The following is a 57,671-nucleotide window of genomic DNA, read 5'->3' on the forward strand; positions in this document are numbered from 1 at the left end:
CGGGAAATACGCCGCTTCAAAAAGTTCAACAGCGATTTCGCCGCCGCTTCCTACAAAAGCGAGAAGCTGTTCAGCATTTTGTCGCCCTTTACGAACTACTTGATCCAGCTGGGACAATATCTCGTACTGATGATCGGCTGCAGCATGATTCTCGACAAGCAGATGACGCTCGGGGAACTGATCCAATTTACAATGTACGCCTCGATGATATTCGGGCCGATCGCTTGGCTTATGTTTATGCCGCGATGGGTGGCCAATGCGATTATTTCCGTGGACCGCGTATTCTCCGTCATCGACGAGCAGCCGGAAGTGCTTGATACTCATGCTTCCGTGAAGCATTCGATTCGCGGGGCGATATCGTTTAAGGACGTCATTTTCGGCTACAAATCGTACGAACCGGTTCTGAAGCAGCTTACTTTCGATGTGAAGCAAGGGGAAATGATCGGTCTCGTCGGACATTCCGGCTCGGGCAAATCTACGCTGATCAACCTCGTATCCAGACTGTACGACGTTACGGAAGGCAGCATAAGCATCGACGGCGTCGATATCCGGAACATCAAGCAGGAAGACTTGCGTTCGCAGATCGGGGTCGTGCTCCAGGAAACGTTTTTGTTCAGCGGGACGATTGCGGACAACATTCGCTATTCCAAGCCTGACGCTACGCTGGAAGAGGTCATCGAGGCCGCGAAGGTGGCGAACGCCCACGACTTCATCATTCGCCAGGCGGACGGTTACGACACGAAGCTGGAGGAGAACGGAAACAACATTTCCGGCGGCGAGAGACAGCGGCTTGCGATCGCCAGGGCGGTGCTGAACAATCCGCGCATCCTTATCCTAGACGAAGCGACGGCCTCCCTCGATATCGATACGGAGACGGCGATCCAGGAAGCGCTCAAGAGGGTTACCAAGAACCGGACGACGTTGGCGATCGCCCACCGGTTGACTACGCTGCGGAATGCGGACCGGCTGCTCGTTCTGGATAAAGGCAAGCTGGCCGAAATCGGGACGCACAGCGAACTGATGGAGCGGAAAGGGATTTACTATAAGCTCGTTACGGCGCAGCGGGGCATGGCGAAGAAAAACGGGCAGGCGGATAATGCCGTGAAGCTTGGATAAATTGGACGGGAACCGTCAGAGGGCGCTCTGACGGTTTTCCATCATCTTTTACATTTAGCGGGTCGGGGTCAAGACTCACATCCGATTCGAAGATATCGTAATCGTCCCCGTTCCGGCATTCTGGAATGAAGCCGTTTCCCCTCCGTTCAGCAGATCGTTGTTGACCGCGAAGTTTTGAGCGCTGGCCGCATCGGCTATATTCAGCCCATACCTCGGCCGGATCGTTCCCGAGCCTTTGCGGACCGTGTTCATCTGGATCATATTGTAACTGCTCTGCTCCATGATGAGCATATTGTCGTATGTGTTAGGAGCTTCCTGACTATTTCCGATGCATGTATTCGATAAAACTTGGTTGGACTGGGACTGACTTCGCAGCCACAAGCCCGCTTGCAAATTATCATTGCATATATTGCCTTGCAGCTTATTGTAAGAAGATTCCCATAGCTGAACCCCGTACCGGTTCCTGACGCACAGATTGCCGGAAATGTCGTTATACTGACAAGTCGCCCCTACCAGGCGAATGCCGAACTGGTTTCCGTCACACCGGTTGTCGGCCACGAGGCAGTACCGGGCGTGCGTAAGATTGATTCCTTCATTCTGGTTCCCCTTGCACACATTGAGCTGAAACAGGTTGTATCCGATATCCGTCGTATTCGTTCCCTCCACGACGATCCCCTTTGTCCCGTTGTCTAGCACCGTATTGCCGATGAACTGATTGTATTGGTTTTTGCCGGTCCGGTTGTTCCCGCCGATCCGGATTCCCATCTCGGTATTGCCGTTGCAGCTGTTGTACAGCACTTTATTATGGGAAGCGCCTCTAACTTGAATCCCGCGGCGATTACGGTCGCATGTGTTTCCTTCGAGCAGGTTGCCCCGGGCGTTGTCGTCGGTCGTGCCGTAGATGGCGATTCCGCTGCCTTGATTATCGTTGCATATGCAATTGACGACAGAGAAATCTTGAACGACATCCCCTTCATTCGGCTCGATATCAATGCCGCTCTGGGGCTCTACGCCGTTTGTTTTGTTGAAACGGCTGCCGAATGCGAGCCCGCCGATGCAGGATGTAACGGACATGCCTTGCCGCCGGTTGTTCTCGCACGTCACTTGCAAAATGTTGACATTCTCGCACGAGCTCCTATTGGACGCACTTTCAATCCCGATGTAGATCCCGTCGCCCCAGCAGTCCTTGATCACGATGTCCCGGATCGTGACGTTCCGGCTGCTGCGTATTGAAATTCCCATTCCATGCTCGCCGGTGGCGGCCTGATGCTCATACCGGTCACCCCAAATAGTCCCGCCCTGCACCGTTACATGGTCCTTATTTACAATATGGATAATATGGTACAAATTCGCCGCGTTCGGAATCGCTTTCAAAACGGCGCCGGGCGACAGCAGCAAAATTGTGTTGCTATTCGGCTTTAATGCCACGAGCGCATTGATCATGTACACTCCATCCGGCACCAGCACCGTTCCGCCGCTTGCGGGAACAGTGTCCAGCGCTCGCTGGATGACGGCCGTATCATCCGTGCTCCCGTCGCCTGCGGCCCCAAACCATCTCACGTTTAAGGGCTCGTCTCCGATCAACCGCTTGTACCGCGCGCCCGATGCGGAAACAATAACCGTTCCCGTGTTGTCTACCGACGCCGTATCTCCCGGATCGTACAGAAACCAGCCTTCCTTGCCGGAATCGGCAACAAAGTAAAGCGTGTTCGCATCGGGGGCCGGAATCGTCCTAAGCCCGGCTATCGTGGTCATATGGCACTTGGAGGAATACAGCGATCCGTTCGGGTTTCCGCCGCCCGCCCCGTATACGCTCCCCATCAATGTCGAGCCGTTCCCGCCTTGAGCCGCGAACAAGCTGTTATTCAACAGAATCGCAGCCGCACCGGTTGTGCCCAAAGAAGCCAGAAGCTTTCTTCTGCTAAGCTTGCTTTGCAGAGCAGACGGGCTTGCAATCTCCTCGCGCGCCGGATTCGTGAGCCTATCTTTTTCATCCAACATTTCGAACTCCTCCAATCGGTTTATTTTTTGGAGCTTCTTGCTTTCTTGATCGCCATGTTCGCTTTCTCCTCCCATTCTCTTCCCATTCTCCTCCACATCTGAATTCCCACGTATGATAGACCAAGTATTCTATCACTATCGTTTGTGCATTCCCTGCCGCCTCCCTTCCGAGCGGAACATACCGCTATCTTGACGGGATTTACTTCCGCATACGGTTATATGGCTTATGGTACCGTTTTCATCCGTAATCGTTCTATACAAGATCGAACTAAAAATTGATGTAATTCTATCCTCTCTCGGAAGCAAGACGAGGTTCGAAAAGTAGTGTGAATTACATTCGCCGAAATAAGACCTAAAATGGGAATTATTTGATTTTATGGAGCGTCCTTGATATCCTGAATTTGTAAGTCTATGAATCCGGAATGATAGGTATAGCCGGAATGGAAGGTGGAGGGATACCATTGGCAATGCGGATAAGCAGAGGAGCGGCAGCATTGACGGCAGCGGCGGTCATGCTTGCAGGATGCGGTGCCGGGGGCACGGAGGCCAAGCTGAAGGAGCTCGGCAAGGACGAGAAGGCGACGATTAAAGTAGTGAGCACCACGGACGAACGGATGTTCAGTCAGCAATATGGGCAATTATTTTCGGTAAAATATCCGAATATCGACATTCAGTACGTTTCCACGCAAGGCGTAATCAAGTACGGCCCGGACACGGACTTCAATAAGGAGTATGAGAAATTCTTGGACGAGCAGAAACCGGATGTTTTGATTCTATCCATGGACCTATATGAGAGGATGGCGGACAGCGGCAAGCTATACGATCTGGAGCCGGTTATCCGCCAGGACAAGTTCGATCTGTCAGGCATTTTGCCGGCGGTGCTCGACACGATCAAATCGCGAAGCGGCGGCAAGCTATACGGGCTTGCTCCAAGCTTCAATTCGCAAGCGTTGTTTTATAACAAGTCGCTGTTCGATAAAAACGGCGTCCCCTACCCGAAAGACGAGATGAGTTGGGAGGAACTGCTGGATTTGGCCAGACGGTTTCCTACGACGGGGGACGACGCGACCCGAGCTTACGGCTTTGGATTGGGAAATTTGGACAGCCTTTATCGGCTGGTGACGATGATCGGCACGACGAAAGGACTGAATTTCGTTGACCCGGACAGCCTTACGATGACGATGAAGACTGACGGCTGGAAGCAGGCGGCGCAGCTCGGGCTGGATGCATACAAATCGAAAGCCGTATACCGGCAAAATCCGAACCAGCAGTTCCGTGGCGGAACGATGGAGGACTTTTACAGGCAGGACCCGTTTATCGGGGGGAGAGTGGCGATGATGATCAGCGGCACTTATTATTTGGACAGCTTGCGTCAGGCGAAGACGGCGCTTCGGGACGATATGCCGCAGTGGGACCTTGTGACGGTCCCGGTCGATGCGGGAAATCCGGGCACTACCGCTTCGCTAAGCGTCAACCAAATATTTGCCGTAAACGCACAATCTCCGAACGTAAGAGCGGCTTGGGAGTTCGTCAAATATATCAATGACAACGAATATGCGCGGGTCACATCGAAGACGCCGGCGTTCGGCAGCATCACATCGCGGGCCTCTTATTTGAAAGATACGGAAGGACGGAATATCGAAGCGTTTTATAAAATAAAAGGGAACAGCGCAGCATTCAACAAAGCGATGGCGAACATCCCCCCGGCGTTCATCGGGCAATTATACGGAATCGCCGAGGCGGAGTTCAAAGAGGCTCTGGAAGGACGAAAAACGATCGACGAGGCGCTTCAGGCGATTCAGGAGAAAGGGCAGATCGAGCTGACGAAGGCGAAGCAAGCGGAGGAGCAGAAGAAAAAAGGATAGCCAAATTTGATGTATACGCAGCCACCGATTAGGAAATAATAAATACGGGCATTCGCGGCAAAAAAAGCTTGCATAAGCTGAACAAGAAACTGCCTGATTTGTCCTAATGAAATGGAGAAAAGGAATCATCTTGCAGCGAGTTTTGGCTTTGAGTTTCTACCATCTGTCTGAAGCGGCAAGGTGATTTTTTTTCGTAATGCAATGGCCGTTTAATCATTTGTTCAGCTTATATACAGCTTCCTGTTCGCGTACCGGGAGGTGAAGAAGCGCATGGCGATCAAAACCGACGACTACATCAAATATTTGACCGAGAAAGTTGTCGCATACATGGATATGCCTGCAGACGTGCGCAAGGAGCAGCGCAGCCTGTACAGAAGCACGAGGGAGCCGTGGCAGGTGCGCTGGTTCGGCATGGTTCCATTGTCCGTCCTGATCTGGTGGAAGCAGCGGAAACGCAAAAAAGAACACCCCGATCCGTAATACGGATTTGATGGGGTGTTTTCTATGGGAAGAGGAGGAGAAATACCGAAAGTTAGGAAAATGTGCTGATCCGCTGCCGATGAAAGGAGCCGTATTGCATCAATACGTCGAACGGAACATACCGTTCGCCTTCCTGCTCCAGACGGATGTACGGTGTGCTGCCGCTCCAGTCGTGATAACCGGTTACGGCCAGCGGTACAAGCACGGTCTTGCCGTACAGGTTGGCCGCAAAGGTGACGGATGGGCTTTCCGTGCCGATCATGGCGAGTAAGTCTCGCGCGGATGCGACAGGAAGCGGTGTATCGCTGATCCAGTACGTGTTATCGAAAGGATCGAACGGTGAAATCGCAATCGATCGGGCCAGCTTAGGAATCGCCTCCGGCAATGCGGCGGCGGGGTTGAAAGGTTGAAGCGGCTGGAAGCTTTGTGCGGACAAAGGGAGCCGCTCCCCGGTCTTCGCGTCCAAAAAGATCGATTCCCTCTCGTGCTGCAATTTCCAAACGGCGTGAAGCGGGCTGAAATACAGACGTTCGGGAGGGGTCGGGGAAGACTTCAAATAATAGGCCAAGTCGGTATCGGGATGTATGAGTTCAAGCTGTATCAAAGAACGATACAGCGTATTCATGCTGAAAAGGGGGTTATCGCCGGCGCCGTATTCGGTAAGTCTCAGCTTGCCGTCTTCCGTCGCCCCTACTACAAGATAGCCGATTTCCTTGCCGTCCTTGTGAAGAAGAACGAGCCATCCGTGCATCCCGGGTCCGAGCGGATAGCGGGACCATCGGGCGCCTTGCCAATGCCGGAAAGCTTCCTCGGCTGAAAGAGATCGGATCCAAGCCTCGATTTGAGTATCGAGCGATACGGTGTCATTAGAGTCGATCGTCCCGGGTTCTGAGGACAACCCTGTAAGGGGAAGCCCGTGCGGTTCAGCGGCCAAAGCCGATGGATGCGTTTCCATCTTTTGTTGCAGCGCCGCGCTGTCGTACGCGCGGAAGAACATCAACCCGACTCCGAGAAAGAGAGCCGCCACCGCTAGCAGCCATCGGTGCATTAGTCATCACCTGCCGTATTTGAATTCGGGGGCATCCGTTGAGGCGAGGGCGGTGTATATTAAGATATGCACTCATTGTAACGAATATGCCCAAAAAATGTTGTTGCTTCCTGTCAGACAGCCGGCTTTTTTTTGGCTGTTTTTTTGAGAAGTTTTAGCGGGATTCGTCAGTTCATGCCGTTCAAGGGCGTTTCAGATGAAAAAGACCGCCGTTTACGACAGAAACGCGGATTCTCGGCCGGTATTGCCAATCGAGCTCCTCCCGGCGCTTGCTCCATTGCTCCTCGGCCTCCCTTCTCGGCTCTTCCTCCAGCCCTTTCACGGCGTCTTCATAGTAACTGTCGACTCGTTCGAGCTCGTCTTTCAATCGCTGATGCGCTTTCGCGGCCCAATTGTGATCGTACCGTTTCAGCATTTTCTCCGCATGCTGCTCGACAATCGTGCGGGCCCGGGCCAGAGTGACGGCAGGACGCGCGATATATACGTTCGGCGGGAGCCGGGGGGTGAGCTTCTTGCCCGAGATCGTTTCGTGAAACGATTCATGCAGCTCGCCGGTCGATAAATCGACCCCGATCGAATGAAGCTCGTCCCGCTTCATGTCGCACTCGAGCTCGATCTTCATGTTGACGCACAGGTAAGAGTTGTAACCGGACGAGCCCGGGGCGGTCCGCGTGGCAGGATCGGGCTCCTCGAACAGCTGAACATGCTTGCCGGTCGATTTCACCGCATCGAACAGCTGCAGCAGTCGTTTGCTTCCGAACGTTACTTCTTCCCGCGGAATTCGGCCTGGTCCGAATGTGCCGGTGCCGCTCCCGCCTGCGGTTACGCCGAAATACCGGCCGAGAATGGAATCGCCCGATTGACCGAGCGGCTGACCGGATGGTCCAAGCACTTGAGGCGTCGCGGCGGACGGCTGGCTTCTTTCTTGGGCGGCTTTGGCTTCCGCTTCGGCCCGCACTTTGTCCGGATCGAAAATAAACGTAAACGTCATCGTCTCCGGGACGGCTCCCGTCCGCTCTACGAAGCCCCAGTAATACGAACGGTTCGTCAAGCGTTTGTCCGCCTCCGGCGAAAGCTTCACCGTAACGTAGGCGGGGTGCTTCTCGATGACGTGGCAGCCTGTCGCATCCAAATAACGGAGCGCGAATTTTTGGATTTGTTTCGTATTCAAGAGCTTACCTCCGCATCCGGTGCTATGGTTTGTCCGACGGCATTCAAGATGGCTCCGATATGAGCCTTCTGCCCGCGCTCCTGCTCCACTTCGTCGCGGATCGAACGGAACGAGTCGCCGAGCCGGTTGAGGTTAACACGCATGTCCTGCTCCGACTTCGATTCCGCCCACATTTTGAACAAGCTCGATTCGAGCGACGTTTTCTTCTCGAACCGCTCGAGAATCGTATCGAGCCCTCCGATTACCATTTCGAACATGTTGATCTTCTCGTGCAGCAGCGACAAAATGTGCTCCTCGATCGTACCGACCGTCGACAAGTTGAAAATTTGCACGTTTTCCGTTTGCCCGAGCCGATGAACGCGGCCGATCCGCTGCTCGACCCGCATCGGATTCCATGGCAAATCGAAATTGACGACATGGTGGCAAAACTGCAGGTTGATGCCCTCACCGCCGGCTTCGGTTGCGACCATCACTTGAGCGCGGCCTTTGAACAGGTCCATCATCCAATCTTTCTTACCCCGGTTCATCCCACCCCGATAAGGAACGGCGACAATGTTATGCTGCTTCAAATATTGGAGCAAATATTCTTGAGAAGCCCGATATTCGGTGAAGACGATCGTCTTGTCGCCTATATTTTGGATCAGCTCCAACGTTTTCTCGGCTTTCGTATTCGATTTGATGCTGCGGATCAGCTCGACGAGCTCCCATATTTTCGGCCTCAGCGGAGAATCCTCCGCCATTTTTTTGAACAGGTTGACCAGTGTCAGGAACACGGCGTCGCGGCTGCTGCATACTTCCCGCTGCAGCGTCACGAGGGACAGCATGCTGCCGATATCTCCCCGGGCATCCTGGTATCGGCCCTTCACGAAATCGCATACTCCGTCATAGAGCGCCTGCTCGTCGGGAGAAAGCGTGAGCGGGATGTTTTTGACGATACGCGAAGTAAATTGTAGCTCGCCGTCTCCTCTGCGGTTGCGGATCATCACTTTGGACAGCTCCTCTTGAAGCTTGTCCTCGTTTTTGGGCAGCCGCTTGTCCACGACGAAGTTGGCGGCGAAGTGGCCTTGACCGCCAAGCTGTCCCGGCTTAAGCAGGGTGATCAGGTTGTACAGCTCGCCCAGATCGTTCTGGACCGGGGTCGCCGTCAGCAGCAGGCAATATTTTTTGCGCAGCTCCTGGACGAACTTGTAGTTGGTTGTCTTTTTGTTTTTCAGCTTATGGGCTTCGTCGACGACGAGCATATCGTATTCCTGGTTCAGCACGATTTCGCGGTGCGGATCGCGCTTGGCCGTATCCATGGAGGCGACGACGACATCGTATTGGGTCCACATATATTCTTTCTTCTGCGCCACGGCGGGGATGCCGAACTTCTGGTTCAGCTCGCGCACCCATTGGAGCACAAGGGAGGCGGGTACGAGAATGAGCACTTTGCGGACGAGCCCGCGGATCAAATATTCTTTGATGATGAGTCCGGCCTCGATCGTCTTGCCAAGCCCGACCTCGTCGGCGAGAATCGCCCGACCCCGCATTTCGTAGAGCACCTTTTTGGCCGTATCGATCTGGTGCGGGAGCGGCTTGAGCTGCCGGATATGCGGCAAGCATAGGAGATCGTCGAAGCTCGCGATCAATCCGGCTTGCTCGGCTTCGCAGGCGAGCTGGTACATCGTCCAGTCGTCCCACGGACCGTTTTTGTGGACGCGCGCTTCCAGTTCTTCGAACCAGGAACGGTCGAAATGGATGTTCAGATGGTCGTTCAGGCTGCGTACGTGTTCCGTTGATGCCGAAATCATTCGCGTATCCTCCTTGCGTCTCCGCCACTTTCGGGGGCATAGCATCTAGTATTAACCAATTGATGGGGAAACATAACGAAGCCGTCGGAAGAGGGCGGTTTGCCGATATGGCGGGACGAACCGGCTTTCCGCTAACCGCGGTTTGACCGATTTTCCGTTTACTCGGAAAAATTCCCCTTTCCGAGACGGCTCGAATCATGTAAAATGGTGTAGGTAATCGGCAACTGAATACGGCGGATGAAGGTTCAAGGAGAGATTGCCTCTCACCCCGGGGTAAACGATGCGCGCATCGGACGGGGAGGGAAGGCGGCGCCGAAGGAGTAAGCCGCTTCAAGCGGTGAATCTCTCAGGCAAAAGGACTTGATCCGGACGCATCTCTGGAGAGCGTTCGACCCTCCAGGCCCACTATGCGGCCAGGACGGGAAGCGGACCACCCAAGGGGTAACTTTGCGGCGGCAACAACTTTATCGGCGCTTAGGGAACTCTCAGGTACAAGGACAGGGCAAAAGGACGTATGCTTGCTGCGGTAAGCGTGCTTCGTTTTGCCGTGTCCTTTTTGCGTCTCGCATCGCCGGAGTGAAAATGGCCGCATGGAGGAAAACTAAGTCAAACTCCCCCGGTGAACGGGGCGAAATGAATACCTTCCCAACGAGGTGAACGTATGACGTCTTTGAAGCAAACTCCGCTTTTCCCGGTCTATGCCAAGCATGGAGCGAAAACGATCGATTTCGGCGGATGGGACTTGCCGGTGCAATTCGGCGGAATTCAGAACGAACATGACGCGGTGCGTGAGCGGGCCGGTCTGTTCGACGTGTCGCATATGGGCGAGTTTTGGGTAACGGGAGCGGATGCGGAATCGTTTCTGCAGAAGGTCACGACCAACGATCTGTCCAAGCTGGAGACAAATCAAGCCCAGTACAGCCTGCTTTGCTATCCGAACGGCGGAGTGGTGGACGATTTGCTCGTATACAAGCTGGCCGGCGACCGGTTCATGCTTGTAGTCAACGCTTCGAATATCGAGAAAGATTTCGCGTGGCTTGAAGAGCACGTTGAAGGAAATGTGAAGCTGGAGAACGTATCCGACGATACGTCGCTGCTCGCGCTGCAAGGTCCGCTTGCGGCAGCGGTATTATCCAAGCTGACCGAAGCCCCGATCGGCGAGCTGCGAAGCTTTCGATTCTTGCCGGACGTAGTTGTCGACGGAGTGCACGCTCTCGTGTCGAGAACCGGGTATACCGGCGAAGACGGCTTCGAATTGTATGTAAGCGCCAAGGATGTCATCCGGTTGTGGGATGCTCTGCTGGATGCGGGCCGTGAGCATGGTCTGGAGCCGGTAGGCTTGGGCGCGCGCGATACGCTCCGCTTCGAGGCGCGTCTGCCGCTGTACGGCCAGGAGCTGTCCGCGGACATCAGCCCGCTGGAGGCGGGTCTCGGCTTCTTCGTGAAGCTGGACAAAGGCGACTTTATCGGCCGCGATGCGCTGGCCGCACAGAAGACGCAAGGCTTGCCGCGCAAATCCGTCGGCATCGAGATGATCGACCGGGGCATTCCGCGCGCGCATTATCCGGTTTATTCGCCGGATGGGGAACGCCTTATCGGCGAAGTGACGACAGGTACCCAATCGCCGACGTTCAAGCGCAACGTAGGCTTGGCGCTGATCGAGACCGCCTTTACGGCGAACGACACCGAGGTGCTCGTCGAAATCCGCGGCAAGAAGCTGCGGGCGAAAGTCGTGCCGACGCCTTTCTACAAGCGTCCGAAAGCTTAAAAGCAAGAAGGCGGGCGGAATAACGTTCAAATGTACCTTATTTGCTCCGAAACCGCCCGTTCGAGCTCGGATAGTGTTCAAATGTACCTTAATGAACGACCATCCACTCAACCGGTTCTTAGTGCAAGAAAAACATGCAGCAGCTTCATATCCCGAAAGGAGCATCAAGCGATGAAACACCGCTATTTACCGATGACCGAGCAAGACCGCAAGGACATGCTCGCGGCTGTCGGCGTCGCCTCCGTCGACGAATTGTTCGCCGACATACCGGCTGGCGTCCGCTACCAAGGCGAGCTGAACATATCCGAGGCACTGAACGAGCAGGCGATGCTTCGCCATATGCGCACGCTTTCCGGCCGCAATGCCGATTTTGACCGGTACGCGAGCTTCCTGGGCGCAGGCATGTACGATCATCATCTGCCCGTAGTCGTCAATCACGTCATCTCCCGATCGGAGTTTTATACAGCTTATACGCCGTATCAGCCGGAAATCTCGCAAGGCGAGCTTCAAGCCATTTTCGAATTTCAATCCTACATTTGCGAGCTGACCGGCATGACGGTCGCGAATGCCTCGATGTACGACGGCGCAACGGCGCTTGCCGAAGCGGGCGCTTTGGCGCACGGCGCGACGAAGCGCCGCCAAATCGTCGTATCCCGTGCGGTGCATCCGGAAGCGCGGGCTATTCTGCGGACGACGGCACGCGGATTGAACCTCGATGTGATCGAGGTCGGCTATACCGACGGCGTGACGAACCTGAATGAGCTTATGTCCGCAGTAGGCGCCGATACGGCCGCAATCATCGTGCAATCGCCGAACTTCTTCGGCTGCATCGAGGATGTGGCGGCGATTGAGCCGATCATCCACGGGGCGGGCGGTTTGCTCGTCGTAAGCTGCAACCCGATGTCGCTCGGCCTGCTTGAGCCTTCGGGCAAGCTCGGCGCCGATATTGTCGTCGGCGATACGCAGCCGTTTGGCATTCCGGCTTCGTTCGGCGGCCCCTCCTGCGGCTATTTTGCGGTATCCGACGCATGGATGCGCCGCATGCCCGGCCGGATCGTCGGCCAGACGGTCGATCGCGACGGCAAACGCGGCTTCGTGCTGACGCTGCAAGCGCGCGAGCAGCATATCCGCCGCGAGAAGGCGACCTCGAACATTTGCTCGAATCAGGCGCTGCTTGCACTGTGCGCTTCGGTTTATTTGTCGACATTGGGCAAGGAAGGCATCCGCGACGTAGCCGGCTTGAACATTCAAAAGGCGCATTACGCGGCGAAAATGATCGGTGCCCGCAACAAGCTTGAGGTTGCTTTCGCATCGCCGTTCTTCAATGAATTCGTAGTGAAGCTGGGCGACGACGCCGATGTAGGAACGATCAACTCCAAGCTGCTGGAGCATGGCTTTATCGGCGGCTACGACCTCGGTCGCGACTATCCCGAGCTGAAAGGCCACATGCTGGTCGCAGTTACGGAGCAGCGGACCAAAGAAGATATCGAACAGTTTGCCGACAGATTGGAGGAGCTGCTATGAGCACGATCGAAACGAAACTGGCGGAAGCGCAGGAACAGCGGCCGGTGAAGCACGACAAGGCTTTGATTTTCGAACTGAGCAAGCCGGGCCGGGTCGCTTACTCGCTGCCGGAATGCGATGTGCCCGAGACGCCGGTAGAAGAGTTGATTCCGCAGAAGCTGCTGCGCACGAAGCCGGCCGAGCTGCCGGAAGTATACGAGGTAGACGTTATGCGCCACTATACGGCGCTGTCGAGACGGAACTTCGGGATCGACAACGGCTTCTATCCGCTCGGCTCCTGTACGATGAAATATAATCCGAAAATTAACGAAGACGTGGCGAGATTCCCGGGTATCGCGAAAATTCATCCATACCAGCCGGAGGAATCGATCCAAGGCGCGTTGGAGCTGCTGTATACGCTGCAAAACGACTTGGCGGAAATTACCGGCATGGACCGGGTAACGCTGCAGCCTGCCGCAGGAGCTCACGGGGAGTGGACCGGCCTTATGCTGATCCGCGCTTATCATGAGAGCCGCGGCGAGACGCGGACGAAAGTAATCGTTCCCGATTCGTCGCACGGCACGAACCCGGCCAGCGCGACGGTTGCGGGCTTCGATACGATCACGATCAAATCTGACGACAGAGGACTTGTCGATCTCGATGCGCTCCGGGCGGCGGTAGGCTCCGATACGGCGGCGCTCATGCTGACGAACCCGAACACGCTCGGCTTGTTCGAGGAGCAAATCGTCGAAATCGCACGCATCGTTCATGAAGCGGGCGGCCTCCTGTACTATGACGGCGCCAACTCGAACGCTATCCTCGGCATCGCGCGTCCGGGCGACATGGGCTTTGACGTCGTTCACTTGAATTTGCACAAAACGATGAGCACGCCTCACGGCGGCGGCGGTCCCGGCGCGGGTCCGGTCGGCGTGAAGCAGAAGCTCGTCCCCTTCCTGCCGGCTCCGAATGTTGCGCGCAGAGCAGACGGCACGTATTATTTGGATTCCGACTATCCGCAATCGATCGGACGCGTCAAGGCGTTTTACGGCAACTTCGGCATCCTCGTGCGGGCTTATACGTACATCCGTACGCTTGGCGGCCAAGGCTTGCGCCAAGTATCCGAGAACGCCGTCCTGAACGCCAACTACATGATGAAGCGGCTCGCGCCCCACTATGACGTGCCGTTCGACCGGCCGTGCAAGCACGAGTTCGTCATGTCCGGCAAACGGCAGAAGAAGCTCGGCGTGCGTACGCTCGATATCGCCAAGCGGCTGCTCGATTTCGGCTACCATCCGCCGACGATCTACTTCCCGTTGAACGTCGAGGAATGCATCATGATCGAGCCGACGGAAACCGAGAGCAAGGAAACGCTCGACGCTTTCATCGATACGATGATCCAAATCGCCAAGGAAGCCGAAGAAAATCCGGAGCTCGTCGTAAACGCGCCATACACGACCGTAGTGAAACGGCTGGACGAAGCGCAAGCGGCCCGTAAGCCGGTTCTGAACTGTACTTGCGGTTAACGAACTTTGTAATTCCGGGTGAAAAGTAGTAGGATAAATAGAACAGCTTGCTTGTACACGGAGTACCCGCGGGATTGGCTGCGGGGCTCTTTTTTTATTCATATTGAAGTCTGCGATTTGCCGAGAGGGGGAAGAATCCATGCCGGAGACGGTCTGGAGATTTATAAAGTCGGGCAACGGCACGCCGGCCGACAATATGGCGATTGACGAAGCGATGCTGATCGCGCACAGCGAAGGGAAGACGCCGCCGACGGTACGGTTCTACGGTTGGGAGCCGGCGACGCTGTCGATCGGTTACTTCCAGCGGGCGGAGGACGAGGTTGATTTCGAGGAGCTGCGCAAGCAAGGAATCGGCTTCGTCAGACGGCCGACGGGCGGACGGGCGGTGCTGCACGATCGCGAGCTTACGTACAGCATGATTGTCTCGGAAGATTACCCCGACATGCCGACGACCGTGAACGAGGCTTACCGCGTATTAAGCGAAGGGCTGCTGTGCGGGTTCCGCAATTTGGGACTGCGCGCGGAGATGGTTAACCTTGGGGCGGAGGAAGAGAAAGCGAAGTATGCCTCTACCGCCGGATCGGCCGCCTGCTTCGACTCCCCGTCCTGGTACGAGCTCGTCGTCGAAGGGCGCAAAATCGCCGGGAGCGCCCAGACGAGATCGAGAGGGGTCATTTTACAGCATGGGTCGATCCTGCTCGAGATGGATGTGGATCAGCTTTTCTCGCTGCTTCGTTTCTCGAACGAACGGGTGAAGGAACGGCTGAAGCAGTCGTTCCATACGAAGGCCGTAGCGATCGGCGACATTTGCCGGGCGATGGGGAAGCCGACCGTGACGTATGCGCAAGCGGAAGCGGCATTTCATGACGGAATCGGCGAAGGGCTTGGCGTCCGTCTCGTGGAGGGGGAGCTGACCGAATATGAGAAGGAGTTGGCTGCCCGGTTGGCTGCGGAAAAATACGGAAGCGGCGAATGGAATTTTCGCCGCTGACTGATTTCGGCTTCGCGGGGAAGACCGGAATAGCGGAAATTTATGTCCTTATTCCGCTCACTTTTATGGTTTTGAAGCAATAGAGGAAAAAAATGATCTTATTTTGGCATTTAGCTGCCCGTCTACCGGGTGAATCGGGCTAAATGCCGGGAATAGGTGGATTTTTTTCCTCTATTTTTATGCGCCGGTAATTCCCGCTGCTTAAGGGCGTTTTTGCCGCTATGCCTAGACTGGTCGCTCCTTGCGAATCTGTTCCTTACGCAGACACGAACCATGCCCGAGCGCTACGCGGCGCGAGCGCAATCTCGCCGGTCGGAGACGGCCCGCACGGCTCGCCGTTCCAGAATTCGACCCATTCGCCGGCGCCGGCTCCCTGGCGAAACGGTTCGGGCAGCTTCTGCACACGGTAATCGTCACTGAGATTGAACAAAGCCAGCAGCTTTCGGTTGCCGCTTTTGGCCACTACGATCGGCAGATCGTCACCGTCATGCCCGAACATATTGACCGGTATGCCCGGAGATACCGTAACTTCAAGAATGCGGGCGAGCAGCTCGGTGCCGGTGGCGTTCAGCTTGCCGAGAGCGTCTCCGAGAATCAGGTCTCCGCCGGTAAGCAGGCAGGCGAGCAGCAGCGTCTTGGCTTCCTCGAGATTCATTTGGCGGCCGCTGCACCAGTTTGCGCCCGCGCTCCACGGATTTTGCCCTTGCCGACGGTTGAAAGCGGTATCGTCCGATGTTTCGCCGCAGCGGACTATTGCAAAGTCGGGATCGGTATTGCCGAAGGCGTCCTGCATCCACCACCGTGCCAGCATCGAACGTATATTTTGACGGATTTGGCTCCAATAGTTATGGATGTCCCCGGTCGTGCGATGCGCGTCCGCCACCCCTGCGACGGCTTCGTACGGCGCTCCGCATGCCAACAGGTAGACATCGTCGCCGATCGAGCCGCGGATGACCTCGAACAGCTTGCGAATCATCCCGGCATGCGACATGGCAGGGTTGGCGAACGAGGATGCGCCGAGAAGCAGCTGTGTAAAATCGCATTTGAAATACGTAAATCCCGCTTGGCGAAGCCGTCTGAACTGTTCTCCGATATGCAATACGACCTCGGGATGGGTAATATCGAGCTGGGCCATGCTGCCGTAGCCGAGGTTTCTCAAATACACATTGCCCTGCCCGTCGCTCACGAACCAATCGGGATGGTCCCGGTAAAGCGGAGTATACACGTTCACCATGAGCGGTGCCGTCCATATTCCCGGCTCATAACCGGATTGTCTGATTTGCGCGCAAAGATCGGCCAACCCATCCGTGAACTTCCACCCGCCGTCCCATACTCCCCACTGGCATTCGTACCCTTCGTCGACGACCATATAACGGAGCGAATCGCCGAACCGTTCTCGTGCATCCTTCGCATTGTCGAGAACGTCGCTCTGCCGGACCGCGCCTGCGTAATAATCCCACGAATTCCAGCCGGAGGCGCGAGGCTGGAAACGAAGCTTTCCGGCAAGCCTTTCGCGGGCAAACTTGGCGTACTGCCCCAACAGCTCGGCGCCGTCCCGGCCCTCCAGCACGATCAGGTTCGCCAGCGTTTCCCGGCGCCCGGGTGCGAACCGCCTCGGCGAATGAAGATGAATGCCGATACCGAACGCGCCGTCGCGATGCGGCTTCTCATGGAGCACGGGGATGTCAACGAAGCAGTCGCCGTAAGGCGGCAATGCGCCGATCAGAAGAGCGCCCCCGCCGTCGCGCCGGGATAATACGGTAACCATCCCGGAAGCGTCGGCCGGGTCCGACCATCCGTTCGGACGGTGAACGGGGCGAACGCCGGAAAGCTTGGAGAAATCCCGCGAATGGTATAGCTGCACATAGTCCCGGGCGTCCGGCCTGGGAGTAAACCATCCAGCGGGCCACTCGATGCAAATGCGCTGCAGGTGCAGCGTTTCCGGACCGTCGTTGCCGAGCGAGACGCTGCATACGCCCTTGTCATCGCTCTCCAAAGCTGCGGACACCGAATCCCATCTGTAAATCGTCCCGCCTTCCGCCACTTCCGCCGATGCTTGACTGTCGCGGTAAGTTCGATCCGCACAAATGACTTTGACGGCTGCCTTGCCGAAATGTACCGTTTCGTTTAATTTCATACGGACACCTTCCCGAAGAATGATTGACAGTAATTGCTGTAAGCCATATGCCGGTTAGTCTATTGGAATCATACGTCACGGCTTGTGCATACAGCCATAGACAATGATGACTTGGACATGGAGAAATGTAACCTGAACGAACAGACGGCGCCATGGATAAGCGAGGCGGGAACGGCAACAAATGGGAGGTCCACAGGAACCGGTTCTCGATGTACAATGATAGTCGATAAGATCGACAAGCGGGAAGGGTTGAACCAATGAAAACGGAACGATACGGTGTCGCCATCAATCCGTTCCCGAGACCCGGGGAGCTGACCGTACTATTCGCCGGCAGCAATCAAACTCCGCCGCTGCATCGGGTAGGACCCCATGTACTGGACTATCATCTGGTGCACTTGGTCGTCTCGGGCAAAGGCAGCTACACCTGCAGGGGGGAGCGGCGCGAGTTGAAAGCGGGAGATTGTTTTTTTATATTTCCGGGGGAGTTGTCCGGCTATTTGTCCGACGAAGCCGAGCCGTGGAGCTACAGATGGATCGGCTTCCGAGGGAAAGAGGCGGATGTTCTGCTCGGAGAGCTGGGAATTACCCCGGATGCTCCGGTAGCCGACGTTTCGGGAATGCACAGGCTGCAAGCCTTGTTCGGCCGGACTCAAACTACGCTCTCTACGGGCAGAGCGGGCTGCGATCTGAGAGCGGGAGCCTACTTGCGGCAAATATTCGCCGAGATCGCGGATCGGGCGGCGGCGCCGCATCCGGCGGGAACGGGAGAAAGTCCGGCTGACGCGGAGCTGAATCGAAGAATCGGGCTCGCCGTTCGCTGGTTGGTTTTGCAGTACCACAGGCCGGTTTCCATCGGGGAGCTGGCCAAAGAGACCGGGTATCACCGGGCGTATTTATCGAGAATGTTCAAGAAGGCGACCGGATGGAGCCCGGCGCAATATTTGCTGAAGCTGCGCATGGAGCGCGCCGTACAGCTGCTTCGGGAGCCGCTTACCGTATCCCAGATCGCCGCCTCCGTAGGATTCGCCGATCCGTTCCACTTCTCCAAGCAGTTCAAGAAATGGCACGGGTATTCGCCGACCGAGCTGCGGGGCATACAGATGGGGATGGAGCATTTCCAGCCTAGAGCCTGACAGCCGCAGCGTGCAGGGTACGGGTGCTATTGCAAACATGATAAAGACCGTTTCCTCTCCGGGAAGTCAGTGAACAACAAATGGAAATCATGCAGTAAAATTCGCTGAATTTTGCGATGTCGGTCGGTTTAACGGGAAAACCTGCAGCTATATTCGCCGGAATCGGGCCCAATTAGCAAATTCGATAAAAAATGCTGCAGGTTTTCCAGTTAACTACCCGAGGAAGCTAAGAAATCGAAAAAGTAACGGCATGTTCTCCAGTTGCGGGAGCGGGAACGGTTCAAAAGTGCCGGATCACGGCTCGGTACATGTATGCAAGGCACACTTAAGAAAGAACGGAGCGCGCATAAGCGGCTCCGTTTGTTTTTGAACGCTATAGAATTTATAAATTTTCGGACCTTTGAACGAAAAGAATAAATTGTATACCAAGAAAAACTTCCTCTAAATCGCGGTCGCTCATCCTTGAAGTACGTCGATAGACGTTTTTCTTATGCAAAATTATAGCTTCTCCTCCAGCCTTTCGAGAACGGTATCCAGATCGTCGAGCCCGGACCAATAGTAGCGCAATTCGTCGCGGATCGCCATCATTTCGCTCGTCGACCAGTTCAAGTCCGAGGACAGCCGGAACGTATGGACGAGCTCCCGGTACATGTGGTACCGGTAAGGCCGGCGTCCGGCTTCTTCGCCGATCCATTCGGCGGCGCGCTTCACGCTCGGCAGGTTGAGCGTATTGCGGCGGATGTGGAGCTGCGTTTCGTACGACAGCAAATAATCGACGAATCGTTTTGCGGCTTGCTTGTGCATCGACGTTTTGTTGATCGCGAGCCCGATGATGACGAGCATCGTTCTCAGCTCCTTCAGATGGGGGAGTGGCGCGACATCGTATTCGAAGTCTGCTCCCTTCAGTGCATTCAGACACGAGTAACTGGCCATGATGATCGACGCCTTGCCGCGCAAAAACAGCGTTACCGCATCGGAGTCGTTCTCCGACAGGTGGGACGGGAAATGTTTGCTGACAATATTCATACATGTCTGGAAAGCTTCCCGGATGAGCGGATCGCGCAGCTTGTACTTGCCTTCTTCATTTCTCTCGAACCGCACCCCGTTCTGCAGCAGGAAGATCGGCCAGCGGTTCTCCGACATGAGGTGAAAATAGAAGCCGAGCCGGTCATAGCCTGCGGACAGCTTGTCGGCGGCCTCGCTCAAATCGTCCCACGTCCAGCCGCTGTGAGGCTCGGATAGCTCCGCCTCGCGAAAATGCTCTTTGTTGTAGCACAAGACGACAGGCGTGAAGACGAAAGGGAGCGCATATTGGCGCCCGCCGCTCGAGAACGGGGCGCATAGGAACGGATACATATCGTCGCGGGCGGCGAGCGGCTCGAGAAAGCTTTTCTCGGGGGCGTCGCTGCGGACATATTCGTAATTGTACATGTTGAAGGTCAGCACGTCGAAGTACATGCTTTCGTTCAAATATTTCCCTATCCCATCATGATTGCGCGGATAGCTGACGGGAATCGGCTCGACCTGGATGTCCGGATTCTCTTCGTTGAACTTGTTTACCAGCTCCAGCAGCTGCACTTCCGCATCCAATGTCGGGTAGTAGCCGAAACGGAGCACTTCGCCCGTTGGCTGTTTTTTGCGGATGATGCGGGCGCCGATCCGCGGCACTTTCTCGATGAAGCCGTCGGCAACAAGCCGGTCGAGCCCTTTGCGCACCGTATTTTTGCTGATCGAATATTGTTCGCCGAGATCCAGCTCGGAAGGGAGAAACTCTCCTTCGGCCCGTCTCCCCGTCAAAATGTCTTCTTGTATCGTAGCCACCATTTCGTCCAAGCGGTTTCTGGAAGTCGTCCGTTTCGGCATGATCGTAATTCCTCCGGCTATTGTCGCCATACAGTCAAGGGCAGAGCGTACAATGATCTGATTGGTATACTTATAATTAAACATATCCGCTATTCGAACGCAAGTCCATCCTATTGAAGTGTGCTTCGGCATAAGAATCCCGTGATCGCTAGGGACGATTATTTGAATTTATGCGCCGAAATATTTCGTTGACAGATCGAAAAGTGGAAAATATAATCAAAAGTGAACCAGATGATTTTGTTTTATCAAATACAACCAAAATTCCTTGCATATTGGTTCACTTATAAACAATGGTTTACGAGTAGCACATTCGTCTCACCGAGGGAACAAGACTGGCACCGGCAACGGAAGCCGGTCCTTACCATAGCAATGCAGAAAGGGGACGCTTTATCCGGCAAGAGAGCAAGCTTCCGCTGACGCCGGAAATGATCGGCGACTCGGCACGGCAAGCCTGTTGTCCAAGTTTGACGCTTGGAGGCAGGAAGGGCAAGCAAGTTTTATGTAAACGGTTGCAAAAATGGAGACGAAAGGAATGGAGACGATGAAGAAAACGGTTGCGTATTCGGTTGTATCCGCATTTCTCCTGCTCGCGGGCTGCTCTGGAGCGTCCACGGGAACGAAAAGCCCGGAGGGAGGGGCGGCCCAGACGACGAAGCCGGCGGAGAAGGCGCCGGAACCGGTAACGCTCAAAATGTACGACACTCAGGTGTTTACGGATGACGATTTCAAACGTTTGATTACGGACCCGGTCAAGAAAAAATATCCGCACATTACGGTAGAGCGGCTGACGAAGCAAAACAACGCGATGGACAACGTCATCGCCACGAAGCAGCAGCTCGACCTTGTTACGGTATGGCATGGAGGAATACCGGCGGAAAACATGCTCGATTATATGGAGGATATGACGCCGCTTATCCAGTCGAACAAGTTCGATTTGAACCGTTTCGATCCGAAAGCGCTGGATGCGGTCCGGAAAGTATCGAAGGGCGGCTTGTTCGCCATCCCGTACAACGTCAATTTCAACGCGCTTTATTACAACAAAGACATCTTCGACAAATTCGGCGTCGCTTATCCGAAGGACGGCATGACGTGGGACGAAACGATCGACCTCGCGAAGAAGCTGACGCGCAACGAAGGCGGTGTACAGTACAAAGGTCTCGATCCGGACGGCCATGTCCGCATGATGTTCCCGCTGTCGCTCAATCTCGTCGATCCGAAGTCGGAAACGGCGAACTTCAATGCAAACGACTTGTTGAGGCGCGTATTCGAGATGGGCAAGACGATCAACGATATTCCCGGCAACGCGCAGCAGGGCGCCTTCCTGACCGTATTTCCGAAAGACCGGACGATCGCCATGCTTGCGACCAGCAATTTTACTTCCTTCTTCCGCGACGCTCCGGGCTTGAACTGGGATATGGCGCAGTACCCGAGCTACAAAGACCGGCCGAACACATACGGGATGTACGATTTGCACGTCATAGCCGTACCGAAGACGAGCAAGTACAAGGAAGAGGCGTTCAAGGTCATCGAGGTGCTCATGTCCGACGAGGTGCAGATGGAGTCCGTACGGGTTACCGGCCGCGTATCGCCGCTTAAGGACCAGAAGTTCAAGGACAATTTCGGCGCGGACCAGGCGGGACTGAAAGGGAAGAACACCCAGGCCATCTTCAAAAGCAAGCCGGCGGACGCTCCCGAGTTTTCCAGATTTTACAGAGACGCCAATGCAATCGTGTTGAACGAATACAAAGAGTTTCTTGCAGGCAAAAAAGACGTCAATTCGGCGCTTAGGGACGCCGAAGAGAAAGTGAACCAGGCGATTAAGGCGAAGCAGGGCAAATAGACGGATCCAATATATAGCAAACCGGAGGAGTTCGGATGAAAATCGTATTGTTGCAAAGCAAAGAACAAAGGGAACGGATTTTCCGGGAAAGCCATCTGGACGAGCTGCGGAAGTTCGGCGAAGTCGTCCTCAACCAGGCGAGCGGAATGCAACGCGAAGAACATATCGCTGACTTGATCGAAGGAGCCGACGTAGCCATTACGTCGTGGGGCAATACGTCATTGACGGCACGGGTACTGGACCGGGCGCCGCGGCTTAAGCTGGTGCTCCATGCCGCCGGTTCGGTGAAGCCGGTCGTCACTCCCGGGCTATGGGAGCGCGGCATTCGCGTATCGAACGCGACGGAAGCGCTTGGCAGAGGGGTGGCGGAAACGGCGCTCGGTTATACGATCGTTTCGCTCAAAGACATGTGGAGGCTGAGCGCCGGGATGCGGTCGGGAGGCTGGGGCCCCGTCAACCGCGTACGCGAAGTGTACGGCGTCACGGTGGGCGTAGTCGGCGCAGGGCGCGCGGGCTCGCATTACATCAAGCTGCTGCGCAATTTCGACGTTCGCATTATGCTGTACGATCCGTTCGTAAGCGAGGCTAGAGCGAAGGAGCTCGGCGCGAGCAAAGTCTCGTTCGAGCAGCTCCTGGCGGAAAGCGACGTCATCTCGATCCATGTGCCGTCGCTGCCCGAGACGCGCCATATGTTCAATGCCGAGAAGCTGGCGCTCATGAAAGACAACTGCGTTCTGATCAATACGGCGAGAGGCTCACTGATCGACGAGGACGCTTTGGTCGCGGAGCTTGCGAAGGGCCGTTTGTTCGCTTGCCTCGACGTGACCGATCCGGAGCCTCCGGCTCCCGGTCACCCGTTCCGTCAGCTGCCGAACGTCGTGCTTACGCCCCACATCGCGGGTGCGGTCAATAACGGGCTGGCTCGCATCGCCCAATCGGTGATCCGCGATTTGGACGCGTTCGTGCATGGCTCACCGTTAAGCGGCGAAGTGCTGGCGGAACAATTGAATCTGCTCGCTTGAGGCAAGGAAAGCCGCGAAATAGTCAAGAGTGCGATCCGTTGGCACGGCTTGGCCGTGCCTGACGGTCCGCACGGAGCTTGCGCTCCGATCGAAGGAAAGGAGGGGGTGCCGGGATATCAGCGTTTTTCGGGGACCGTTAAGTTTTGCTGTTTCAGTCGAACGGCAGTGCCCGAACGGCAGTCCGAATGTTCCGTTCGTTACTATTATGGAAGGCGGGGATGGAGAATGATGGACAAGGAGTCGAACGGCCAAGCAAACGAGGAGAACGTACAGGCGCGTCCGGTGAGCCGGCGCAAGGCACTCGTCGCGCTGGGCGCGGGGACGCTGGCGGCGGCCGGAGCCGCGATGCTGCTGCCGAAAGGCGTCGCCCTGGGGAAATCGGTGACGGGAGCGGTGTACGGCCACGGCAACGACTGCTGTGGAGCGATTGCGATGACGATAACCGAGCTGCGGTCCGATTCCGTGACGGCACTCGCGGGCTCGATCTATTATGTAACGGATGCAGGCCGCGAGGGCGAATTTTATTTCGACCCGGCCGATTCCGCGACAGCCGACGATAACGGAACCGTGTTCGTATCCGTTTCGGGCAAACGGTTCAAACGGTCGACGGGACGGTTTCCGGCGAATGTGTACAATGTTAAATGGTTCGGAGCGAAGGGTGACAATGCCGCGGATGACAGCGCCGCGTTCCAGGCGGCGATCGATAAGGCGTCGCAAAATTATGCGGTCGACAAAACGGGAGGCACCGTCTACGTTCCTCCAGGCAAGTATCGGGTTACGGGATTGACGGTGCGCAAGCCATACATTACGATCAAAGGTGACGGCTACGGAGCTTCCATTCTGATGAATTACGCTACGTACGCTCCGATGCTGGATATTCAGCAAGGCACGACGACGACGGTCTCGCTGCACAACTTCGAGCTGCGCGACCTGATGATCAAGAACAACGTCAACCGGCTTGCGGGCGACAATCCGCTCGTCTATGCGAAGCAGCTCGTATCGTCGAGGTTCACGAACGTCGTGTTCAAAAATTCGAATGCATTCGAAGGCGGCAGCGGTTACAACGGCTCGGGCTTGAAAATCGAGAATGGCTTCGAGCTGACGTTCACGAACTGCGCTTTCACCCATTTCCTGAAAGGCTATGGCGTAGATTTGCCGTGCCAGAGCCTGAACGTCGGCAATTACCATTTCCTCGACTGCTTGTGGATGTACTGTGCCCACGGGCTGCTGATCGGCCGGGGAAGCAGCTCCATGGCCAATTCGACGCTTATCTCCAACGCGAAATTCGTCGCCTGGCAAGGAGGAAATTACGTCAAGGACGGCAAAGTAAAATATGCCCAGACGATAGTGGCCTCGACGCCTGCGGCCAATCAGGTGACGCTGACGGACCCGACCCGCTTCGAGAGCGGACAGGTGGCGCTCGTCGGCAGCGAGAACCGGCTTACCCCCGCCTTGATAACCGCCGTGAGCGGCAGCACGATTACGCTTGACCGAAATGTTGCACCGGTGGTCGGCGATACGGTGCTCCAAGGGACGGTAGCGGTCCTGAGCGGATGGTGCGCGCAGGAAGTCAAAATGAACGGAGGCCATTTCGAAGGCTGCGACGTCGGCTTGTTGGCAAGCAACCATCTCGGCTTGATTACGATCGATAACATCCATGCCGGGAACAGCTCGAACATCGTCGTTATCGACGACGAGGTCAAATTTTTGTCGCTCGAGAACAGCCGCGTCTTTGCGACCGATACGAACAACCAGTGGCCGAACTGGTTTACCGCGGTCCGGATTACGAAGCTTGACAGCAATAATAACATCATTCTGCTCGATAACAACATCATTGAAGGCGGCGGCGCATACGTTTCGTACGCGGGCCGGGAAGTATGGAACCAAAGCGCTTACGAGCCGAAGGTTCGCATCCAGAACAGGCTGAACGGGGCCGTCTATACGGGGGCGTTCCATCAAACGTTCAGCGGCAACGTGACGATCGGCGGGACATGGAACGGACCGCACCTCATTATGGGGACTTATCATCTGTGGATCGATGCGACCGGCAAGCTGCGCATGAAGAACGGGGCGCCGACGAGCGACTCGGACGGCAGCCTCGTCTGACGGCGGCCAGGGGACTTTAGACGCCCGGCCGCCGATCATATCGGGATAAAGGATTGGGTGTCATGAGTGAGCGACAAAACCGGACGCTTCCGAGAGCGATGCGGATCGCCTTTGCGGGAGACAGCATCACATGGGTCGACGGTATGCTTGACGATGGCTTCGTCGGAGAAGCGGATGCTTACATACGCGAGACGTTCGCCGAGACGATTATGCACGACCGGCTGACGATCGCCGGGAATGCGGAGACGATCCGCAGCCGGAAGTTTTACGGAGAGAGCGCGGTCCTGCTGACCGGGGCGGGGAGCGGAGCATCGTTCCGGTTAACCGGCGACGAGTTGAGCGTCGTACAGGCGTCGGAACGGGGGAACGACTCGGCGGCGCTGATCGACTTGTATGTGGATGGCGAGCTGTACGACACGTTTACGAACTACAACGATGCTTCGTCCGGCGAGGAAGTCGTCCGTTTCGAAGCGGACGGAGAGACGGTCGCGTTCGATCTCGGCCGTCCGTTCACCTACGCGCACCGGGTCACCGTGAACGGTCGCGAAGTTTCGGGCGAGCTGAACAGCCGCGGCTACGGCGCGGCATTTCCGGCGAGTCTCGATTACAGAGTCATTCGTCAATATTCGCCCGGGCGGAGCGGGGAGCCAGAGGTTCGCCATGCGCTCCGTTTCCGCGAGCCGCCTGGCAAGGGTACGGTTATAGAGGCGGCTTTCCGGTTCGGAGAAACGGTTGCCTATGCGAAGACGACCGTAGGCGAAACGATGGAGCGGCTCGGATCGCCGCTCGAGAGCCGCTATGGCGAGGGCGGGGTGGCGTTCGATCCGGCGCGGCCGGTCGCGGTGAGCAGCGGGCTCGATTTTCGCGCGACTGATGAACGGGCTGTCCGGACATGGCGTTTCCCGCATGCCGCAGAGCGTACGTTCGAGCTGAAAATTCGCGGCTTCGATCCGCGCGGCGGCGAGGAGGGCGAGCCGTATTTCCTGCTTAACTTCGTGACGAACCGGTTTCATCCGATCATGAACGCGGGTATAGGCGGCTGGACGGCCAATTTGTTCAACAACGATCAAGGGCTGCGCAGTACGGGGCGGCTGTCGGCTTGGCGGCCGGACATCGTCTTCATCGGACTGGGCACGAACGACGATTGGGAGTCGGGCAACGGATTCGCGGCCAGTCGGCGGGTGGAAGGACTGAAGGAAGCGGACGTTCGCCGGCTGCCGGTTCTTTTCGTACGCAACTGCCGCTGCGAGGGGCCTGACCGATACAGCGTCGATACGGCGGAGCTGCTCATCGCGGATGTGGCCGAGCGAAGCGTAAGCATCGACGGCTCCGGCGCCGACTTCGACGATGTGAAGAGCGGAGACATAGTAGTAATCGGCGATTACTACGGGGATAACCGAAATGTGCAGAGCCGGCTCATCGTAAGCTGGGACCCGGTCTCTCGCACCGCTTTGTTCGACGAGCCGCTTGTGCCTACGGATGTTACTCCGCGGGTTAGTGGTTATGCGGGGCAGGCGGTGCGGATCAAGCGGGTCGACGGTTATGTCGCGGCATTGGAGCGGATGATCAGGAGCATCCGGAGCGATTGTCCGCAGACGCGCATCGCGTTATTCGAAACCGGGCTGAGCAACTTCAATACCCGGCTGCTGACGGGGTATCCGGAAACGATCAGGCTCATAGCCGAACGGAACGGCTGCGAGCGGGTGGATATCTACCGTCCGCTGCTGGAATGGCAGTACGAACAGCAGCGGGACAAACGGGCCTATATCGGGCCCGAAGAGGCTGTAACGTCGACCGGGGAGGCCGACTATCCGCTGCTCTCCTCTACAGGCAAAGATGTGGTGGAAGAAGCGGGCTATCAACTGCGCAATTGGTCCGTCAAGGTGAACGGGCGGGAACGGTACGGCGACGGCTGCCGCATCGAGGGCGGGTTCGCCATCGCATTCCGGAACGACCTCGAGCCCGGGCAGCTGACGATCGAGGACTGGAACGGAAGAAGCCGCAATCCGAAGATGATATACCGGTTCATTCCTTTGCGCCTTGTTTTTACGCGGGACGTACCGGAACGGGGCGCTCGAATCGAGGCGAGCGTTTCAACGGCCAAGTGGAGCTTGGACGACGCCCACCTCAACTTGTCGGGCGGCAAAGAAGTGTACGGACGGCAGGTGAAGGCCCTTCTCGAACGGATGGTGCCGGAAGCGGCTCGGAGCCGGGGTGATTGATTTGATTTCAAACCACTCTTGTGCTGCGTGCGAATAAGAGTGGAACCGCCGCACAGCAAATAAACGATTTCCCGGCTGCCCGGGAAATCGTTTTTTGGACGTATCAAGATGTTTAAGTTGGCTAAAGCATTAAAGAGAACAGCGACATTCTGAACCAAGAAAAACTTCCGGTATTCGGGGTCTCCCTAATAAATCCGGCTAAGCCAGCAGCTCCTTCTCCGCCCGGGTCAATTTGCGAACGACAATGGCATAGGAATGGTCGATCATGTCGCGAAGTTCATCGTCGGGCACCGTTCCGTCGATCACGACCGTGTTCCAATGCTGCTTGTTCAAGTGATAGCCGGGCTTGACCGCGCTGTACTGCTGGCGAAGCAAGTAAGCCGTCTCCGGATCGCATTTTAGCGCAATATTGTCGAATCCTTCATGGTCGGAGAGAAGGGCGAACATTTTGGAGCCGACCTTAATGACGAGCGGATCCGGTCCGAACGGGTAGTCCTCCCGCGCGCCTTTCTTGGTCAAGCAATATGCCGCGAGCTCCTGTTTGTTCATGGGCGGCCAGCCCTCCTTATCCGGAAAATGTTTCTCAGTTATGCGGGATAGTCGCCTCGAAGTCGTGCTGCAGCCGATGAGTAAACGGTCCCGGTTCTCCGCCGCCTACCGGCAATCCGTCGATTTGCACGATCGGCGTTATTTCCATAATCGTGCTAGTTAAGAACGCTTCGTCGGCTTTCCGGAGCTCCTCCAGCGTAAAGGGCCTCTCCCGCACTTCGACGCCCCGCTCGCGCGCAAGCCGCAGCACGACCGCTCTTGTAATGCCGTGCAAGATGAGATGGTCGGCCGGATGAGTATGCAGGGCGCCGTCTTTGACTATTATCAAATTGGAGGCGCTACATTCGGTTACGACTCCGTCCCGGTGCAGAATGACGTCGTCCGCTCCAAGCTCGGCCGCTTCTTGTTTGGCCAGTACGCTCCCGAGCAAATTCAGCGTCTTCAGATCGCAGCGCAGCCAGCGTATATCGGGCCGGGTAATGGCGGTGATCCCCTTCTCCATCGTAGGAGTCGGGCGCGGCGTATCGTTGCAATAAGCCATCATGACGGGTTTTGCTCCGGCCGGAAAAGCGTGCGAGCGCGGAGCGACACCGCGCGTAACTTGCATATAGATAGTGGCGTTCCGCGCTTTCTCGCGTTCGATTAACGAAACGAGAATGGCATCGGTTTCTTTCCGCGTGTAAGGAAGCTTCAAACCGATTTCCCTGGCGCTTCGTTCGAGCCGCTCGTAATGCGCATCGGCTTCATACATGCGTCCGCCGTATACGCGGAATACTTCATAGATGCCGTCTCCGAAATAGTAGCCCCGGTCCATATAAGAAACGGAGGCGGACGATTCGGGAACTAACCGGTCGTCGATCCAGATCACGGGCAATCACCTCGTCTCGCGGAATAACATTGCGAACAAACTGGTATGCTACGAAATATAGTATCAATGTAAAGAGGGGAAGTCAAAAATAATCCGACAAAAACAAGCTGCAGGCCGTTTTTTTTGATGCATATGAAAACGTTTTCCGCATCCGCCTAACGGACTGTTTTTGCGGGGGGCATTATTGCCGAAATACAAGAAATAATCGGAATATGTCGACAACTTGAAGGGGCTGTCTTGTCTGAAAAAAGGAGATCGATAGAGAAAAACGTCGATTTCGCGAAGCTAGTCCAACTTTTCCCGCCCAATTCCGATTCCGTCGCAATAGATACACAACATATAGTGTTGTATAATGAAAATCTCACCAATATATTGTGGCAAATGCACACAAGTTGCGAGCGGCTTTACATAGCATACACAAGTACAAAGTGGGACCGCAAGACGTACGGCTCCGGCTTGTACTAGACGTTAATCGCACTTATGCGCCTGAATTTATTATTCCGGGAGGGCTACCATTGGAGACGGTTCAAGTGAAGCGACTGGAAGGACTCAGTGAAAAAATATTTCTCGATCGATACGCGATGAAAGACCCCGATACGGAAAATACGGTCGTGGGCGACATGGTTCTCGTCCTGACGAAGGACGATCCGAAATTCCCCAGCAAGGAAGTCGGGGAAGTCGTTGCACGCACGGGCAGACAAGTTACGATTCGGCTTCGCAGCGGCGAACTGTTCGAAACCAGCATAGAGAAACTGACTTTGACGAAGGAGAAGACGCCGGAGCAGCTGTGGGACCGTTTGGCTGGAGCTATGGCATCGGTCGAGGCGACTCCGGAGAAGCAGAAGGAATGGAAGGACAAATTCCGCTACATTCTGGACGACTGGAGACTGGTACCGGGCGGACGTATTGCGGCCGGGGCCGGCGCAAGCGACGAGCTGACGCTGTTCAACTGCTACGTCATCCCATCGCCTCACGATAGCCGGGGAGGCATCATGTCCACCTTGTCGGAAATGACCGAGATCATGTCCCGCGGGGGCGGCGTCGGAATCAACCTGTCATCGTTACGTCCGCGGCGATCCGTTGTCCGGGGAGTAAGCGGCTCTTCGAGCGGTGCCGTTTCCTGGGGCGGATTGTTCAGCTATACGACCGGCTTGATCGAGCAGGGCGGCAGCCGCCGCGGCGCGCTCATGTTGATGATCAACGACTGGCACCCGGACCTGCTTGACTTCATTACCGTCAAATCGACGATGGGCCAAATTACGAACGCCAACTTGTCCGTCTGCGTCAGCAACGGGTTCATGAAAGCCGTGAAGGAAGATCTTGAATGGGAGCTCGTCTTCCCGGATACTACCGATCCGGAATATAACGAAATTTGGGACGGCAACCTCGACAAGTGGAAGTCTCTCGGCAAAAAAGTAAAGCAGTACCGCACCGTGAAAGCGCGCGAGGTATGGCATACGATTATCGAATCCGCATGGCGTTCCGCCGAGCCGGGCGTCGTGTTCATGGAATATTACAACCAGATGTCCAACAGCTGGTACTTCAACCCGATTATTTGTACGAATCCGTGCGGGGAGCAAGGATTGCCGGCTTGGGGCGTGTGCAACCTGTCCGCGATCAACCTGTCGAAGTTTTACGACGAAGAGAAGCAGGACGTCGCTTGGGACGATTTGGGCAAGACGGTCCGTTATTCCGTACGTTTCCTCGATAACGTCATTGACCGCACACCTTACCATTTCGAAGAGAACGAGAAGAACCAGAAGAGCGAACGCCGCGTCGGCTTGGGCACGATGGGCTTGGCCGAGCTGATGATCAAGCTGAAGGTGCGTTACGGCAGCCCGGAATCGCTTGTCTTTCTCGATAAATTGTACGGCTTCATGGCGAAGGAAGCTTATTTGTCTTCGGCGGACATCGCCGGGGAGAAAGGCTCGTTTACGCAATTCGACGCCGATAAATTTCTCCAAAGCGGCTTCATGAAGCAAATGACCAAGACGTTCCCGGAAGTCGGCACTTCCATCAAGAAAAAAGGGATGCGCAACGTTACCGTCATTACGCAGGCGCCGACGGGAAGCACCGGTACGATGGTCGGCACGTCGACCGGCATCGAGCCGTATTTCGCCTTCGAGTATTTCCGTCAAAGCCGGCTCGGCTACGACAAGCAGTACGTGCCGATCGCACAGGAATACAAGGACCAGCATCCGAACGAGGAGCTGCCGGACTATTTCGTAACGTCGATGAGCTTGTCGGCGGAAGACCATATCCGCGTACAGGCGGCGATCCAGACTTGGGTCGACAGCTCGATCTCCAAGACGGCGAACTGCCCGTCCGATTTCACCGTCGAAGAGACGAAGAAGCTGTATGAGCTAGCGTTCGACCTCGGCTGTAAAGGCGTAACGATTTACCGCGACGGCAGCCGCGACGTGCAGGTGTTGTCGACGGAGAAGAAAGAGGAGAAGAAGGAAGAAGCGAAGGCTGAAGCGGTGCAGGCGGTCAAGGAACAGCCGGCCGCACCGTCCGGAGATTCCACGGCGCTTACGCAGTTGTCCGACACGCTGTCCGCCGGCATCGACCTGCAGACGAAGCAAGTATTCGACAAGCAATACAAGAAACGCCCGCAGACGCTCCGCGGAGCGACCTATAAATTCAACACGCCGTTCGGCATGGCGTACATTACGATCAACGACATGAACGGCACGCCGAGTGAGATTTTCCTGAACGTGGGCAAAGCCGGCTCCGACGTGTTCGCGATGTCCGAAGCGCTCGGCCGCGTCTGCTCGTTGTTCCTGCGCTACGGCGACCATGGCGACAAAGTGCAGCTGCTCGTGAAGCACCTGAAAGGCATCGGCGGCTCCGGCGCCATCGGCTTCGGCGCGAACCGCGTCGAGTCGATCGCCGACGCCGTCGCCAAAGCGCTCGAAATGCACAGCGCCGACGAGTCCGAGCCATACATCACGGCGACTCAGGAAATTACCGCAACCGTCGAGAGCGTACCGGCGAAGCCGCACAGCCACTCCGGCAGCATCTCGACCGACCTGTGCCCGTCCTGCGGCACCGCCTCGCTCGTCAACAGCGAAGGCTGCAAAAACTGCACGAACTGCGGATATAGCAAATGCTCGTAAGAGAGGAGAGCCCGGGGGAACCCGGGCTTTTCTTTCTGTGATTTTTCATCAAAAGCTGTAAATATTTCATAATAAGTTGTAGTTTTTGTTTCAAAATAAACTGCAATCACTCTATACACTAAACTGCATAAAAATACGTTTGTATGAGTTGTAATTGTTAGCTTTCAATTCTTCAACAACCTCCGCGATTGTCAGACCGTAGCTTCTGATTGCCGACGCTGGAATCAACTACGCTAGATATGCAGTTGTCTTGTCGCCCTCCGAGACGGCTATATTGACATGCCTGCCAGTCGATTGCGTCGGGAGGGAAACCGTTCTTTTGAATCAGAACTGCCGGTACAAGTAGAACTAATCGAAGGGAAGCTACGACTTTCTGTTAACGCTTTTCTTGTCATCGAGCGCGACCAATACATCCTGATCGACACAGGAGCAGCGAATTCATGGGAGCCATCTATGGGCTTACTGCTCCAGGCATTGAATGAAGCAGGTGTAGCGCGCGAAAAAATAGAAACAGTTGCTCTCACACATACTCACGAAGACCACGTCAATGGGTTGGTAGCTGCCGATGGCTCAGACGCGTTCCCAAATCTCCAGCGGCTTTTTGTTCCCAAAGAGGAAGTTTCGCTGTTTGACAACATTGAAAGGCTATCTCGCTTTCGAGCTCGCCGGACGCCAATCGAGAATGGCTTCAAGCTGAGTGCAAGTATCACTGCATTCGAAGCACATGGCCATGAAATGTGTCATACCGCGTATGAGGTATCAAGCGGTGACGAAAGCCTGCTGATTTGGGGGGATATCGTTCACGTCCAGTCCATTCAGTTTGCCAGACCAGAGTTAACCTGGGAGTATGATACCAATCAGGCGCAGGCACGCGCTAGCCGACAGAGAATGTTTCGTCGGGCAATTCAACCTAACTACTATGTTGCAGGAGCACATCTCTCATTTCCTGGTGTGGGCGCAGTCACCTTATACGGGGACGCCTATATTTACACTCCCGTATAAGGCTATCGGAAGATATTCCCCCCTTCACAATGAGAGCTCGTTACAACCGGTCAAGTAACCGGTGTATTTATTTATTTATTTACTGGTGCCAAAGGGACAGAACTACTAATTCTAATGGTTCAAGTTATTCCAGATATGACGCGACGGCGGCTGAGGCATGTAAGGATAGGTTCATTTCCGTATCGCCGTTTGAACAGGCAAGGACAGAAATCACGGATCTCCCAAAACGTAGCAAAAAACACGCCTCAGAGAGACGTGTCGAGCTTGTTTTTTCCTTGAATAAAGCTGGTTTTGGCTAATGCCAGCGCACTGTATAAGCCCTGTCTAATTCCAGTTCCGAATGAAGTGTCCTGCAGCTATAAGCTCAAGTCATTGCACACAGTTCATGTCCGCAACCACAGTGCCTCCGAAAGCTTGAGCCAGGGCGGCACCGTAAGCGCCAGGTGAACATCCATATCAGGAGATGATGCGACAGAAACTTGAGGTTTTTGATCTGGATGGAGCGATATTGGTTTACCTAAACCATGTATGGGGACAAAGGGATAAGCTAAAGGTTGTGCACCCATGGCTTATTGAAGCAAGGAAAGAACTGCTTGCATCCAGTAAGCATCTTGCATGAGAGGCTGCCGGCGGAAAAACGTCGGCAGCCTCTGTTGTACCTGTAATAAAAGTCTAGGGAGTGGTTATATGTCTATTTAGGGGAATGTCTGGAACTGGAAAATCAACATTATCAAACGAACTAGACAAGAGAATCAACATCCCTGTTTTGCACAAGGATGATATTTACGATACGGTTGCGTGGATTTGTTACCGAACATGGGTTAAGAAATAAAATCTGTTCTGATTTCTGTATCGTTTTTTACAAACGGTCACTGACGGAAGGTCGGCCCACGCAAGCGGAATAATCCCCGCTCTTTCAATGATTATATCCTCGACAGGAGCGAGCAAGCCAACTGTGCGATCCGGGCGTATCCCGCTTCGTTCGGATGAAGGCCGTCGTCCGTCAGAAGCGGCAGCGTCAGCTTCGTAAAGCCGCTTTCTCTGTACAAATCCAGAACCGGAAGCGCGTATTGATGCCCGATGTCCCGAATCGCTTCCACATAATCAAGGAGTCGGCATCCCGCCGCGTTCACCGAGACGGTATCGAAGCCGTCCTTGTTCCGCTGCAGAGGAGTCCATAAATTCAAACGACAGGCGGTGTTGTTCGTCAAAATATGTTCGACAAGTGACCGGTAGGCTCCGTAAAAAGTATAAATATCGTACGAATCAGGGGTTCCGAGTGGTTTATCAAGCCGGAAGTCGTTCGTTCCCGCGAAAATCGTCACATAGTCGAGCCCCGGATCAATCGTTTTGCCGATGTGTACCGTCGCCCCAAAGTCCCGGTCTCCGCCGGCGGTCATCGAGCAGCCGCCCCTGCCGTAATTCAGTACTTCCCGAAACCCGAGCGCGCGCTGCACGAGCGACTGATACTTACCGGCGGAAGTAAGGCTATCTCCTAGCGTTCCCCACAATTTTCCTTCCCCATTCAAGGGCATCCCTTCACCACTCCCGCGATCTCTAATCACCGCTTGAATCAAGCCTACCACTTGGTAGGCGAATCGAACCTACAGCTCGTTTGCCGAGGAGGCGTTCAACACTCTTTCCTGCAGCTACAGACACGGACGTTTGCGCGAATCCTATGGGAATTGCCCGCGGGTGACGGGTCCGAATCTTTGTTACTGGAATGCGTTCGACACCTCAACTGAAGGGGTATGCGGTTTTACTCTAGTCTAAATCTAACATTTGCAGATGCTAAATCGATCGCCGCGGCTGTTGGGTTATACAATGTATAACGAACATTTCCAGCACTTGAAACACAAGCGGTTACAATTAACCCTTGCAAATCGACATCAAAACTAACACTAACTTTATCCCCCAATAGCGCATTTCCGACTGTTGTCGTCGCTGTATGCACTCCGTTCGCAGGGATCGACGGGATATCAATGGACTTAACTACGTCTTGATAAGATGCTTTATAGACAGAAACTTGCCAGTTATTACCGGAAATTAATCGAGCATGTACCATCAAAGCGTTTCTTGCGCCACTTATGACAAGATCACCAACAACACCGTTTATTGTGTAGCCATCTGTCGATTTTAAAGTTAGTGTTGCTCCATCTGTTGTTCCGTTGCTTCGTGTTCCAATAACACTAAAGAAAATATCAACATAACCGAATATAGTTCGCTTTGTTAAATCATCTTTTAAGCTTACAGTGTTAGTATTGCCGCGAACTACAACATGCTCTGTTTGACCAAGTGTTATTGATGGTGAAGATTCTCCTGCTCCATCATAAGCATTTCGTTGCTTTTTATACGTTGTACCGTCTTCAACAATAACAAACCCTGTTTTTGAATAAGTAGTCACATTGTTTTCAGTAGAACCAAGCGGAATTAAGCGCTTAAATTTAGACCAATCCCACGCAATAGGATTGCTGATAACATTAATACCGGTGTCTGCTGATGAATCTACTGTATTGAATACGTTACCCTCAAAATAAGCATTGCTAAGATTATTGTTTTTGGTAACTCCCGTTAGTGATACTCCGCTTCCAACTGCAATCGCATTAAACTCCGCTCCAACGGAATCAATAGAAGCGCTATAGAAGTTATTATTCCTAATACCGATCGCATTACCAGTTAAGCTCAATTTCTTGCATAAGATCAAGTTGGAATCTGATCCGTTGAATCGAATACCGCCACCAAATGCAAAATGAACAAGACCCGCCGTTTTCGTATAATCTTTAATACGGGGGTAAACTGTCAATTGCAGAGTCGAATTATCGTACCCCATGATTCGATAAGCTAATGAATCAACAATCACATAATCAGAACGTTCAAAACCAGCAGGCAACTCCACACCTTCATTCAATGTGATGATTGAGCGTTGCGACGGCGCTGCCGTTGTCGGGTTATCTGTGCGTGCTATAAATGTTCTTGATACGTGGAATCCTACAATCTGCACGCTTGTTTTGGAACCGCTAATCAAAGGTGTTACAATCTTCTTATTCACTACATCATGCGAGATAACAGGGTAGTAAACTGCACCGGTGATAACAAAACCAAGATTCTTATAGCTCTCATTGTTCAGATCGATACTGTAAGTAAATTCTGAAGTTGTTGCCGTATTCAATTGTGTTACAGTCAGTGATCTTTGAGATAAAGTTGAGCCACCGTATTGAGAGCGTACAGAACCCAAAGAGATACTATTGTTGTTCCCTGAGTTTCCTATTTCAATATTCCAAAACTTAAATCCAAAAGCTCGAAGATACCAGTTAAACTGTGCAGAAGATGAACTTTCGATAGCCAGGCCGCGATTCCAGGTTTTCATACTATATAGCGTAGCCTCGGTTGTAAGCATCAGCTTGCCTTCTGTTACGATATGATTACACTGGTTTAGTGTAAGAAGGTCCCCGCCCGAACCCTTGGCGTAAATCGTAGCATCAAAATGGATTCGATCTGTTTTTGGAGCATTAAGAACTATTGCTTGTGATAGATTGAAGTTACCTGAACAGTCTGCAGAAACACACTTGTTATTTTGAATAAAAGAAAAGAAATTAATTAATGCTGTGCTGTGATCAAGTAGCGGAGTATCGAGTTTGCAATCATCAATTTCAGCCTCGCTCATGAAGTCTTGAACGGTCACACTGACAATGGGATCATCGCATACGGAATTTTCGTTTCCCCCGTATACGTGACGTCTGACGGAGTTACCAGGATAAGGGGCACCCGAGACGAGACCGGCTGTCGCGACCGACGCGCCTACAGCGCCGATGCCTGCCGCGCCTAAAGCTGCAAGCAGTTGTCTTCTGCTCATCGATTCATTTGCCATTCGTTCCACCACCGTTTCGCTTTTTTTACTTGCCGGCTGCTACCGAGAAGCACGGCTTCGCCAAAGAGATGAAGCTTATCATATAAACTGGCGCTTCCAAGCTGCAAGGCTGTACTAATATCAGTGGCCGTTACATCTCCTTGCTAATCAACCACGCTTGTAACCGGATAGTTGAAATGATTCAGACGCTTGCTTGAGGGCGTTGAAGTTCCATCGACAATATTTTCGTTCTCTGTAGTCATTTGAAACACCTCCGTTAATTAAAACCGCCTTTATTGGCCGCTATTTTCCCGCCATTATTGCAAACCGAGTATAGCAAACACGAAATTATCGTGTACATGACATTACATAATGCAAGGATGGACTTTCATAACATTTTTTGCAGCGATATGTTTTTCATGAGATTTCATAACAGGTTCTCGAACTTGCTATCACTATTGAAGAAGGTATGGCATACAGGTAGAGAGGAGGAAGGGGGATTAAGTACGGAGGAACTGCGAATGTTCAAATTGCGCTGTGCAATGGAGGGAGGTAGATACGGGAATAAAAACCCCGCAAAGTGGAGTTTTGCTTCGCAGCTAATTCCAATTACTTTGCGGGGAGACCCCAAAGCTTATAGCTCTCTTTCTGTCCGAGTCAATCTATCGGGAGGCATTCTTTCGCCCTTCCCAGACTTGAAGTTGGCTGGAGAGAAGCCCCAATATTTGCTGAATGCCCTTGAGAAAGTTCCCGAATCCTTGTAACCGTTCTGTTCTGCCGCCTCATATACTTTATAGCCGGCTTCCAGCAGGGTTTTGGCCCGCTGCATCCGTATGGACATGATATAGTCGGAATAAGTGCGTCCGGTTTCCTTCTTGAACAGACGACTCAGGTGGAACGGATGAACCGAGAAACGTTCTGCCATCGCATTTAAAGACAAATCCTGGTCCGGCTCACGTTCCGCGTAGGCGAGTACTTCGCCGATCACGCGATGCTTCGTGCTCGGACGCCGCGCTTCTGCATACCGGACAAGATGGGTCGCGAGCTTCCGCAGCAGCTCATACCCTTGAGCTGATGTTTGAAGCTGGGTTAACGCAAGTGAAAGATCTGCTCTTTCACTGTATAAATCCGCTGTCGTCCATCCGTTTTGTGCCGCGTGCTGAACGAGCAGGTGGTACCCCTCCATCACGAGCAAAGGCCATGCGAAATCCGGCTTGCCATGCTTCATTTTCGAGTTCCACCATGCGGTTATCGCCGTTTCCGCAGCATCCGGTTCGCCTGTAGTCAACGCGGCGATGAACGTTCTGTCGGCCGAGTTTTCCACGTCGTGTTCTCCGCCTGCAGTCGCATCCGTTTCCGTAACGGGTTTTGCAGCGATCTTGCTCATGGGGATACGAATGACCTCGATGCATGTTTCGATTTCTTCCCCTTCGGCTTCCTCTACATACAACCTCACTGTTCCAGTGGTGCGATCGTACCGGTAACTGCGGACCGGGTCTGCCTTGACCCGCCTCGTCTGATCCTGTCGACGTTGTCCGTTGACCTTTACGGCAGCAGGTTTGCGGTCTGTATGAACGATCAGCTCGTAGCTTCGTTTTTGCGGCATTCCGGTATAGGCTCCTTCTCGCCGCGAAATGCGCACCGATATCGAGTCGGGGCTTTCTTCGCCTGTTATTCGCGTTCGAGCCAAGCGTCCTTCCACATATTCAAAGGTAGCGCCGTCATCCTCGTATAAAACGAACTCCCCATCAGCGTTGGGGTAAATATGTATGATCAGCTCCTTCGTTTCTAACTGACCGATAAAGTCCATCGGCGGCCATAACGGTATAATCGCCCCTGCGCGCACAAACAGCGGCCCGCCTACTTGAGGCGGTACGCGACAGTCTAACGACCGCGGTCCGCTGTAACGCTCCCCTGTCCAGTAATCGAACCAATTGCCTTCCGGCAAATAAACGTGGTCGGTATAAACGCCGACGAGTAAAAAATCTCCCAGCATAAATTGCTGACATAAATCCCGACAATTTCGGTCATCCGGGTACATGAGCGGCATTGCCCGCGTAATTGGCATACCGGTGCGGGCCGCGACATGCGCCGCCGAGTATATATAGGGAACCAGACTGTAGCGCAAACGGGCGTATCGTCTGAAAAGATCTTGCAACGACGGCTCCAAAAAATCCGGATGATGAAAATGCTCCAGGCTGTTAATCCTCGCCCATGACAACAAAAAATCGGCGTGAATGCCTTCCCGTGTGATCAAGTGCATATTTGTCGTCGTGTTCGCATGTCCGGAAAGACCATAATTTAAAATTGCCGTAATAGCATGACTTCCGTTATAAAACGTACCGGCCGTGCTTACGACAAATTGCTGCATTCCCAGATAACCTTTCTCCAGGTGAATGACCGGCCGCGTATTTGTCTGTTCGCGAAACCCGATGTGCATCTGCTTTCCAAGCAAAACAGGATACAAGTTATGTAACTCGTCGGAGGTCATTCCGTTGCCCCATATTCGCTCGGGATGTTTGGAGGCCAGGTTTGGGGCAATCAGTACGAAAGCGGATACCCCGTCGTTTACAAACTTTCGAAGGTGATCGTACCAGGCCTCATTCTGACCACCTTCCTCATCCGTCTTTTCGCTAGCGGCCAAGTGTTCCTCATGCACGGTCAGATCGTAATCGCAGCTTAAAGTAAGACTTAGCTTGAAACCTAGCTTGTGTAAAATGCCGATAAACGAAACCTTTCGCAAAAGATCGTTCGTACCGATCGGGAACCGTTCCGGATTCCAGCTTTTGTTGGTCGAATAATCGTTTGCTGTTCCCATCCAGTCCGTACTGATGCCGATCAGATCGCATGGCGTTTCCGACTTGCGAAATTTTATGGCGTCGTCAAGCACGGCACGGGCGTCCGACTTTTCACGGGAACAGAAGTTAAAGCCATACATCCAGATTGGCATCAGCTGCGGCTTTCCCGCAATATCCGTGTACGCATGGAGCAGCTCGGCAAAGCTTTCCCCTGCGAAAAGAAACATGTCCAATTCTCCTGTTTGTCCTTCGATGCTCAGCCGGTTGTAAATCTCGCTTCCGATATCGAATGTATGGGGGCTTATCGTATTCATCATGATGGCCCAGCCCCCGGTGCTCATCAGGAAGGGAATCGGGGCGCTTGCCCAATTACTGCTTTCAACCTGCATCGACACCTTTAAGCCGCGCCGCTCAAGCTGTTCGGGGGCGATGTTCCCTAGCCCGTACAAAGCCTCGTCCTGATGCAGCAAGAAATGCGCCCCAAAGCCGGTTGCCGCAGCGGAGCAAGGCTGACAGCTCGTTTGCAACCGCACATGCCCGTCGCCATCAAGCATCCGAAATTGTCCGTCTTTCCCGTCGATATGCAAGATCGCCTGTTCGGCATGAATCATTATATCGTCATCACAGGGTACAGAGTGAATAGGAAGCGCATGAAGGGGAATGTTTACAATTTTATAACGAAATAGGTGAGATTCCTGAAAACTCCCAGTATCGTTCATTCGGATCCGAAACGTGCCGGGTGCGATCGCTTGAACCCTCATCCATCTACCATTGCTCAGCGCAATTTGAACATTCGCAGCTCCCTCCATACGCATCCTCCTCATGTAGTATCTTTTGAAAGCTCTTTTAGGTTCGTTTCCAGCTCCCTCGGGTGATGGAAAACTTAGCAAGCTTCGAGAAACTGTTATGAAATCTCATGAAACACATAGGGCATCAAAGATGTTATGAAAGTCCATCCTTGCATTATGTAATGTCATGTACATGATATTTTTGAGTTTGCTATACTCGGATTGCAGCAACGGGGTACCGATTACAAACAATTATAGCAGGTTGGAAAAAAAGTGTATGTAGCGAAGACGGAACTACAATAACTCGTCAAGGAGGGGATCATGCTGTCAAACGAAACAAGGAGCAGAAGAGAAGCATGTGGAGAAGATGCAATAAGATTGGGTGTTATCGGATTGGGCAGCAGAGGCAGGGCGCTGCTCGGAAGGCTACTGAAGATGGAGGATATTATAGTTCCTGCCGTCTGTGATCTTTATGAAGACAGGCTACATCTCGGTATGGAAGCTGTAATCGCTGCAGGACGTGAGAAAGCGGAGGGTTACAAGGATTATCAAGAACTGTTGGCACGTGACGATCTGGATGGGGTGATCATCTCCAGTTCTATCGTAAGCCATGCACAACTGGCCATTGCTGCCATGAAAGCGGGCAAACATGCAGGAATCGAGGTAGGCGGGGCTGCCTCGCTGGAAGAATGTTGGGATCTGGTGCGAACTTCGGAAGGCAGCGGGAAGTCTTGTATGATTTTGTCAAATTGCAATTATGCAAGGAACGAAATGGCATTATTGAATATGGTAAAAAAAGAATTGTTCGGTGAATTGATCCACTGCCAGTGCGGTTATGAACACGACCTGAGAAGACAGGTTGTGATGGGAGAAGAAAATAAACATAACCGGTTTGCCCTGTATTCGCATCGAAAAGGGGATAATTATCCCATTCACGGGTTGGGTCCGGTGGCAAAATATTTAAATATCAATAGAGGAAATCGATTTCTAACCCTTTCCTCCCTTTCCTCCAAGTCAAGAGGGCTTCGTGACTGGGCGACCCGGAATCTCGGGAAAGATCATCAGCTGGCGCATCGCGAGTTCGCTCAAGGGGATATTGTGACGACAACAATCCAATGCGCGCATGGCGAGACCATTTTGCTTACGCTAGATACGACCCTTCCCCGACCTTATTCGCGGGCCGGAAGAGTTCAGGGTACGAGAGGGTTATGGATGGAAGACAATCAATCTGTTCATATCGAAGGCAGAAGCGCTACGGAAACCTGGGAATCTTTTCAAAAGTATCGTGAGGAATATGACCATCCTCTCTGGAAGGAATATGTTCAACTTGGCATCCGCGGCGGACACGATGGAACCGATTATCTTTGCATGAGAGCCTTTATCGAAAGCATCGCCAGGAATATTGCACCTCCGATTGACGTGTATGATACCGCTTCCTGGATGGCGGTGACCGTTCTAACGGAACAATCGATAGCGCTAGGCGGTCATCCTGTCTGCTTTCCCGATTTTACCAACGGCCGCTGGATCGACCGCAATCCTGGCCCGAAAAGTAAATATGGTTTGAATGAGATTGACGAGTCGCTATTTGAAAATTTCACCAAGTGAATTCGGTTATAGGGAGGAAAAACACCATGACAAAAATTCGAACAGCAGTCGTTGGGCTGAATATGGGACTCGGCCACGCTCGCGCTTATGCACTTTCGGACAAGGCCGATCTGCGCTGGGTTGTCGATTTGGATGAGAAGAAAGCAGCGAAAGTTGCTGAACAGCTTGATTGCGGTTATACAACGGATTGGGAGAAAGCCCTTGACGATGTAGAGGCGATCAGTATTGCCACACCACATCATCTCCACCTGCCAATGGGGTTAAAGGCGATCGCTGCTGGCAAGCATGTTTTGATGGAAAAGCCTCTGGCCAATTCGGAAGAACAAGCCTGGGAATTAATACATGCGGCAGAAGCTCGTCACGTCGTCCTCATGGTTGCTTATATTGTCCGTTACTTTCCAGCTGCACAGCGTTTGATAGAAGCAATCGCCAATGAGGAATATGGCAAACCGCTGAATGCAAACTGTTTTCTTGAAGGCTACTTGCCTCCGGCTCCCGATTCATGGTTCGCCAATAAAGAAAAGCTGGGCGGAGGAGTGCTTTTCAGTCACGGCTGTCATTATATCGACCTGCTGCAAGCTGTTCTGGGCAACCCGGTTGAAGTAGCGGGATTGGGTACGCGTCTTGGTACCGAATGGATGGAAGGTGAAGGAACCCATCATGGAATCATTAAATTTGAGAGCGGCGTATTGGCGCATATAACGAGCAGTTGGGGAATAAAGCACAAGAATCCGCCTGCTTTGCTGCAAATTCATACAACAGAAGGATGTTACGAGTTGAGCTTCAGATCAGGGCTGCATAAATTGGTGGTCAGAAAAGGCACGGAAGTCATCACATTGTATGAGGACCAACTTGATCCCAATCGTATTTGTCTGGCTGAAGTGGAGCATTTCCTGGATTGCATTCGGAGTGGACACAAACCGCTGACAGATGGCTACGAAGCAATGAAATCCCATCAAATCATATGGTCCATGTACAGGCACCAAGGGACGCCGATAAATTTGAAGATCACTTCACAGTAACATACATGGTCTAGTAAAAGACTGCAACAACTATTACAGAAAGGACTGTTGCTAAGTTGAAGAAAAGTATCGCCGTGTCTACTGCTTCGATAATGATTGCACTTACTGTAAGCGCTTGCGGAGGTGATTTCGACGGAAACAAGGAAGGAAGCAAAACCCCTGATCCGACTACGCCCCCGAGTCCCGTTACTCTCGTCTTTTTGGTGGATGGTGCGGCGATCACGGATGAGGAAATCGAAAAATTGGTGAAAGAGCCGATTAAAGCGAAGTATCCGCATATTACAGTTGAATATAGGGGAAACACGAGAGGAAATACAGGACTGGGAGAAATGATCGGAGCCGGAGACTTCCCCGACTTCGTACTGACGACGTATCCGAGAATTACGATCCATCGCGATTTGGGAACGACTTACGACCTTACGGAGCTCGTCAAAAAATATAAGGTGGATTTGACCAAATTTGATCCGCAGGCTTTGGAAACGGCCAGAATGTACGGCAGCAAAGATAAAGTATATGCACTCCCATTCTCTCTCAATTTCCTTGCCACGTTTTACAACAAAGACCTTTTCGATATGTTTGGAGTCGAATATCCGAAGGAGGGCCTGACCTGGGACGATACGCTTTCTCTAGCCAAAAGGATGACGAGGATGTCGGACAACGTTCAATACAGAGGGCTGTTTACTAACGGTCTGCTGGATCTCAGCACTCAGCTTTCCCTGGCCTACGTCAATCCGACAACCGGTAAAGCGAACGTACAAACGGAAGGCTGGAAAAAAGTATTCCAATTAGTGAAAGACATTAATGATATTCCGGGCAATATGGGCGGCACTGGTGATCACTTCTTAAAAGAACAGTCGGTCGCAATGGTTACGGGCTACGATGCACGAATTGCCGCTCTGGAAGCTTTACACGGCACGCCTGGACAATTCAATTGGGATCTGACCCAGTTTCCGAGCTACAAGGAGCGTCCGAACACGAGTTTGGCTTCTTCGGGTCATTTCCTCATCGTTTCGGCGTTAAGCAAGCATAAGGAAGAGGCGTTCCAGGCGATTCAAGTGCTTACGGGTGTAGAAAATCAAAAATTGATGACGAGTCGCGGACGATTCACTGCATTAAATGATCCAGAAATAAAAGAGATGTATGGAAGCGGCATGAAGTCGCTACAAGGGAAAAATGTGAAAAGCGTTTTCAAAAGCAACTTTGCGTCGCCGTTCACGGCCTCGTCGGTTGATGCACTCGTCCAGCCTTCTTTAAATGCGGCGATCAAAAAGGTTAACGAGGACATCATGGACATCAATAGTGCTCTTCGCGAAGCCGAAGATATAGCGAATAAAGAAATCGATGCGAAGAAAGGCAAGTAGGACCGCCAACCAAGCTTTCCAGCATTAGTTGTCTCGGCGATCCGAATGCAAACCGTTTTGCAAAACTTCGGTGATGTAACTTCAAGGAGGAGAAAAAAATGAAAAAAAGCTTGCCCGTACTCGTCTCAACCGCCATGCTAACCTCCATGTGGGCATCGATTGCATTCGCGGCCGAGCCGCTTACGACTGCAAAAAAGCTGGAAACTTTGATCGAAGCTGGCATCTTCGATAAAGACGGAACCGGCAATGGGGCCGAGCTTGATGCGAACGTGTCCCGGGAGCAATTAGCTAAAATCCTCGTTAAATTGAAAGGGCTGAAGGAACAGTCCGGCACGAGCTTTACTGACGTTGCTTCTGACCGCTGGTCCGCTGGATTCATCCAAGCGGTAACCCAAACAAGCCCGCTGTTGATGGATGGCGTTGCCGACAGCGTATTCGCTCCTTCAGGCGATGTTACCCTCGAGCAGCTGGCTGCCGTAATCGTTCGCGGACTCGGTCTGCAGCCTAACCACAGCGGAACCGTCGGAGGTAACGTTTCGGACTGGGCTAAAGGATATGTGGCAACGGCTATCGCTAACGGCCTCCTCGGCGAAAAAGCCGACTTCGCGAAGCCTGCCACCCGCGCCGAGCTGGCAGAAGCTTCTTATGCGGCCAAGGGTGTTCTCGACGGGCAAAACAAACCGGCTGCCGTTTCGGTTCAAGTAGCAATAGTATCCGGCATCAAGAAAGTAACGGTAACGCTCGATCGCGATGTTGATACTACAAAAGCTTCGTTTACCTTGACAAAAGGCGCACTTAACATTGCCCTTGATTCTGCGGCGACGATATGGTCTGACGACAAAAAAACGGCGACGCTGACCGTAAAAGACGCCAAAATCAACGAAGGGGATTACATCGTAACGCTTGGCGGACTGAATGCCGGCTTGATCGGTAAGGCCTCCGCATCGTTCAGAGCGGAGAACGAAAGTGTCAAGAAGTTGGAGTTCTCGGCTGCGAGCGACACGGTTGCGAAGACAAGAGGGGCGAATATTCCCTTCAAAGCGCTCAACCAATATGGCGAGGACACATCTTTCAATCCGACCGATTTTACGGTTACAACGCCGAACTTTGCCAGCACGGTGAAGAAGGATGCAAACGGCAATTTCTCGATCTCGATCAATACTTCAACGACACTGGACGGCAGCCCGGTTTTCCCAAACAGTACGGTCATTCCGATTTTTCTTTATGAAAACGCTTCCCGAGTCGCGATCGAACGAAACTACACGCTTGGCTTCGAGCCGATCATCCAGAAGATGGAGCTGGGCGCTGTGAAATATCCAACCGACAAAAGGACACTTTCGGTCGTCGGAGAAGCGGCGACGATTCCGGTAACGCTGTACGATCAATATGGCAATGCGGCAGGATACGACAGCAGATATCCGGATAACTGGCTGGTAAACGTACTCATTGCTCCGTACTCGGATACATGTAGGTGGGAATATGGAGATTTCAATAACGACAATGTTGGAGAGCTGAAAATTTCTCTCATAGGCCGTGCCGTAAAAACAGAAGACGTAGCGGTTAGGGCGCAGATCGAGGGAGCAATCGCAGCGACTAATCTGAGTATCAGCTCCGGGAAGCAGGTCGCAAAAATCCAGTTCGGCGCGCCGTCCGATTCCTTGTACGAAGCCGAGGAGAAAGACATTTTTGTGCCACTCACAGGCTTTGACGAGTCGGGCAATGAATTGACGCCTGACGAATTGGTCCAGGACGAGAACTACCGTAAAATCAATATTTCGGCAAGCTCTGTCAAAGGCCCCGGTAAAAATGGGCAAGTCACCCTTGTGAAGTACGGACCGTATAAAGGTCAACTGCATATTGCAGGGGCTGCCGAAGGGGCACGGGCGGGAATGAGCGCCATACTGAACGCGAACTTGATTTCGAAGACGGGCAACAACAGCTTCACTACGCTGCAACTGCCGATTCAGCAGGTGCGTATTCCAAGCAAAATCAGCGTTGTGACGCTGAACGCTCCAAAAACGGTCGGCGGTACCGCCGCATTCCAAATGGTCGTTCTCGACCAGTACGGCAAGCAGCTCGATAAACTTCCTGCGGTTCGGGAACAGGGCAGATCGGTTACGTATGATGTGTACGTGGAATACAAAGGGGCGGACGGCACCAGTGGCCAAGGGGACAACGATTTGAAAGCAACGAGGTACGACGGAGTCGTGTATACCACGAAGTCCTTACCGACTATTTATGAGGGGGAGGATGTCAGGAACTTCAACAAGGCTATCGTTTTTGGCGTTGCCGCAAATGGAGCAGGCAGCGGAGAAAAACTGGACTATATCGCCACAATCCGCAAGAGAGTGGAAGGCGGTAATCCGACTGTGATCGCGTCATCCGCGAGATCGATCGTTTACATCAATGGCTCGGAAGGCGATTTTACCTATACCGTTTCCAAACCGACTGCCATGTATGCCACGAGAGATAGTCAAGTGCTGACTACAGCCCAAGCGACGATTGATGGAGGAATGATGGACAAGCCGATAACAGTTTCGGCGAAGGACAGCTCCGGCGATTCTGTCGCATTAGTGAACAGCGGTATCGTCTCTGTAACTAGCAGCGTATACTCCGTTGCCCAAGGCAAATCGTCAAGCCCCGCCGGCGGAACGGGTTACGTTATCGGCTACACGCCGGGCAAGGCCACAATGGCCGTCGCCTATCGGACGCTCGGAGGTGGAACCAAGGTTGCCCAGGTAGATGTGGAAGTGAAAGCCGAACAGCCGGTCATCGGCAAAGCGACTGCGTCAGCCTTCAAATCCATGCGGTTTGCCGACATAACCCCTGGCTACAAAGCATGGCAGCTTATGGGCTTGTCGCTTGTCGACCAGTATGGCGTTATATACAGCGGCGCCAATATTCACGATTACTATAACATTACGGGCGTAATTTACACGGTTGAGACTGCCGATCCCGCCGACGCCGGTCTCATTAACGTTTCCAATGCTGACAGCAGGAGAGGAGATCTTACCATTTCCGATCAGCTTGCACCCGGAGTCCATTATTTCGCGCTTACGGCAGCATCCGGCGGCAAGTCCGCTTCGACGTACGTCAAGTTGACGAAATAGGTGAGGTCCGGATGACGTGGCGTATGCGATCAGCGTTTGGAAAAATACGTCGGTGATTACGTATCATCGATGCGGGCCGAGATCGCGATGGACGACATTTCGAATGAGATTAGGATAGAAGATATCACCAATGAGAAATAACTTGTAGAAAGGACTTATATAAATCAATGAGCAAAATAGTTTGTATGTCTCTTCCCTATATGAGTTACTCGATTGAAAGGGCGTTTGAAGGGATTTCTCGCGCCGGATATTCTTATGTGTCCTTCGGATTGCCTCATGCGGGAATGGAAGTGCCTGACGAAGATGACGACATGGCGGTCGGAACGTTGCGCGAGTTGCTGGACAAGTATGAATTGACACCCGTGATGTTGATCTGTAATAAACAGTTCAAATTCGACCAACCCCTCGAGCGGGCTTACCGGCGGCTGGAAACGGCGAAGGCACTGGGAATCAAGGAAGTTTTAACAGGAGGAACCACAAACTACAAGAAATATCCGGATGAGCTTCTTCCATTGCAACAATACGAACAAAACAATCGCAAATTTGTCGAACATTACAAGAAAATAGCAGAGAAGGCGGAAGAATTGGGCATCGTCATAACTTTGAAGCCTTATACCGGGAATACCGCTACTTCGAAGGAAATCAAGGAGACGATAGATCAGATCGGCTCACCGATCATACAGGCTTGCTATGATGCCGGCAATGTACAGTTTTATGAGGGAATCGATGCGGCGGCAGATTTTCCAAATATCGCACACAAAACGCATTCCATCATTGCCAAAGATCATCGCGGAATGAGAGGAAACCTCGATTTTCCCATTCCGGGAACAGGAGATGTCGATTTCCGATCGATATTCAACACCTGGAATAAATGTACTGGCGGAAATGGTTATGTCCTTGTAGAGCGTGTTGACGGACCATCCGATCCGGAACTCATCGACCAGCGGATTGCCGAATCGCGAATTCAACTGGAACAATTGCTTGATCATATTGTTGATTACGGGTTTTGAAATATAGAAAAGGACACGGAGCCTCTACGACCTTTGGTTTTAGAGGCTTTTTCACGTAGATGAATCCGGTTTCAACCATCTTTTTGGTTTTAGTTTGATAATGGGGAGTACACGGATTTCAATTCGATATCCACGATCACAACTTTTTCTTTTTGAACTCGATGGGCGGTACGCCCCAAAACTTGCTAAACGCTTTGGAAAAATTGGCGGGATCTTTGAAGCCATTCATGCCGGCAGCCTCGTGTACATTCAAACCTTCCTCGAGGTACATGCGCGCCCGGCTCATCCGCTTGGCCATGACGTAGTCGGAGTATGCTTGTCCTGTTTCACTTTTGAACAGACGGCTTAGATGAGACGGATGCATGGCAAACCGTTCGGCCATGCTGCTAAGCGATAAATCGCCATCAAGCTCCTGTTCGATGATCGATACGATTTCACGAACGGCAGGGTGCTTAACAGTTTGACGCTGTTTTCCGTAGTAGACGATCTGGTTTGCCATTTGCAGCAGCAGTTGAAGTGCTTTTTCCGGCGAATCCAGTTCCGGCGCTACAAAAAGCTTGTTTTTCGCTTCGCCGAACACATCTTCAGCAGTCCAACCGTTTCGCTCGATATGGTGGATCATAATGTGGCTGGCATTCATCCAATTTAAAAACCATGAATTATTTTTATTGTCGGCTGACCACCATTTTTCCAGCGCACTCATAGTGACCGAAGACTCCAACGACGACAAAGCTTCTTTCAAAACCTTCCAAAAATCGTTACCTTTCCTATAGTTGGCAGAAGAGTTATGCCGGAAAGTGGAAGCTGGTTTCGCCAAATAAGTGAATTCTATTTCTGTGGACCTTTCGTTTGTATCGGCTTCTGCAACTTTAATAAGGACTGTTCCGGTAAGTCGGTCGTACCGCCATCCCCGATGCGGAACGGTTTTGGCCCGTTTTGTCAAGTCGGGTAGCCAATTTCCGTTCATTGTTACTGATTCCGGTTTTATTTCCATATGAACGATCAATTCATGGTCGCGGGTGATCGGCATATCGGCGTATGACCCGGAACGACGCGATATCTGAATAGACGTATGCCCAAGTTGGGTTTCGCATTTCATATGAGTGACCGCAATTTTCCCCTCCTGATAGTGAAGGGTTGCGCCGTCATCTTCGTATAAAGTAAATTCGCTTCGTCCATGAGGATATATATGCCAGCTGATTGTTTGCACCTCGATTTGCCCAGTATGATCCATCTGCGGCCACATCGGAATGATCGTCCCGGCGCGGAGGAATAGCGGCCCTCCGGCTCCATCGGGAATCTCATATTCGATACTTTGCAAACCCTTGTAGCGATTGCCGTTCCAATAATCGATCCATTGCCCTTCCGGTAAGTAGACCTTGTTAGTAAAAACGGCTACAAGTAGAAAATCGCCTAACATATACTGCTGACTTAAATCCCGACATGCCGGGTCAGTAGGGAAGGCCAAGGGCATGGCGCGTGCGATTGGCATTCCGGTACGCGTTGCCGTATAGGCAGTGGAGTACAGATACGGCAGCAAACGGTATCTTACTCTCGCATAAGTTTGAAACAATCGTCGCAAAGGCGGCTCAAGAAAGTCCGGATGCTGAAAATGTCCGAAGCTGTTAACACGGGACCAAGGCAGCAAGAAGCCGGAATGAATCCCTTCTCGCGACGTTACACGCATGTTTGTCGATACATTGGTCTGTCCAGCCAATCCATAATTTAATAAAGCAACGATCGCTTTATGATTATTTTCAAAAACACCTGTCGTAGTCGTTATAAATTGCTGCATGCCCGTATAGCCTCGCTCAATTTGGATAACAGGCCGAGCATTTGTTTGATTGCTGAATCCCTTCGCCAAATGTTTGGCAAAAAGTAGCGGGAACAAGTTCTGCAACTCCCGGCTATGCATCCCGTTCTGCCATATTTTGTCAGGGCACATGCCCAGCGGACTTTTGTAGGATACAGCAAAGGCGGATACGCCGTCTTCCACAAGTTTGTGCAGAAGGTCGTAACAGGCGGTCAAAGTCGGATCGCAGTCGAGACTAAGGGTAACCCCAATTTTGAAGCCTTGCCTCCGCAATATTCCGATAATCGTAATTTGTTTGTTTTCTTGTCTTAAAACATCGGTAACACGGCTACGGCTCCACTGTTTGGCGCTTGACGCATCGTCCTCCAGCCAATCCTTGCCAAGACTGATCAGATCGCATGGTAAGCTTGTGTGACGAAACTTGATCGCGTCATCTAGCACTTCCCGGGCGTCGGCTTGTTCCCGAGAGATGAAGTTGAGGCCATACATCCAGATCGGCAGAAGCTGAGGCTTCCCGGAAACATTCGTATATTTCTCCAGCAATTCCGCGAAGCTTCCCCCTGTAAATAGAAAAAAGTCAAGTTCACCTTCTGCTCCTTCGATGCTCAGCCTATCGCGGCGTTCGTTGCCGATATCGAACGTATGAGGCAGAGCCGTATTCATAAGTACCGCCCAACCTCGACTGCTCATCAGAAAAGGAATCGGTGCGCTAGCCCACAAATTATCTTCCACCCGAATCGTCGCTTTTAAGCCGCGTCTCTGAATCGATTCCGGGGCAGTATTGCCCAATCCGTAAAACGCCTCGTCTTCCAGGAGGGAAAAATGAACGCCGAAACCGGGTTCCCCAACCTGCGGCCCTCCGGCAGAACGAACGATCTCTTCACCATCCTGCTTGATTATGCGAAATGAGCCATCCGCCGAATCAATTTCCAATTGAACTTGCCCGGACATGACCGTTATGCGCTCACCAGGTATATGGTGGATCACATGGCGATCACTGCTTTCGGGGAATTGCAAAATGCCTTGGCGAACAAGAGGCGTTTCCGCGAAACGTCCCGTTTGATCCAAACGAATCCGAAAGCAGCCATCTTCAACCGAATGTACCCTCATCTTGCCTCTATTGCCAAAATCGAACTGAATATTTGATTCCGAGCAACGTTCCATTTCCTTGCCCCTCCATCCAATGTTACGCCAATCGTAACATAACAAATTGAAGTGGTCATTAATCTGTCATGAGATGACATGAAAAAATCGTTATAAAAACACAAGTGACGTTATGAAGCGGCATGTACTCGGTCGCCCCTGTTTTTTATACTGGGGTGGAAATGCGAGGTGTTCGTGAAAGGGCGTGATACAGCAAGCGAAAAAACAACCGATTTTATTCATCCATGATCCGCGGAAATAATAGGTGAAAGGTGTGAACCGCATTGAATCGGAAGAACGCCAAATGGATGACGGTATTACTATGTTTTCTGCTATTTGTTACGATAACCTCTACCGCGTTTGCCGGCACTGGGATGGATGCAGGGGATGAGAACAGTAGCTGGAGCTCGACGGGGCAGTCCCTATTCGATTTTGAGCTCGACGGGGACAAGCCAAGTTCTGCTTCACGGCTTTTAACCGCGCCAAACGTAACGCTGGCCGACGAACGGACAGTCGCGTGCAGTTCTCGTAGTGGCGGACGGCGCTGCGGCGCTGGAGAAACAGGCCGGACAGGAAATTCAGAAATATGTCCCGCCCGGAGGTTGATCCGGCAAGAATCGGCATTATCGGCAACTCCGGCGGGGGTACCCAAGCATCGCTCGCTGTTTTGTTCGAGCCGCGTATTGCCGCCGCCGCACCGGGCACCTTCATCATGAACCGGGAGTCGTATCTGTTCGCAGGACAGGCGCAAGATCGAGGGAACGCGGCGGACGGTGGAACGGTGCAAACGGTTTTGGCAGATGTACGGCCGCGGCGAAGATTTGCTGCTGTTCGAAGACGAAGCTGAGCATATGTATACACTTCCATTGGCACAGGCGGCTGCGGCGTTTTTCTCCCGCCATTTGCTCAGCGAAGATCGGCATATCGGGCTTGACGGGCTCGTCGTCGAGGAAGGAAGTGAAGTGTGGTGTACGGCAAGCGGACAAGTGCGCGGCGATTTTGCCACGAACCGAGGCGTGTACGACGAAAACAGCAGCCGGTTGAGCTTGCTCGAGGAAGAGCGCTCCCGCCTGCCGGAGAGAACGGTTCAATCCCGGACGGCCTCCTGGCTGCGGGAGCAAGTGTGCAATCGCCGATTCGTGTGCGAGCTGAATCCCCGGCATAAGAAATTGGGAAAATGGGATGGGCTGGATATTCAGAGCAGCATATGGTGGTCGCAGCCCGGATTGTTCAGCCACGGATTTTTGTTCAGTACGACGGACAGTACGTGCTCCGAACTTTCGATAGGGATCTGGGAAGGAGGCACGACGCAGCTGCAGCCTTGCCTGGATTGGATTCGCGGTCAAATTTCTCGCGGCGCCGCTGTACTCGTGCTCGATCTGACCGGAACAGGGGCGCTTTCGCCGAACGCGATCAACCCGAAAGGGCTGCATGATACATTCGGTACACTTCACAAGCTCAATATGGATTTATTTTGGCTGGGAGACAGCATAGCGGCTATTCGCGTCTACGATGTGCTTCGAGCCTTGGTGTTCGCCCGCAAGCTGGAAAACGTCGATCCCGATCGTATATCCATTTACGCAAAAGGGCGGTACAGCATATATGCGGAACTGGCGTGTGCGATCGAGTCTCAGTATGCTTCCAGACTGACCGTCGAGGAGGAATGGGAGTCGGTTGGATCATGGGTTCGCTCAATGTTTTATGAATCGAAAGGAATAAGTGAGTTTGTGCTGCCGGGTCTGCTGAGACTCGGAGATTTGCCGAATTTGAGGCGGGCCAGACATTCGGGAAACTGAATCCGGCACCAAAGACAGAGGGAGAGAAAACCGATGACTGATTTTAGTAACCTGATCTATTACGCTCCGAGCAAGATGAGCGAAAACCCGCTGCTTGTAGAGGCGGATCTGTGCATCTATGGAGCGACCCCCGCAGGGATCGCAGCAGCGGTTCAGGCAAGCCGGATGGGGCTTCGCGCCGTCATTACCGAATTCGGCAAACATATCGGCGGAATGACTGGGAGCGGTCTGGGAAATACTGATTTTGGCCATAAAACGGCGATCGGAGGATTGGCTCGGCAATTTTACCGGGATTTGGGAAGCTACTATCGTACGGATAAAGAAGATGGCGCCGTATGGCACTTCGAACCGCATGCCGCACGGCTTGTTTTCCAGGAATGGTTGGACAGAGCGGAAGTCCCCGTATACTTCGAGCAGCATTTAGCCAGCGTAGAAACGCATTCCGGTAAAATTACGAAGATCGTGATGGAGAACGGGAATGTATTCCGTGCCGGGATGTTCATCGACGCCACCTACGAGGGCGATCTGATGGCACGTGCAGGGGTATCGTATCATGTTGGCAGGGAGTCCAACTCCGTTTATCGCGAAACGCGCAACGGCATTCAATTCGGATCGCACCACCATATGTTCAATGCGGCGATTGACCCCTATGTGATCGAGGGGAAACCCGATAGCGGTCTTCTTCCCGGGATTATGGACATCGTACCGGGTACGCAGGGACAAGGCGACCGCTCGATCCAGGCGTACAATTTCCGCATCTGCCTGACCCCCGTACCGGAAAACCGGATTCCGATCCCGATGCCGCCGGGATACGACCCGCAGCAGTTTGCCTTACTTGCCCGTTATATTCGGGCCGGCGTATGGGATTTTCCGCGGAAGTTTTACAAAATCCCGAACGAGAAGACGGATACGAACAATTTCGGCGCTTTCAGCGCGGATCATATCGGCGCGAACTTCGATTGGCCGGAAGGCGATTATGCGACGCGGGAACGCATTTTCCAGAGCCATGTGAACTACAATATGGGCTTGCTTTATTTTATTGCCAACGATGAAAGTGTCCCGCGGGATTTGCGTGAAGTCCGGCAGCAATTGGGGCTGGCCGCCGACGAATTTGAATCGACCGCCAACTGGCCGCACCAGTTGTACGTACGGGAAGGGCGGCGCATGATCGCCGAAGTGGTGATGAACGAACGGTATTGCCGCGGGCTGGAGACGGCGGAGGATTCTATTGGAATGGCTTCCTACACGATGGATTCCCATAACTGCCGACGTCTTGTGCTCGAAGGGTTTTGCGTAAATGAAGGTAACGTTGAAATTCCAATCCCCGGGCCTTACCCGATCTCGTACCGTTCCATCGTGCCAAGAAGAGAGGAATGCGCCAATTTGTTCGTTCCGGTATGCTTGTCCTCCTCCCATATCGCTTACGGGTCGATCCGGATGGAGCCTGTGTTCATGATTCTCGGCCAGTCGGCTGCTACGGCGGCGGCGATGGCGCTGGAAGCGGGAATTGCCGGGCAGGAGGTAAGCTATTCACATCTGAGGGAGCGATTGCTTCGGGACGGTCAAGTTTTGGAAGTTTGAAGTATGAAGCCGAATCTGTGTAATGGGATATGAAGGCGTCATGACAACAGTCTGCCGGAATCGGCAGACTGTTCCGTTCTCGGAATAGATGTTTCAGAGCGTCGTTGCCCTAATAAAAGATAGAGTTTACTATAGATATGCACCAGAAATGATGGTTCTGTCATATACCTGGTCTATCCTTGAAGTCGTTATACTGTTAAAGAAGGGCATGGGAGGAGGGCTGCTGGATGTACAAGCTTCTGGTCGTGGACGATGAACCGGCGGTCCGGCTCGGGCTGCGCAACTATGTGGACTGGGGGCAATTCGATATTAAGTTCGCCGGCGAGGCGGACGACGGGGATACCGGGCTGGAAGCCGTGGAACGGCTAAAACCCGATATCGTGCTGACGGATGTACGGATGCCGAATGTGGACGGAATTTCGCTTTCAAAGGAAATTCGGAAGCGTTTTCCTAATATGAAAATTGTGTTCGTGAGCGGGCACGACGACTCCGACTATTTGAAATCCGCGATGAAGGTGAGCGCGGTCGATTATATTTTCAAGCCGGTCAATCTGCAAGAGCTGCGGACAGTCATCGCACGAGTTGTCGCCGAGCTGGAGGAGGAGCAGACGGAGCGCCGGATGACGCAGCAGATGCAGGCCAAGCTGCAAGAAAGCATGCCGCTCCTGCGCGAGAAATTTCTCCTGTCGCTGATCCTGAACGGGGCTTCCCGGGGGGAGCGGATACAGGAGCGGCTGGATTTTCTCGGCCTCGTCTTGCCTTACAACGCCGCATACTGGGTCATCGTTGTATCGGTCGACCGGTTTACCGATATTGTGGAGAAGTATTCGGAACGGGATTTGCAAATATTTTGCTACGCGATTCAGAACGTTTGTCAAGAAGTGGTGTGTCAATATTTGCAGGGCAGCGTGTTCGAACATCGAAGCGACGAGTTTGTCGGGATTGTATACACGAATCAGGAGCATTCCTGTTCGATCGGGGCCGGACTGGCGAGCGCCGGTTCGGAGCCGAACCGATCCGATGATCCGGAGGAACTGCTGTTCGAGCTGGCGACTCAGCTGCGTGATCATTTGCAGCGCTTTCTTCGGATCAGCGTCACGATCGGGATCGGCGACCGTGTCTCCAGTTTGGATATGCTGGCCGGCTCTTACGAGCAAGCGAGAGAAGCGGCGGCCGGCAAGTGGTATTTGGGGCAAAATCAGATTTTAACGATGGACAGCCTCAATCTGGACAAGCAGGAGACGTTCGTTGAACGTTCGCACCGATTCGATTCGTCCGAGAGCGGCAAACTGATTTCCTTGTTGAAAGGAGGCGATTCCGATCAGCTTGGATCGGCGCTGGACGAGCTGATGGGTCGTCTGGCAAGGCAGCGTAGGGGCGGGCTGAAATACAGCCGCAACGTCATTTTGCAAATCGTGCTCTTGGCGGGACAGCTCATGCTGGAGCTCAATTTGGCGGACGAGGAGCTGGAGCGCCGGGAGTCGTGGTTGTGGGAAGAACTGTTCAAGCAGGAGACGATAGATGAGCTGCGGCAGCTGCTGGAGGCGTACCTGCAAGAGGTGTGCGGCAAGATCAGGGAACGGCGCAGCGGCCGGGCAAGCAATATTGTGGAGCGGGTAAGGGAAATTATAGAGCGCCGTTATGCCGATAACAAGCTCACCGTATCGGAGATCGGCCGCGAGGTGTATTTGACCGATACGTATATCAGCTTGCTGTTCAAGCAGGAGACGGGCCGGACCGTGAATGAGTGGTTGACGTTATACCGCATGGAAAAAGCGAAGGAGCTGCTGGCGAATCCAGCCTACAAACTATACGACATCTGTTATGCGGTAGGTTATGCCGATCCCAGCTATTTCAGCAAACTGTTCAAAAAGGTAACCGGGCTTACTCCAAGCGTCTATCGAGAAACGAGGAATATCTGAAAGCGGCGGTGATTCGTATGATTGATTTCGTTCGTCGTGCGGTGGGCTACGCCAGGCTGCAAACCCGTCGCTTCGGTATTCCCCGGAGCTGGTTGATTACCTTTACGCTGCTGATCGTCCTGCCCTCCATCGTATTGGTGTACGCCTACTCCCAGCGTACAGCTTCGATTCTGGAAGAAGAAGTGTCCAATTCAATGCTGCAGACCGTGAAGCAGGCGAGCAACAATTTGTCCTACCGGCTCGGGCACATCCGTGACATCGGCAATGCCGCTTCGATAAATCCGATGCTGCATCAGTTTTTAAAGGAGGATGGCGTTCCGAGCATCGAGTGGCAGCTTGATATATTAAAGGATTTGCGATATTTCGTGGAGACGGTCCAGACGAATACGGATGTCTTCAGATTGCGATTGTTTGTCAAGAACACAACAATGCTCGCGGAGGAGCGGTTTAACTTTTTCTCGCTGGATACTTTGAAGAACTGGCCGTATTACGACGACGTGCTGAACGCGAACGGGGCGATCGTCTGGACCGGTATTTACAAGCAGGATTATATCGGCAGCGGCGAAGTCTATATTATGTCAAGCGCAAGAATGCTGCATGATACCGAGCAATTCGGCAAAGTGGCGGCGGTGCTGGTGATCGACGTCTCGGAAAAGCTGGTAACGGATATTTTATCCGATATCGATCTGACTAAACCCGGCAACGTCTTCATTGTGGACCGTGACGGGACGGTTGTGGCGCATGCCGACAAATCGCGA

36 protein-coding genes and 1 riboswitch (2 of these 37 only partly in view) are annotated in these 57,671 nt (G+C 53.2%); of the genes, 24 read left to right on the forward strand and 12 right to left on the reverse strand.

Annotated features, from left to right (window positions below):
• Nucleotides 1-1,116, forward strand: the 3' portion of a protein-coding gene (locus tag FE783_RS20650) for an ABC transporter ATP-binding protein (RefSeq protein WP_138881281.1). The gene continues 1,110 nt to the left of window position 1, outside the view; the window shows 1,116 of its 2,226 coding nt (coding positions 1,111-2,226); the start codon falls outside the window, past its left edge; it ends in the stop codon at nt 1,114-1,116.
• 75 nt (nt 1,117-1,191) lie between these two features.
• Here FE783_RS20650 and FE783_RS20655 read toward each other — a convergent pair whose 3' ends face one another.
• The gene (locus FE783_RS20655) at nt 1,192-3,117 is read right to left on the reverse strand and encodes a right-handed parallel beta-helix repeat-containing protein (RefSeq protein WP_158301940.1); all 1,926 of its coding nucleotides are present in this window, start codon (nt 3,115-3,117) and stop codon (nt 1,192-1,194) included.
• Nucleotides 3,118-3,584: 467 nt separating this feature from the next.
• On the opposite strand from FE783_RS20655, the gene FE783_RS20660 reads away from it, so the two are divergent.
• Both FE783_RS20660 and FE783_RS20665 read left to right on the forward strand, forming a co-directional pair.
• Nucleotides 3,585-4,982: an ABC transporter substrate-binding protein gene (locus FE783_RS20660; RefSeq protein WP_238403182.1), complete on the forward strand. Its 1,398-nt coding sequence runs from the start codon at nt 3,585-3,587 to the stop codon at nt 4,980-4,982.
• A gap of 270 nt (nt 4,983-5,252) precedes the next feature.
• On the forward strand, nt 5,253-5,462 hold the full coding sequence (locus FE783_RS20665; RefSeq protein WP_138881284.1) for a YqzE family protein: 210 nt from the start codon (nt 5,253-5,255) through the stop codon (nt 5,460-5,462).
• A 52-nt stretch (nt 5,463-5,514) separates the two neighbouring features.
• On the opposite strand, the gene FE783_RS20670 is transcribed toward FE783_RS20665, so the two are convergent.
• The 3 genes from FE783_RS20670 to FE783_RS20680 form a co-directional block, all read right to left on the reverse strand.
• Nucleotides 5,515-6,510, reverse strand: coding sequence for a hypothetical protein (locus tag FE783_RS20670; protein WP_138881285.1), 996 nt, complete (start codon nt 6,508-6,510; stop codon nt 5,515-5,517).
• Between the two features lie 181 nt (nt 6,511-6,691).
• Nucleotides 6,692-7,681: a YqhG family protein gene (locus tag FE783_RS20675; RefSeq protein WP_138881286.1), complete on the reverse strand. Its 990-nt coding sequence runs from the start codon at nt 7,679-7,681 to the stop codon at nt 6,692-6,694.
• Nucleotides 7,678-9,471, reverse strand: coding sequence for a DEAD/DEAH box helicase (locus tag FE783_RS20680; protein ID WP_138881287.1), 1,794 nt, complete (start codon nt 9,469-9,471; stop codon nt 7,678-7,680). The genes FE783_RS20675 and FE783_RS20680 overlap by 4 nt, the downstream gene beginning before the upstream one ends.
• 237 nt (nt 9,472-9,708) lie before the next feature.
• Nucleotides 9,709-9,843: riboswitch (glycine riboswitch) on the forward strand.
• 289 nt (nt 9,844-10,132) lie between these two features.
• Between FE783_RS20680 and gcvT the strand changes: the two genes are divergently transcribed.
• The 4 genes from gcvT (at nt 10,133) to FE783_RS20700 (ending at nt 15,256) form a co-directional block, all read left to right on the forward strand.
• Nucleotides 10,133-11,239 (forward strand): glycine cleavage system aminomethyltransferase GcvT, encoded by a 1,107-nt coding sequence (gene gcvT, locus FE783_RS20685; protein ID WP_138881288.1) that lies wholly within the window; start codon nt 10,133-10,135, stop codon nt 11,237-11,239.
• Between the two features lie 171 nt (nt 11,240-11,410).
• Nucleotides 11,411-12,763 (forward strand): aminomethyl-transferring glycine dehydrogenase subunit GcvPA, encoded by a 1,353-nt coding sequence (gcvPA, locus tag FE783_RS20690; RefSeq protein ID WP_138881289.1) that lies wholly within the window; start codon nt 11,411-11,413, stop codon nt 12,761-12,763.
• Nucleotides 12,760-14,265 (forward strand): aminomethyl-transferring glycine dehydrogenase subunit GcvPB, encoded by a 1,506-nt coding sequence (gcvPB, locus tag FE783_RS20695; RefSeq protein ID WP_202916225.1) that lies wholly within the window; start codon nt 12,760-12,762, stop codon nt 14,263-14,265. Before gcvPA ends, gcvPB begins: the two co-directional genes overlap by 4 nt.
• A 139-nt stretch (nt 14,266-14,404) precedes the next feature.
• Entirely contained in the window at nt 14,405-15,256 is an 852-nt protein-coding gene (locus FE783_RS20700; RefSeq protein WP_138881290.1) for a lipoate--protein ligase family protein, read from the forward strand.
• Nucleotides 15,257-15,512: 256 nt separating this feature from the next.
• Here FE783_RS20700 and FE783_RS20705 read toward each other — a convergent pair whose 3' ends face one another.
• Complete coding sequence (locus FE783_RS20705; RefSeq protein ID WP_138881291.1) at nt 15,513-17,393, reverse strand: alpha-galactosidase; 1,881 nt, start codon at nt 17,391-17,393, stop codon at nt 15,513-15,515.
• Between the two features lie 257 nt (nt 17,394-17,650).
• Between FE783_RS20705 and FE783_RS20710 the strand changes: the two genes are divergently transcribed.
• Nucleotides 17,651-18,526, forward strand: a complete 876-nt coding sequence (locus FE783_RS20710; RefSeq protein ID WP_138881292.1) for an AraC family transcriptional regulator — start codon at nt 17,651-17,653, stop codon at nt 18,524-18,526.
• Between the two features lie 498 nt (nt 18,527-19,024).
• Here the strand turns inward: FE783_RS20710 and FE783_RS20715 are convergent, their stop codons facing one another.
• Nucleotides 19,025-20,389: an extracellular solute-binding protein gene (locus FE783_RS20715; RefSeq protein WP_158301942.1), complete on the reverse strand. Its 1,365-nt coding sequence runs from the start codon at nt 20,387-20,389 to the stop codon at nt 19,025-19,027.
• Nucleotides 20,390-20,921: 532 nt separating this feature from the next.
• Between FE783_RS20715 and FE783_RS20720 the strand changes: the two genes are divergently transcribed.
• The 4 genes from FE783_RS20720 to FE783_RS20735 all read left to right on the forward strand — a co-directional run bounded on the left by FE783_RS20720 (nt 20,922) and on the right by FE783_RS20735 (nt 27,579).
• Nucleotides 20,922-22,229 carry an ABC transporter substrate-binding protein gene (locus tag FE783_RS20720; RefSeq protein ID WP_158301943.1) on the forward strand — a complete coding sequence of 436 codons (1,308 nt, stop codon included), beginning with the start codon at nt 20,922-20,924 and terminating at the stop codon, nt 22,227-22,229.
• A gap of 35 nt (nt 22,230-22,264) precedes the next feature.
• The gene (locus FE783_RS20725; RefSeq protein ID WP_138881295.1) at nt 22,265-23,251 is read left to right on the forward strand and encodes a hydroxyacid dehydrogenase; all 987 of its coding nucleotides are present in this window, start codon (nt 22,265-22,267) and stop codon (nt 23,249-23,251) included.
• A 225-nt stretch (nt 23,252-23,476) separates the two neighbouring features.
• On the forward strand, nt 23,477-25,357 hold the full coding sequence (locus FE783_RS20730) for a glycosyl hydrolase family 28-related protein (protein ID WP_138881296.1): 1,881 nt from the start codon (nt 23,477-23,479) through the stop codon (nt 25,355-25,357).
• 62 nt (nt 25,358-25,419) lie between these two features.
• The gene (locus FE783_RS20735; protein WP_138881297.1) at nt 25,420-27,579 is read left to right on the forward strand and encodes an SGNH/GDSL hydrolase family protein; all 2,160 of its coding nucleotides are present in this window, start codon (nt 25,420-25,422) and stop codon (nt 27,577-27,579) included.
• Between the two features lie 198 nt (nt 27,580-27,777).
• On the opposite strand, the gene FE783_RS20740 is transcribed toward FE783_RS20735, so the two are convergent.
• Both FE783_RS20740 and dat read right to left on the reverse strand, forming a co-directional pair.
• A complete protein-coding gene (locus tag FE783_RS20740) occupies nt 27,778-28,128 on the reverse strand; it encodes an MmcQ/YjbR family DNA-binding protein (protein ID WP_138881298.1) in 351 nt (116 codons plus the stop codon).
• 34 nt (nt 28,129-28,162) lie between these two features.
• A complete protein-coding gene (gene dat / locus FE783_RS20745) occupies nt 28,163-28,996 on the reverse strand; it encodes a D-amino-acid transaminase (RefSeq protein WP_138881299.1) in 834 nt (277 codons plus the stop codon).
• Between the two features lie 581 nt (nt 28,997-29,577).
• On the opposite strand from dat, the gene FE783_RS20750 reads away from it, so the two are divergent.
• Together FE783_RS20750 and FE783_RS20755 are read left to right on the forward strand one after the other, a co-directional pair.
• A complete protein-coding gene (locus FE783_RS20750) occupies nt 29,578-32,115 on the forward strand; it encodes an adenosylcobalamin-dependent ribonucleoside-diphosphate reductase (protein WP_420799757.1) in 2,538 nt (845 codons plus the stop codon).
• Between the two features lie 279 nt (nt 32,116-32,394).
• The gene (locus FE783_RS20755; RefSeq protein ID WP_138881301.1) at nt 32,395-33,117 is read left to right on the forward strand and encodes an MBL fold metallo-hydrolase; all 723 of its coding nucleotides are present in this window, start codon (nt 32,395-32,397) and stop codon (nt 33,115-33,117) included.
• A gap of 923 nt (nt 33,118-34,040) precedes the next feature.
• Here FE783_RS20755 and FE783_RS20765 read toward each other — a convergent pair.
• The 3 genes from FE783_RS20765 to FE783_RS20775 form a co-directional block, all read right to left on the reverse strand.
• Entirely contained in the window at nt 34,041-34,652 is a 612-nt protein-coding gene (locus tag FE783_RS20765) for an SGNH/GDSL hydrolase family protein (RefSeq protein ID WP_138881303.1), read from the reverse strand.
• A 224-nt stretch (nt 34,653-34,876) separates the two neighbouring features.
• Nucleotides 34,877-36,985 carry a hypothetical protein gene (locus FE783_RS20770; RefSeq protein WP_138881304.1) on the reverse strand — a complete coding sequence of 703 codons (2,109 nt, stop codon included), beginning with the start codon at nt 36,983-36,985 and terminating at the stop codon, nt 34,877-34,879.
• Between the two features lie 613 nt (nt 36,986-37,598).
• Entirely contained in the window at nt 37,599-40,373 is a 2,775-nt protein-coding gene (locus FE783_RS20775; RefSeq protein WP_158301944.1) for a DUF5110 domain-containing protein, read from the reverse strand.
• Between the two features lie 498 nt (nt 40,374-40,871).
• On the opposite strand from FE783_RS20775, the gene FE783_RS20780 reads away from it, so the two are divergent.
• The 5 genes from FE783_RS20780 (at nt 40,872) to FE783_RS20800 (ending at nt 48,658) form a co-directional block, all read left to right on the forward strand.
• The gene (locus FE783_RS20780) at nt 40,872-42,155 is read left to right on the forward strand and encodes a Gfo/Idh/MocA family protein (protein WP_138881306.1); all 1,284 of its coding nucleotides are present in this window, start codon (nt 40,872-40,874) and stop codon (nt 42,153-42,155) included.
• A 26-nt stretch (nt 42,156-42,181) separates the two neighbouring features.
• Entirely contained in the window at nt 42,182-43,177 is a 996-nt protein-coding gene (locus tag FE783_RS20785) for a Gfo/Idh/MocA family protein (RefSeq protein WP_138881307.1), read from the forward strand.
• A gap of 56 nt (nt 43,178-43,233) precedes the next feature.
• On the forward strand, nt 43,234-44,538 hold the full coding sequence (locus FE783_RS20790) for an ABC transporter substrate-binding protein (RefSeq protein ID WP_138881308.1): 1,305 nt from the start codon (nt 43,234-43,236) through the stop codon (nt 44,536-44,538).
• A gap of 98 nt (nt 44,539-44,636) precedes the next feature.
• Nucleotides 44,637-47,648 (forward strand): S-layer homology domain-containing protein, encoded by a 3,012-nt coding sequence (locus FE783_RS20795; RefSeq protein WP_138881309.1) that lies wholly within the window; start codon nt 44,637-44,639, stop codon nt 47,646-47,648.
• Nucleotides 47,649-47,815: 167 nt separating this feature from the next.
• Entirely contained in the window at nt 47,816-48,658 is an 843-nt protein-coding gene (locus tag FE783_RS20800) for a sugar phosphate isomerase/epimerase family protein (RefSeq protein WP_138881310.1), read from the forward strand.
• Between the two features lie 136 nt (nt 48,659-48,794).
• Here the strand turns inward: FE783_RS20800 and FE783_RS20805 are convergent, their stop codons facing one another.
• The gene (locus tag FE783_RS20805) at nt 48,795-51,635 is read right to left on the reverse strand and encodes a helix-turn-helix domain-containing protein (protein WP_138881311.1); all 2,841 of its coding nucleotides are present in this window, start codon (nt 51,633-51,635) and stop codon (nt 48,795-48,797) included.
• Between the two features lie 565 nt (nt 51,636-52,200).
• Here FE783_RS20805 and FE783_RS20810 point away from each other — a divergent pair.
• The 5 genes from FE783_RS20810 to FE783_RS20830 all read left to right on the forward strand — a co-directional run.
• Entirely contained in the window at nt 52,201-52,461 is a 261-nt protein-coding gene (locus FE783_RS20810) for a hypothetical protein (protein ID WP_138881312.1), read from the forward strand.
• Nucleotides 52,388-53,410, forward strand: coding sequence for a hypothetical protein (locus FE783_RS20815; RefSeq protein ID WP_138881313.1), 1,023 nt, complete (start codon nt 52,388-52,390; stop codon nt 53,408-53,410). Before FE783_RS20810 ends, FE783_RS20815 begins: the two co-directional genes overlap by 74 nt.
• Before the next feature lie 33 nt (nt 53,411-53,443).
• Nucleotides 53,444-54,991: an FAD-dependent oxidoreductase gene (locus FE783_RS20820; RefSeq protein WP_138881314.1), complete on the forward strand. Its 1,548-nt coding sequence runs from the start codon at nt 53,444-53,446 to the stop codon at nt 54,989-54,991.
• Nucleotides 54,992-55,218: 227 nt separating this feature from the next.
• Nucleotides 55,219-56,913 (forward strand): response regulator, encoded by a 1,695-nt coding sequence (locus tag FE783_RS20825; protein WP_138881315.1) that lies wholly within the window; start codon nt 55,219-55,221, stop codon nt 56,911-56,913.
• 17 nt (nt 56,914-56,930) lie between these two features.
• Nucleotides 56,931-57,671 carry the start of a cache domain-containing sensor histidine kinase gene (locus FE783_RS20830; protein WP_138881316.1) on the forward strand. The gene runs 1,116 nt beyond the window's last position, so only the first 741 of its 1,857 coding nucleotides appear in the window; it begins with the start codon at nt 56,931-56,933; its stop codon lies off the right edge, out of view.

It is taken from the genome of Paenibacillus mesophilus (genome assembly GCF_005938385.1).
GTDB lineage: Bacteria > Bacillota > Bacilli > Paenibacillales > NBRC-103111 > Paenibacillus_AB > Paenibacillus_AB mesophilus.

Coding starts and splice junctions, on each gene's coding strand:
- gcvT (WP_138881288.1), top strand. CDS start 10,133: ATGACGTCTTTGAAGCAAACTCCGCTTTTCCCGGTCTATGCCAAGCAT.
- FE783_RS20700 (WP_138881290.1), top strand. CDS start 14,405: ATGCCGGAGACGGTCTGGAGATTTATAAAGTCGGGCAACGGCACGCCG.
- FE783_RS20725 (WP_138881295.1), top strand. CDS start 22,265: ATGAAAATCGTATTGTTGCAAAGCAAAGAACAAAGGGAACGGATTTTC.
- FE783_RS20730 (WP_138881296.1), top strand. CDS start 23,477: ATGATGGACAAGGAGTCGAACGGCCAAGCAAACGAGGAGAACGTACAG.
- FE783_RS20810 (WP_138881312.1), top strand. CDS start 52,201: ATGTCCCGCCCGGAGGTTGATCCGGCAAGAATCGGCATTATCGGCAAC.
- FE783_RS20715 (WP_158301942.1), bottom strand. CDS start 20,389: ATGCCGAAACGGACGACTTCCAGAAACCGCTTGGACGAAATGGTGGCT.
- FE783_RS20750 (WP_420799757.1), top strand. CDS start 29,578: ATGAAAGACCCCGATACGGAAAATACGGTCGTGGGCGACATGGTTCTC.
- FE783_RS20765 (WP_138881303.1), bottom strand. CDS start 34,652: ATGCCCTTGAATGGGGAAGGAAAATTGTGGGGAACGCTAGGAGATAGC.
- FE783_RS20710 (WP_138881292.1), top strand. CDS start 17,651: ATGAAAACGGAACGATACGGTGTCGCCATCAATCCGTTCCCGAGACCC.
- FE783_RS20800 (WP_138881310.1), top strand. CDS start 47,816: ATGAGCAAAATAGTTTGTATGTCTCTTCCCTATATGAGTTACTCGATT.
- FE783_RS20825 (WP_138881315.1), top strand. CDS start 55,219: ATGTACAAGCTTCTGGTCGTGGACGATGAACCGGCGGTCCGGCTCGGG.
- gcvPB (WP_202916225.1), top strand. CDS start 12,760: ATGAGCACGATCGAAACGAAACTGGCGGAAGCGCAGGAACAGCGGCCG.
- FE783_RS20820 (WP_138881314.1), top strand. CDS start 53,444: ATGACTGATTTTAGTAACCTGATCTATTACGCTCCGAGCAAGATGAGC.
- FE783_RS20720 (WP_158301943.1), top strand. CDS start 20,922: ATGGAGACGATGAAGAAAACGGTTGCGTATTCGGTTGTATCCGCATTT.
- FE783_RS20735 (WP_138881297.1), top strand. CDS start 25,420: ATGAGTGAGCGACAAAACCGGACGCTTCCGAGAGCGATGCGGATCGCC.
- FE783_RS20775 (WP_158301944.1), bottom strand. CDS start 40,373: ATGATTCATGCCGAACAGGCGATCTTGCATATCGACGGGAAAGACGGA.
- FE783_RS20740 (WP_138881298.1), bottom strand. CDS start 28,128: ATGAACAAACAGGAGCTCGCGGCATATTGCTTGACCAAGAAAGGCGCG.
- FE783_RS20680 (WP_138881287.1), bottom strand. CDS start 9,471: ATGATTTCGGCATCAACGGAACACGTACGCAGCCTGAACGACCATCTG.
- FE783_RS20795 (WP_138881309.1), top strand. CDS start 44,637: ATGAAAAAAAGCTTGCCCGTACTCGTCTCAACCGCCATGCTAACCTCC.
- FE783_RS20670 (WP_138881285.1), bottom strand. CDS start 6,510: ATGCACCGATGGCTGCTAGCGGTGGCGGCTCTCTTTCTCGGAGTCGGG.
- FE783_RS20785 (WP_138881307.1), top strand. CDS start 42,182: ATGACAAAAATTCGAACAGCAGTCGTTGGGCTGAATATGGGACTCGGC.
- FE783_RS20780 (WP_138881306.1), top strand. CDS start 40,872: ATGCTGTCAAACGAAACAAGGAGCAGAAGAGAAGCATGTGGAGAAGAT.
- gcvPA (WP_138881289.1), top strand. CDS start 11,411: ATGAAACACCGCTATTTACCGATGACCGAGCAAGACCGCAAGGACATG.
- FE783_RS20705 (WP_138881291.1), bottom strand. CDS start 17,393: ATGAAATTAAACGAAACGGTACATTTCGGCAAGGCAGCCGTCAAAGTC.
- FE783_RS20805 (WP_138881311.1), bottom strand. CDS start 51,635: ATGGAACGTTGCTCGGAATCAAATATTCAGTTCGATTTTGGCAATAGA.
- FE783_RS20770 (WP_138881304.1), bottom strand. CDS start 36,985: ATGGCAAATGAATCGATGAGCAGAAGACAACTGCTTGCAGCTTTAGGC.
- FE783_RS20665 (WP_138881284.1), top strand. CDS start 5,253: ATGGCGATCAAAACCGACGACTACATCAAATATTTGACCGAGAAAGTT.
- FE783_RS20660 (WP_238403182.1), top strand. CDS start 3,585: ATGCGGATAAGCAGAGGAGCGGCAGCATTGACGGCAGCGGCGGTCATG.
- FE783_RS20655 (WP_158301940.1), bottom strand. CDS start 3,117: ATGTTGGATGAAAAAGATAGGCTCACGAATCCGGCGCGCGAGGAGATT.
- FE783_RS20755 (WP_138881301.1), top strand. CDS start 32,395: ATGCCTGCCAGTCGATTGCGTCGGGAGGGAAACCGTTCTTTTGAATCA.